Genomic DNA, 55,209 nt, shown 5'->3' on the forward strand with positions numbered 1-55,209 from the left:
GTGCAGCCGCACGAACCCCTGCTTGGACTCGCTAAAGTTGCTGACGCGGGTCCTGCGAAGCTCGACCATGGTTGCGCCCGGCGACAGCACCTCGCCGACGTCGTAGATTATCTTGCGGATGTAGGTGCCGGCCTCGCAGAGCACCCTCAAAAGCACGAGCCGGTCGTATTCCTCCAGGGCCTCAAACTCGTAGACGTTCCTCACGCGTGTCTGCCTCTTGACAGACGAGCGCTGTGGAGGCCTCTGGTAAATTTCGCCGGTAAACTCGGATATGGTCCTGCGCAGCTTTTCAGGCGAGACGTGGGCATGGAGCCGGGCAAGCGCATAGTACTCCTTGGGACCTATCAGCAGCACGGAAAGCGCCTTTGTGCCCTCGCCAAGGCCCATGGGAAGAAGCCCTGTCGCGCCGGGGTCCAGCGTTCCGCTGTGCCCCGCCTTTTCTATCTGGAGCATCTTTTTTACCCAGGCGACGACCTCGTGGCTGGTCGGGCCCGCGGGCTTGTCTATCAGCACAAGGCCGTAATACAGCAGGTCCTCGACCGGCCTCTGGTACGGGTAGTGGCCATGCTTGTCGTCGGTGGTGTCATCGTCCACCTTGACAAGGTTCTGCAGCTGGGGTAATGCTGACAACTATGCCGCCAGGCCTGAAACGTGATTTGTGACTATGACCTTTGAAATCTCGATGAGTTTTTCAAGCTTCAATACGTCGGTGTTTAGCATGTAGTCAAACACCTCAAGGTCCTCCCCGAACTCAAAGCCGTAGAGGTGCTTGTAGATTTTCCTGTTCTCCTCGTCGCGGAGCGACACAATGGCCCCGGCATCCGACACTCGTATGTGGTCCCTGTTTGCCATCCTCTTGGCCCGGTTCTCAGGCGAGCCTTTCAGCCAGAACTTGATTATGTTGCTCGAGACTGAATGCGCAAGGACCGTCTCGCCGGCCCTCCTCGTGCTTGACTCTGACTGCTTCTGGCCCATTGCGACGAGCCATGGCAGGGTGTAGCTTGTAATGACGACGCCTCCCTTGTGCACCAGGTCCTGCAGCTTTGTGTCGACGCTCTTGTCAAAGGAAGGGTCGGCCTCCCGCTCCTCCATGAACTTTTTTGCATCCTCGGTGTCCCACCAGTCATCCCTTGTGGCCGCGTCCCGGTAGCCCTTGTCCGCAGCCAGCATTTTCAAAATGTCGCCCCCGTTGTACATCTTTAGTTTGAACTGGTCCGCAAGGGCGCGGGCTATTGTCGTCTTGCCGACCGCGGGCCACCCCGAAATCACTATGCTAAACGTCGCTTGGCCGGGCATACGCGCACCCTAAATCGGCGACGGCATGCCGGTCTTGGTAATCTTTGCTACGACGCCGTTGAAAGCAAAAGACGTGACAAAGAACATGCCCCAGAGGTACATCTCGTTCACCTCGGTGCAGGGGCTTCCGGGTTTCCCATGCGCGTCCAGCTGGGCGTGCTTGGCCACATCGGCCTGGGTGCATGTCACAAACGGGAGCTGTACCGGAGACAGGGCAACGACTGCCCCGAATATGTTGGGAAACACGTAAAACCAGACAAGGAGCGAGGGGATAAAGTAGATCAGCATCGGCCGCATGCTCTGCTGCTGGGTCTCCAGCGTCAGCTTGTTGACGTAGGCCTGCTTCTTCTTTAATTCCTCGATTCGGGGCTTGTCCTGCTTTTTGATGGCGTCGGTGTACTGCTTGCGCCATTCCGTGGTCTCCTTCATGACCCGGTTCATTTTTTCAATGTCGGTTGTCTTTTTGCGGAGGAACGCAAAACCAAAATTCATGCCAATTGAAATCGAAATGGCGGCAAGCACAGCCGTAAGAAAGTCCGGAAACAAGGGATGGGAGGTGTAGGTCGTCTGGCCAAAGATCTGGCCAATAAGCGCGCCCAAGTCCGGGATCATTTTACTTCATCCCATCTCCGAGTATTCTGGCTATTTGCCTGGCGGCGTGCTCCACTCCGTTTTCGCTGTTCATCACTACTGCAAACGGCGCTCCTGTAAGGACAGAGCAGCTTGCTATCATTGACTTTGAAACCTCCAGGTCGCCCTGGATCTCTGCAGGGCTTGCCGAGTCGCGTTTTCTTGTCTGGTCGTTCTTTCGCCTGCCTGCAATTTCATCCGGCGTCGCTGCGACCATTATCAAATTGGTGGGCTTCATGACATTGAGCAACCGCATCGGCAAGCCGGGATAATAGCCTTCGCCGGTGCTGATAAAGAGGTGGGTATCCACTATAACGACCTCCTCGTCCATCTCTGAAATCCGCTGGGCGGCGTTTTCCTGCAGCCTCCGCTGGGTTTCCACGGGCAACCGCCGCATCTCGTCGCGGTCTTTGATGCCGAGCGTCTTTTTCGCCTCCTCAAACATCAGGGTGCCAAAGACGACGGTGCGGGACCTTTTTTTCTGGCTGAGGATCTCTGAAGCGCGGGCAATGACGGTGGTCTTGCCGACGCCCGGAATGCCGACGATGACGGCACGCTTGCTTGAGTGGATTTCGCCTGCGGGTCCTGAAATGGTGTTACTTCCTTCCAAGTAGAGCCGCCAATTTTGGCATGTAAGTGTCTACCTGCTCCTTGACCAGCGTCTGGTAATAGCTGACCATGATGTTGACCATAAGCAGCATGCCTGTGCCTGTGCCAAAGACGTTGAGGACGTCAGAGGTTGCGGCAAGGAGCCCTATAATGACACCGCTGATAATCGTTAGCGACGGTATATACCTGTTGAGCAGGTTCTCCACCGATCCTTCCGAACGCCTGAAACCTGGCACCTGCACGTCCGCGTCAAGAAGGTTCTTTGCGGCCTTGCTGGCAGAGAGGCCGCCAAGCTCCACCCAAAGCCTGGAGAAGAGAGTGACCACCGTCGTGAGGAATACCACGTAAATGGCAGCCCTTGCAGGATCTGCGGCGGTGGCTTCTAGAGACCTTGGCGCGGTTACGTAATAGAGGATGCCGCCTGTAGGCGTTGCCCTTCCTCCCTGCGGGTTTGGATCAAACGTCGCTATCCAGTTGAACGCGGGGTTCTGGTTGTTGGGATTGTAGTTCTGCCAGAGCAGCTGGCCCATAAAGACAGCATTTGCGATAAGCGCCGATGATAGTATAACGGGGATGACGGATGTGTATAGGAGCTTGATCGGGTACACGGCGGTAAAGCCCCTGTACTTTGTTGATACGATGGGAATGTCGACGTGTATCCCTTCGATATACACGAGCACGAGGATTATGGCGACGGTAACGCCGAGCGCGAACAGGCTTGGCAGCTGGCCGGTCCTAAAGATGGCGTCGCTTGCATGGCCATTCTGTGCGGCATCTATCGTGAAGGGAAGGATGCCCACAGGCCCGTCCTGAGCTGGAACGGGGCTGAAGATGCTCCACAGTATGGTCTGCGCAATGCCGGCCATGATAAACAGAGACAGGCCGGAACCTATGCCCCAGCCTTTCTGGACCATTTCGTCAAGCAGCATGACGATGATACTGGAAGAGACCAGCTGGGCTATGACAATCGGAATGATGCTGGGGGACGCGACGAGAGGGCCGTACACGGAAGCCCCGTACAGCGTTCCCTCTGCAACGATTACTATGATAGTGACTATCTTGGTCGCGGACGTAAAGAGCGACCTGTCGTCAGGGTTCTTGAAATCAAGCCGGATAAGATCAGAGCCCTTTAGCAGCTGCATGAGCAAGCCGGCCGTGACTATGGGGCCGATGCCGAGCTCCATCAGCGTTCCCTGCTGGGCTGCGAAAATTACGCGTGCAAAAGCAAGAAAGTCAAACTTGGGGTCGTTCGTGACTCCGTAGAGCGGTATCTGACCCATGACAAGGTAAGCGAGTAGCGCGATTCCTGTCCAAACAAACTTTTCTGTAAGGGATATCTTTTTCTTTGGCTTTGGGACCTGCGGGACGTAAGCAGAGACGGCCTTGATGGACCGCCTGAAAAATCCTTCACTGCTCGCCTGTGTGTTCATTTTCTGTAATGACCTCTCCGCCAGCGGACTCGATCTTTGCCTTGGCGCTTTCCGAAATTTTCTCTATCTTGACGGCAAATGCGCCGGTTACCTTGCCTCCGCCAAGCAACTTGTCATAACCAAGAGAAGTCAAGTCAAGGACCACCTTGCCGTTCTCTTCCTTGCCGTGCTTTGCAAATACGGCTTCCAGGTCCCTGACGTTTATCCAGCGCTCAACAAGATTTCGGTTGAATGAATTGAACGGGTCATGTCCGAAGTGATCAGGCTCTTCGATGACCGTCCTCATGAAAAAGTGCTTGTGCTTTCCGGCACCGCCGATGCCTCCGCGGCTGCCTGCCTGTCGGTGCTGGCCAATCTGGCCCCAGCCGCAGTACCGCGAGCCGCGCTGCCTTCGACTTTTTCTAAAACGAGTAGCCATTGATAATTATCATTACTCCCTATGGTATTGGTTGGTGAGAGTCACGTGTCGCTGCACCTTACTTAAGTCTTGCTGCATAAAAGTCACATCATCCTTTTTACAATTTCTATCAATTCTGCGTCTTCGCCAAGCACTCCGGCCTGCTGGTACTGCGTCTTGGTCTTGCGCTTAAAGCCGCCGCGCGGAGGATTCAGTGCAAACCATGGCTTGAGTCCCTCGACCTTGGACATCGTTGTCTTGCTGTCCGCAAGCGCAGATGCAAGATCATCCATGCTCTTGAATTCCTTTGGCAGATCCGTGCTTGTGAGCGGCCTGTAACCTTCCTTGCGGCCCCTCTTTTCGAGAAGCTCGCGGACCATCGCAGCGTCGGCCTTTGTCCATGCGACAATGTCCTTTACCTTGCGCAGCATGCCGAGCGACTCGGGGGTTTCGGGTACTATCGTGGCCCTGAAGCGCCTGTCAAGGTTGAGGCCGTCGAGCGTAGTCTTTGCCCAGTGCGGGATGTTTACAGTTCCTTTGATTCTAACAACTAGATACGCCATTTCTCAACCCACGCTGTAAGTGCTCCGCAGAGCGTTGAATATCGCCTTGGTAGTCGAGGACATCGTGCTTGTCGAGCCAAACGATTTCGTCCACGCGTCCTTCAATCCTGCAAGCTTTAACAGGCTCTTGATGTTTTCTCCTGCAACAAGCCCCAGACCTCGGGGACCCGGAATTAGCTCCAGAGTTACGCTTCCGCCCTTGCCGCGGACCTTGAATGGGACAGAATGAAGCTGGTTGCACTTGCACTCCCAGCTGCCGCAGCCAAGCTTTACAGGGATGACGTTGAGGTAAGCGGCAGTTGTTGCCTTGTCTATTGAAATCCTCATCTGGGAAGCTTTGCCTTTTCCTATGCCAAACCACCCGGCCTCGTTTCCGACGGCTACAAGGGCGTTAAAGCGAGTCATCTCGCCAGCGTCGGTCTGCTTCTGCACAATGCCGACGTGGACTACCTGGCTCTTGATGTCAGGCAAAAGGTGCCTTACGATCTCAGACTCTTGGATTCTCAGGCCATTCTCGTAAACCTGGTCCATCGAGTTTATCTTGCCTGCAAGGACCATGCTGCCAAGCGTCGTGCGGGGCTTCCACTCGGCCATCGGTGCTTCTCTTGACGTCTGGTACTGTCGGCTCACTTGGACTTCTTACCTCCCTCTTTCTTGGCTTCTGATTTTTTCTCGCCCTTTTCCGCCTTTTCCTTCGGTTTTCCGCCAGCTGCCTGCTCCTTCTTGCCTTCCTTGCCCTTCTTGGAGGCCTTGTCCTCCTTTGCTTCCTTGGGCTTCATGGTGGATGGCTTGCCGGAGATCTTGAAGCGGACTTCCTCAAAATGAGCGGGATAGTTTTCGGGATTGAGGCCATTTTTCAAGAGAGTTGAAAAACGAGAGTTGTATTCGTCCTGGTTTTGTTTCAGGGCAGAGGCATAATCAGCAATGTGCCTGCCGGTGATGCGGTCGTCTTCTGGCAGCGAGTCTTCAGAGACCGGGATCTTGATGCCGGCATCAACAACGCCCCGAAGGCACGCGGCGACGCGGCTCGTGAACTTGTCCTTGCCTATGTACAGGATGGCGTTCGAGGTGCCTTTGGCAAGCGCCTTTGTACCCAGGAGCAGGCCTGTCAGATAGCAGGCCGGCAGGCTGTTAAGGGATCCTTTCCAGCCGCTCTTTTCCAGCTCGCGGCTGTGGGCCGACGTAAGCACTAGATCTCCGTTTTGCGTGGGCTTTAGCAACTGAGCGGCAACGTTCTGATCGCTCACTTTGATTGTAACAAAAGAATGCCTTCCAAGAATTAGGGCAGCCCTCTTTCGATAGTTGGTCTTGTCCTGTCTAATCCTTTTGAGGGTGCGAACATAAGTCAAAGTATTTCATCTACCTTCCTTTAACGATTAGAATGCAACGTCGGCGATGCTCTTATAAACGTTAATCGGTGCGCTTGATTCGCTTAGTGTTCAGCGCCGGCTCCTCTTGGCTATCGAGGCCGCAAACGCCCCGGCACCGACTCCGTTGTCGATGTTGACCGTGGCAAGCCCGAGAGTACAGCTCTGGAGCATCGAGGCAAGCGCGGCGACGCCGTCCGCCCCAAAGCCGTATCCGACAGAAGTCGGCACTCCTATAACGGGGACCTCAGACATCGAGGCGACTACGGATGCAAGGGCGCCTTCCATGCCGGCTACTACTACTAGAGCACCTACGTCTTCAGAAAACATCCGCCTTAGCGCAGGGAAGACCCTGTGCATCCCGGCGATTCCGACGTCATAGCTTGTAAGCGAATCGCACGACATGGCCTTTGCCATGAGCCGCGCCTCCTCTGCAACGCCAATGTCCGAAGTGCCCGCGGCCAGAACCCCGATTTTAGCGCCGCTCAGGTCAGGCTTGAAGTCCCTAGAACTGGCGATCACAGTCGTGCAGTTTTTTCCCGATTCGACAACCAGGCCCTTCTTGCGCAGCGCCTTTGAGGTCTTGGCCAGCTCGTTTTTTCTGATTCTTGTAAGCACCACCTTTTCGTTCTTGTCAACGGCTCGCTCTGCTATTCGGATAATGTCGCCAAATTCCTTGTATTGGCAGAACACGACCTCGGGGAGGCCGCGGCGGTGCTCGCGGCCAATGTCAAGCTTTGCCATCTCCTCGATGCCCTCTATCGCATGCAGCGAGATCTTTTTACGGGCCTGATCTACGCTGAGCCTGCCGCTGGCAAACTCCTCGAGGATGTCTTTCAGGTCCGCCAACGGAACTCTAGTGTCGGTACAAGACGATAAAAGGTTTAAGCCGGGAGCGCCTTTATCGCTTCCCTCACGCTTGCCGCGCCCTTGTCGAAAACATCGCGTTCTGCCGAATCCAGCTTGAGCTCTATTATCCTTTCAACGCCGCTGGCGCCAATGACTGCGGGGACTCCTATGCATATATCGCTCAGACCGTACTCGCCTGCAAGCATTGCCGAGACCGGAATTACCAGCTTTTTGTCCTTCTGCACGGCCTCTACCATCGTCGCGACCGCGTTGCCCGGCGCATAAACCGTCGCGCCCTTGAGGGCGATTACTTCTGCTGCGACCTTGCGGGTCTTGTCAAAGATTTCTGCAGCCTTTTCTTTTGAAATAAAGTCCTGTAGCGGGATGCCTCCGATAGAGGAGAAGCGTGTAAGCGGCAGCATGTTCTCGCCGTGTTCGCTGATTACCATCGCCTGGATTGACGCGCGCGATACTCCCGTCGCTTCCTGGATAAAATTCTTAAAACGCGACAGGTCGAGCATCCCGCCCATTCCCATGATTTTTGACCTGGGGCTCCCTATCGTCTTTGCCGCAAGGTACGTCATTGGGTCGAGGGGATTTGTCACCACAATCACTGTCGCGTCTCTTGCATAGCTGGCGATTTTTGACGCGACATCTTTGACAATGCCGGCATTGGTCTTGAGAAGATCCATTCTTGTCATTCCCGGCTTGCGTCCGACCCCGGCTACGAGCACCACGAAATCAGAGCCCCGCATGTCCTCATAATTGTTGGAGCCTCTTGCAATCGCATCCAGCCCTCTTTCTGCCAGCTGATGGTTGATGTCCATTGCCTCTCCCTGGGGAAGCCCCTGTACGATATCTAGCAACAACAGGTCATCCAGTTCTCGAAGGCCGCAATTAAGGGCGGCTGAAGCTCCAACCTTTCCCGAGCCAATAATGGTAATGGTCATTTGGACACGAATCGAGAGCGTTCTTATATAAAGTTACAAACCGCCCTGCGGACCTGTCAATTACTTTTCACGCCCCGCAAATCAGAACAGATTAAATGGAACTTGCAAGGGTACTTTGGCTGCAGCGGTTGTATGACTGACAAGGACAAGCGAGAAAAGGGCGGCAGCTACTTTGCCTCCGGCAAAAAGAAGCAGCGCAAAGCCATGATGATAGCTATTCCCGCCATTGTTGCCATAATCGCTATTATTGCCATTGGTGCAACCGTCTACAAGCCAGAGCCTGTTCAGGCCATTGACGGAATACCCTGCAACCCGGGCGAATCCGTAACATTTCATATTCACGCACACCTTGATGTTTTTGTTAACGGCAAGTCTGCGACCGTGCCGGCCCTTATCGGAATCCCCCAGGGCAAGTGCTACTACTGGCTTCACACTCACACGACCGACGGCATAATCCACATGGAAGCTCCCACGGCGCAAAACTTTACGCTTGGCAAGTTCGTTGACATCTGGGACAGGACGCAGCCAGACTCGATTTCAAGTACGCTTCAAAATAGTCCGGTTACAGCTTATGTGAACAGCAATACCACCAAGTTCGTGGGCAGTTACAGGGACATTCCGCTATCCTCAAAAGAGCAAATCACGCTTGTAATAGGCCAGCCCCCTGCGGTAATCCCCAAGGACTATCCTGCAAACGGCCCTCCGCAGTAGAGGTCACTCAGGGCTCGCAATGACCGAGAGTCTTACCTGCGTTATCGATCCCCAAACTGCCGGCATATCCGGCGACATGCTGACGTCGGCACTGGTTGACGCCGGCGCGGACAAGGCAAAGGTAATTGAAAGCATCTTTGCCTGCCAGAACTTTGTTCCCAAGTCATCGATAAAAAAAGCCGAGTTTGAATTTGTCAATTCGCATGGGTTTCAGGCAACTAGGCTAAAGCTTTCCTGCTCGGACAGGGTGCATGAAAGAAATGCTGTCGAAATGTACAGGGCGCTTGGCAGGATCTGCGAATCGCTTCCGCTTGAGCAGCGCGCCAAGGTATTTGCGCTCGAGTCCTTCAAGACAATCGCCCTGGCGGAGGCAAAAATTCACGGCGAGAATTTCAGCACCGTTCACCTGCATGAGGCAAGCAGCATCGATACCTTTGCGGACATTATCGGGTGCGCGACTGCGCTCCAGGACCTTGGACTTTTTCACGCAAAAGTCTTTTCGACCAGGGTCGCGGTCGGTGGCGGCATGCTTACCTTTTCGCACGGCACCATTCCCAACCCCGCCGCGGCGATTCTCGAGATATTCCGGGCAAAGTCTTTTGGCATTTTCGGAGGCCAGGCGGACTCGGAGCTGACGACGCCTACCGGCGCGGCGCTTCTTGTCAACATTGCAGGCGGCGGAAGCACTAGCGCCTTCCCCGAAATGTCAATTGAAAAGATAGGCTATGGCGCGGGCACAAAAGAGTTTGAAGCGTTTCCAAACGTGCTCCGGGTCGTAATGGGCAAGGGCCCGGCCTTACAGAGCAGGGATTCCGTGACCCTCATAGAGACAAACATCGACGACGCATCGGGCGAAATTATCGGCAACCTGGTAGACAGGATATCCGGCGCAGGTGCAAAGGACATTGCAGTTCTCCAGGGAATCTCGAAAAAAAACAGGCCCACATACCTGGTTAGAATTATATCAGATCAGGCGCAGGTCTCAGACATGCTAGAGATTCTCTTCTCCGAGTCCGGCACGCTTGGCGCGAGGGTTAGCGAAGTGCAGAGGGTAATCCTCCCAAGGGCCAAGCTCGTTGTGCAGGTAAAGATAGAGGATCAGATATTTGCGGTAAACGTCAAGGTAGTCCGCGACGCGGGCGGCCTGTTCAGGTCGGCCAAGGCAGAATTTGAAGACATCAAGAGTATTGCGGCAAAACTCAGGATGCCGGCGAGGCGCGTCGCCGAACTTGTGCACATGCAGATTCTTCAAAAGACTGGCGGGGAATTTACAGGGAATTGAAGGGCATCGAGGATATTGTCGGCTGGTTTTGCAGCACCGGCTCGCAGTCGGCAGTCGTGGCCTTGTCCGGCGGCGTTGACAGCGCCCTTGTTGCGGCTGCTGCCAAGCGCGCGTTTGGAAGCCGCGCGGTAGCAATTACCGCGGACTACAAGACACTCTCAAAGGAAGAGCTGACTTCGGCAAGGCGCGTCGCCGAGGAGCTGGCCATTTCCCACAGGATAATCACTTACAGCGAGCTTGAAAATCCGGATTTCGTAAAGAATGACGAGATGAGGTGCTACCATTGCAGGACGGAGCTTGGTGATCACCTGCGGGCAGAATCAAAACGCATGTCGATTTCGCTTATAGTGGACGGCACAAACGCGGACGATCTTTTGGAACACCGGCCCGGAATTCAGGCCATGAGAGAGGCGGGCATAAAAAGTCCTCTTGCAGAGCTCGGCTTTGGCAAGGCTGCGGTCAGGCAGGTTGCAGAGCAGCTGGGCCTGTCCGTATACGACAAGCCGTCTAACGCCTGCCTGGCTTCGCGCCTGCCCACCGGAACCGCGGTGACCCCTGAAAGACTAAGGAGGATAGAGGAAGCAGAGGCGATGGTAAAGTCCTGCACGGGAGTCCGCCAGCTGCGCGTGCGCGACCACGGAGACATCGCCCGGGTAGAGGTCGCCCGAAACGAGTTTCAGAAGATTCTCGATCCGGCCATCCTAGCGTTGATTGACGGAAAGCTCAAGTCTCTTGGCTTTCGGCATGTCGCGCTGGACTGCGCGGGGTACAGGTCGGGGAGCTTGGTGGTCATTGACGGCACACCCGGTGGGTCCCATGCATAGCGCGCACCATGCAGGTCGCACGCCAGTCTACCTTGATAACGCGGCGTCGACGCCTGTTGCACAGGAAGTCGTTGACGCAATGGTCCCGTTCCTCCGGCTGCAATACGGAAATCCTTCCTCGCTTCATTATTTCGGAAGAGAGACCAATAGGGCTGTGCAGTCAGCTCGCCGGAAAGTGGCCGCACTTGTCGGCGCCAGCACAAAGGAGATAATTTTTACTTCCGGGGGGACCGAATCGGACAACCTTGCGATAAAGGGCACTGCGCTCGCTGCAAGAAGAGAGAATCCTGCAAAGAACCACATAGTGGTCAGCAGCATCGAGCATGACGCGGTCCTGGAGCCGTGCAGGGCGCTTCAGGAGGATGGCTTTTCGGTAACTTACCTGCAGGTTACAGACAAGGGGTTGGTCGAGCCCGACGAACTACGCGGCGCAATTGGAAGCAACACCGCGCTTGTCAGCATCATGCTTGCAAACAACGAGGTAGGCACCATAGAGCCGGTAAGGGAGCTGTCAGCAGTAGCGCGGTCGGCAGGCGTTCCCTTTCACACCGACGCGGTACAAGCGGCGGGCAAGATCCCGGTCGACGTCGGGACGCTAGGCATCGACCTGCTTTCAATTTCATCCCACAAGATAAACGGGCCAAAGGGCGTCGGCGCGCTTTATGTCAGGAAGGGCAGCAGGGTTACCGCGCTCATGCACGGAGGCGGGCAAGAGTCGGCAATGCGCTCGGGGACAGAAAACGTTGCAGGCATCGTCGGGTTCGGCGCGGCAAGCGAGCTTGCAAAGTCGCGCCTTGAATCCAGCAGGCGCCACGTGGAGGACCTTCGGGACTATCTGGTAAAAAGAGTGCTAGCAGAGATTCCGGATTCAAGGGTAAACGGTTCGCTTGAGAGCAGGCTGCCGGGCAACGCCCACTTTACTTTCCTTGGGGTAAACGGCGAGGACCTTATCATAAAGCTTGACGAGAACGGCGTGGCAGCTTCGACCGGCTCGGCGTGCTCTATCCACAGGCAAAAGGCGTCCCACGTTCTCAAGGCCATGGGCTTTTCGCACGAAGAAATAACGGGCTCGCTCAGGCTCACAATCGGCGCACAGAATACAAGGGAAGAGATGGACACGGCAGTCGAATCGCTGAAAAAGGTTGTCGTGGAACTGAGACTCCTTTCGCCGTTCAAGCGCACGCCGGCAACGCGCGGTACCTGAGGACCAAGCCTGCAGCAGACGCTGGCCGCCTAGGCAGTCTCGTACGCGTTCTCGACAGTGTCGATCCTGAACAGTTTTGCGCGGCGAGTCGGAGAGAGCTCCTCGATAATGTCCTCGGGGCTCCTGCACTCGTCGCATTGGCACCTTGTCATGCAGCAATCAATTACTTCTGAAAGTCTAAAAATGAGCTGATAGTAGAAGCTGTAAGGGAGCTAGCTGTATAGGAACTATGGCGCAGAATCTTATCGTAGTAAATTCCGGATAAAGCGGATCTTGAAATCTTTTTATTGTCATCGTCGGAGTTTCTATTGAAATGTCCTCAACAGCGGCCGTGAAGGTTCCAGACGTGGGCGAGACTGCGCCCGACTTTGAACTGCTCGACATTGACATGAAGCCAAAAAAGCTCTCTGAATTTAGAGGCAAGAAAACGGTTTTGGCATTTTTCCCGGCTGCCGAATCGCCAGTTTGCACCGTGGAGATGTGCTCGTTCAGGGACTCTATGGACGAGCTGCGCGACTATGGCGCAAACGTCGTCGGAGTTTCGGTTGACGGGCCTTTTGCAAACAAGTCGTTTTCACAGAACCGCCACCTGAACTTTCCGATTCTAAGCGACTACAACCGCGAAGTTATCAGAAAATACGGGATTGTCATGAAGGACCTCGGCGGAGCCAAGGACTACAACGCAGCCAAGAGATCCATCTTTGTCCTCGACGACAAGGGCAAGATTGTCTACCGGTGGGTTTCCGACAATCCGCTGGTAGAACCGGACTACAAGCAGATAAAGCAGGTCCTGGGCAAGAAATAGTGCGACCGCGCAGTTTTTATTCTGTCGGGGGTTCCGGCACTTTCATAGGCATTGAAGATAAGCAAGATACTTGTCCCGGTTGACCTCTCTGACAATGCGCTGCGAGCCGCTGACTATGCAACGGATCTTGCGCTAAAGTATGGTGCAAAGGTAGTGGTATTTCACGTCATCCCGATTGGCGAATTTGTCAGGGCGCTTGGAACCTTTGGCCCCTATTTTCCAGAGCCTGTCCAGAAGCAAATCGATAGCCTAAAGTCCCAGTCGTTTGCGTGGCTGGAAAAGATAAGGCAGTCTGCAGAGAGACAGGGAGTGGATGTCGAGGTGGAGGCGCAGGTAAGCACGAACTCGATAGTCAAGACCATCACCGACTATGCCGACAGGGAGGAATTTGACCTGGTAGTGATGGGGACAAGGGGCGAAACGGAAGTCGCCAAGATGCTCCTTGGCAGCGTCGCTTCCGGGGTGCTCAACAACCTCGACAAGACCATCGTCGTCGTAAAGTAGTCCTACTGCTTTGCACTCACGCCGCCGTCGACCATCATGACCGTGCCGGTTATCCATTTTGCGTCGTCAGAGCACATGTAGGCCACCGCGCCCGCAATGTCCGACGGCTCGCCTATCCTGCGCAGCGGAAAACCCGACTCGAGTTGGCGCTTTGCGTTTTCGTCCTGCAGGAACGGTTCGATAATGGAGCTTCGGATGGTAGAGGGACAGATGCAGTTTGACCGGATTCCGTGCGGGCCGTATTCAACCGCGATGCTCCTTGTGAACATGATTATCCCGGCCTTTGTGACCCCGTACACGGTCAGCGGAACGTTCTGGATTGCGCGCATTCCAAGGACCGAGGAAATATTGACAATGCTTCCTCCGCGATTTTTCATCATTAGTGGTATGACCGCCTTGGTGAACTGGAAGGTGCCTATGAGGTTCGTGTCAATGAGGCCCGACCACTGGTCCTCGGTCATTTCATGAAAGGCGACCGGGTCGTTGATAGTGCCCGCGTTGTTTACAAGGATGTCAATCTTGTCAAAAGAAGAGATGGTCTGCTCGACCGCGCTGAGAACTTCAGCCTCCTTGGTAATGTCCGCGCTTACGGTAAGCAAATTCTTTTTGTCGCCGCCGGTTTCAGAAGCGGCGGCAGAAAGCCTGCCATGATCCCTTCCAACTAGAACAACCCTTGCACCCTCAGAAGCCAGGCGCTTGACAATGGATTTTCCCACTGCCCCTCCGGCTCCAGTAACGACAGCGACCTTGCCTTTCATATTCATGACAGGTATTCTGCAAGGTGCGCTTTTTAAAGTGTTTTATCAAATCGCCTCCCGACCTCCGGAGGGAACACAAGGGCATAGCTGACCGGCTTGCTCCCTGAATCTGCCGGCAGACCGCGCCTTATACTTAAAGGATCTCACGATGGCTTAAGAATAAAAATCGCCCACCTTAGCCGTTGACTGCCATAATGCGACCCGAAGACGAACTGCCTTCATCCAGCCTGCAGGGAGTCGAAAGTCATAGCATCGGCAAGGACGCGTCTGAGGATACAAACTGGAGCTGCCTTGACGCTGACGGGATTGTTGTAGGCAAGCTGACAGCCGGGTCTGCCGTCCATGCGGTTCAAACGCTTATTGAAATTACGAGGGACGAGCCGAGCAGGTTCAGGCGCCGCGTCTTTACCCTTGTAAGCGGCGGAACAAGGATAGCTGTCGACGGGCTAACTGACCTCCAGGTCCCAAGCACCACATCTTCCGGCAAGAGCCAGGTTGGATTGACAGACAGAAGGAAGAACTAATCCCAGCTCTTTTGCTCTGGGGCACCTGCCGACTTCTGCTGCGCCTTTACAACTGCCCCTTCAAGCTCTGCTATGACTGCAGGGATGTTCCCCGGATCGCTCCGGAAAGTTCCGCCTGCTGCATACGCATGGCCTCCACCGTCCGGAAGGTTTTCGGCGACAGCCCTGCACGATATTGCTTCGTTGTTGCGCCTGATGCTCACCTTTCCTTTTGAGCTGTAAAACATCACGAGGTCGGCACCGGTGCGGGCGAACACTTCTTCAGAGAAGAGGCTGTTCTGGAGGAACGGCGACGACTGCACAAAGGCGACGTTGATACCTGCGACTCTTTTCTGCTGAAGCGTCGAGAACGCCTCGCCGCGGGCCCTGTCGCGGAGTCCCGAGTATTCGTTGTAGTCCGACTGCATTTCCAAATCCCACAGCAGCCCGCCAGCAGACTTGTGAGCCAGCCGGGTCAGCCTCTCGTAAAAGTCAGGAAAAGTCTGGTAGTATCGTATCAGTTCGGAGATGGGCGTGAGATACTGATCCTTTGTGAAAAAGTCCATGGTATGCGCCATGCCTGCAAGCTGCCGGGCAATCTCGTTTCCCGGCACGAACCGTTCATGCATGAGGTCGGCAGCACACTTGGCTCCCGAGCTGTCGAGCACGATTTCGGCATAGTCCCTTACCGCGGCCTGGGCCTTCTCGGACCAGGGATGGTGGTCGACCCAGACTATCTTCCATCCGTTCCTTGCGGCGTCTGAAAATATTTCACGGCAAAGCTCAATGATGTCGTCGTTGAGCCCCAGGTCCGCGATTATGATAAGGCCGCGGTCCTTGGAGTGCTGCGTGGCAGAGTGCACAAAGTTTCCCAGCTTTTGAAAGTTCTCGGCGCCATAGCCGAGAAATACCGTCATTGCCTGTGGGTATCTCAGCAGGCCGATTGCGGCCGAGTACAGACCGTCAAGGTCCGACTCGTGTGAAAAGATCAGCACTCGGGTAGTCATGGCCGGCTGCAGCTCAGCACGCCCTTGATTGAAGCAGTCGAGTCTAATATCTTGTCCGGCAGGACAAGACCTTCAAAATCACTGGCTACAAGAGGGCTGTTGTTGAGCACTACGATGCAGCCGAGGCCGCCGTTTCTGGCGGCCTGCACGCCCAGCGGGGCGTTTTCAATGACAGTCGAGTCCGACGCGCTTGCCTGAAGTCGTCTGGCAGCTTCAAGAAACGATGACGGGTCTGGCTTGCCCCTTTGCACGTCGTCCGCGGTGATTATCAGCTCAAACGCTCCTTTTCCAAATGCGCGCTCTAAAATCGGCACGACGTCGTCCTTGGCGGAGCCGGAGACTACTGCCTTTCTGCACTGCAGCGAATCTATCACCTCCCGGACACCCTCGAAGGGCTTGATGTCATGCTTGACGGCGCGAAACAGCCTGTTCTTCTCCTCGCTGACCTTCTTTGCAAGAATGCTGTCCGGGTCTCGCAGGCCATTCCGCTCAAAAATCTTTTGCACAAGTTCAGCGCCCCGCATGCCTTCCAGCAAATAGAGTTCACGCTCTGTAGTGCGCACTCCTGCCTCCGACTCAAAAGCCGTTCTCCAGGCCCGGACATGCAGTGGCATCGAGTCCACCAATACGCCGTCGAGATCGAAAATCGCCGCCCTGCTGGCCACGTCACACTGGCAGGGTTTTGCGCTATAAAATAATATTGATAGGTGACCCTGCGAAGTTTCTGGTCATCTTCTAGAATATTATTTCGTGCAGCTTTATTTACCGGTCGCCCTACAGCACGTGGCGACAATGTCTCACACCTTTAATCGGCATTCTGAAGGTTCTCTCGGTAACACGCGCATAATCCAGTCGCCGGAAAGGGTGAGGATGCAGTACCTCGGCATGATCCGGGGCGCAGTAAACGAGGTGCTTCTGATATTCCCGACTATTAATGCGATTCACAGGGAGCAGCAAATAGGCGTTATCGGCGAGGTTCTCTCTGCAGTCAAGCGCGGCGTCAAGATTCGCATACTGGCAGCAGAGGACGACTTTATCAGGGAAAAGCTGGACGAGATCCGCGCTGCAGGCGTCACAATCAGGAGGATAGAAACCCCCACCGAGACTAAGTTCAAGCTTCTCATCGTCGACAGGCGGCTGTCGCTTGTTGTGGAAACAAAAGACGACAGCAAAAAGAACTTTGCCCAGGCCATAGGCCTTGCGATTTTCTCCGACAGTACTACAACGGTTGCACCCTACGTTACGATTTTTGAAACACTCTGGAGGGAGACTGACCTGTACGAAAAGACCCGCGAGGCGGAGCGAATCAAGGACGAGTTTGTCAACATTGCCGCCCATGAACTTCGCAACCCCATCATGCCAATTTTGCACGGAGTCGACTCGCTTTACGAGGCCATAGAGCACGCGAAAACCAGCATTCCAAAGGACGAATACGAGGAAATAGCATCAAACATCAGGCTTGTATCAAGAAACGTCGTGCGGCTGGTAAAACTGTCCGAGGACATTTTGCAGGTCAGCAGGATAGAGTCCGGGACCTTTAACCTGACTATCCAGCCGACTAACATCGAGAGCATCATTGAATCAGTCATAATTGACGCGCAGAAAAAATTCAACGAAAAGACGAACTCGGTAAAGATTGTGTACGAGCGCAACAAAGAATTAGGCTACCAATTCGGCCTCCGGCCAACGCCGGTAGTAGTCCTCTGCGACAGCTCCAAGATAGAGCAGTGCATATTCAACCTGGTAGACAATGCCGTCAAGTTTACCAAGAGCGGGACCGTGCTAATCACCCTCAACCCCTCGCTGGACGAGATTGTAGTGCAGGTCAGAGACAACGGCCCAGGAATTGACCCCCAAATTGCTGAGAGGCTGTTTGGCAAGTTTGTTTCAAAATCCGAAGGCGGCACAGGCCTTGGCCTTTACGTTTCAAAAAAGATAATCGAGGCGCACGGCGGAAGGATTTGGGCGGGTTCTAATGGCGAAGCCCCCGGCGCAACGTTTGGTTTTGCCATTCCTCGCAACCTCTACGAGGACACGGACGTTCAGAGCCGCGAGCCGGTGCGGCAGCGCAAGCCTCAGCCACAGGTCGAAAACCAGGTGGCAGAGACGGAAGTGTGACAAGGTGGTTTGGACAAGGCGAGACCACGAGTTTTGCTAGTCGACGATGAGAAGGACATCGTGACGGTCCTGTCGGCAGGCCTTAGAAGAAAAGGCTTTGATGTGGACGGTTATTCTGACCCGCGGCAGGCACTTGATGCTTTCAAACCCGGACGCTATGACCTAGCTGTCCTTGACTTCAAGATGCCTGGGCTCGGGGGGTACGAACTTGCCTCAGAACTAACAAGGCTGGATCGAAACATAATAGTCGGCTTCATGAGCGCTTTTGACATCGTGCCTCAAGACGGAAAGGATCAGTTCAGGCCGCTTTTCATGCTGAGAAAGCCGCTGACTATACAAAGGATGGCAGAGGAGCTGAGTCTTTTTGTCCCGAGGCAGTAACACCGCTCCCGACTTTTCAATGGATGTTTCTACACACAAGGGCATCAAGTTTGTCAGGAGCATGCTATGAGTAATGGCAGAAGGCAAGCCAAACTTCAGCACGAGGGTTCTCGTCGTTGACGACGAGCCGGACATACTGTACGTGTGCGAGAAGGCGCTTGAAAAGCAATATCTGGTATCCGGCTTTAGCAGTCCAGAAGACGCGCTGGAGCACTTCAAGGCTCATTGTGCGGCAGTTGATCTGGTTCTTACGGACGTGAGGATGCCTACGATGTCCGGCTTTGAGCTTGCCCGCGAAATCAGGATGCTGAGAAAGGACATTCCCATCGTTTTCATGAGCGCGCATGAAATAGTGCACGGCGAGTACGAGAGCGCATTTCCGGCGGCCGAAGGAATAAGGGTTTTGTCAAAGCCGTTTAATCTTTCAACCCTGGCGCAGTTTATTTCGAAGCACGCAACGTCGAGGGAGTAGCAAATAATGTCGAACGTTCAGACGCTTGGAATCGACGAGGCAGTCAGGCATCTTTGCGACGCTGAATTCGGGTCGCACACGCTGGTGACTTATCCGAGCATGGATGCCTGGCGGAGGATTTACCTTGGCACCGTAAAGAAGTACCTGGAAGAGGACAACAGCCTTGTGCTTGTGATCCCGTTCTACGAGACCACAGATAGCGTGAGGCAGGCCCTTGCCCGAGAAATACCTGACCTGGATTATTACATAAAGGACGGGGCTTTTGCCGTAATCGACTCGCTAAAGGCGTACTTTAGCGAGATAGGCCTCATGACATTTGCCGACGGCCTGCTCAAGCACGCCCTCGCAACCGGGAGAAAAGGCCTTTCGGTGTTTGCAGACATGGGATCGTTTAACCACATGCAAAAGATGCACAGCCTGCTTGAACACGAAATTTCCCTGCCCTCAAAGTATGAGGCTAGCCTGCGCGGCTTTTGCATATACAACGAGCGCAACTTTGATGCATTTAGCCAGGGCCAAAAAAGGTCAGTCTATGCGCATCACGGCAATAACCTGCTCATTTCTGAGTAATATGTGGGACGAGTTCACTTTCCGGATAATCCTGAATGAGTCAGTTTGTCTTCATGACGCGGATGGTTAACGCTGAACCCTAGAACGTCAGAGCCTAGCGTCGCGCTATCGGAAGAGTAAATCCTGTCGTACTTTTCAATCAGATCGTTTATCGGCCTGCAGTACTCTGCGAGCTCTTTTGACAGCTCTAGCACCTCGATTCCTTTTGCGGTAGCCGAAAATGTCCGGTCATGCCCCTCGTACTGCAAGAGTCCCTCTTTAACCAGCATGTCGGTGTATCTCACAGTCCTATCGTAATTGAGCACGAGCTCCTGCATGATTCGCGTGCGCGTCAGTCGGCGGTTTCTGGTTGCCTCGAGAATCAGAGTACTTATCGCAAAGGAGCCTCTCTGCTTCAGGCGATAACACCATCCAATTTTGTCGTCAGTACGGTAGGTAAAATATTGTTTAAAAACCTGCTCATATGGAAGCGTCGAGTCCGATTCTTGGCATCGGGCCTGACTAGCCGCGCACGATAAACACTCTCGATAATTGCCGTCGGCTTCAGAATTATCGCAGCTTTTCCAGCTCGCTGTCGTCGCGATAGTTCTCGGGGTCGAGCCGGAAACCGCCGACTGCCTCGCGTGGAACCTCGCTGAGCTTCAGGTAGTATTCGAGCTTTTCCTTCTTGAGTTTCTTGTTAAGCCAGAGCACAAACCGCTGTTCTATCTGTGTGCCTTCCTGCTTCATAATTTCTGGGTGAACCTCGATAAGCTGCTCGACAAACTCTTGGTCGAAGTAAATCTGGAAAAACTCCCAGCCAAGCGCCGCACCTGACGACGAGCATTCGCACTTGCTCTTGGTGTGGACTCCCCACTCTAGCCTGCCGATAAACTCCATTATCTTTTGCCTCTCCTTCTCAAAATTAATGCAAGACCCGGCAACGATAATCATTGGCGGCTTTTCGGCATGCTTGCGGTTCATGCTTTACCTATAGTGATCATGAATTGCTATTTAAGGGGATTGCCTATGCGACGGTACAATGCCCAACTCCCGGCAGCCTTGATTTTCAGGGCTACGTTTCAGCGGGCTGCAAGTATTTGTCGATTACCGCAATTACCCGCCCGACCCCGAGATCAAGAAAATAATTCCCCAGCCTCGGCCCCCGCTCGGTGTTAAAGAGCATCCTGTAGAGGACTGCGAAAAACGCCCTGGGCTCAATCCCCGCACCTCTGGCGGCTTCAAAGATCCGCGACTGGACCTCCTTTGCCGCATCAGGGCTCTCTGACGACCCGGCAAACTTTTCAAGCTCGGACCTGAGATTCCGCAGCGCGGATTTCTCGCTCTCGGAGAGGCCGACCTCATAGACCTCTTCTTTTGCTCCAGAAGTGTCGTCGGCCCAGTTTGCCGCAAGGGCGATTCGCTTTTCCAGCGCAGGTGTTTTTTCCTTGGCCATCCCGTACTTGACAAGCCTTCCAAAGATCTTGTCGAACCTGTCAGACGTCTGCGCGGGGAAAATCTCCGCCTGCTGTACCAGAAAGTTGTACGCAATGTGGGGCCCGGGCTGGCGCGGGGGGGAGAGCTTGTTCACGTATTCGTAGATGCCCTTTATCTTGGCAAGCTTTGCAGGGTTGTCCTCCTTTTTCTTGCCAAAGTACAGGTCCTCGTAATCGTCGTACTCGTCCATCAGGACCTGCACGTCGTCAACGGAGACGCTGCGCGTCCCTCCGATGCGCTTGTACAGAAGCAGCAGGATGGACTCCGGCGTGCCGTAGCGCATCCACATCTGCGGGGTAAGCACGTTGCCCGCCGACTTGCTAATCTTCTTGCGGGCCTTGTCGAGGAACATCTCGTACCGCACGTGCATCGGGTGCGGATGACCGAGGATATCGCTGCAGACCCAGTCATTTACCTTCACCGAGTCCATGATGTCCTTTCCGTAAGCCTCAAAGCGAATGTCAAGGGCCTGCCAGCGCGCGGCAAACTCCACCTTCCATGCGAGCTTGCCCTCGCCCTTTGTAATATCGGCCTCGCCACGGTGCCCGCATCCGGCCACGTCCACCTTGCCAATCCTGCTTCCGCGGCAGTGGTAAGCGACCTTTTTCTCGGACGCGATGTACCTTTCGGCCGCGGCGGTGTAGAGCCTGCCGCAGTTTGAGCATATCGGAAAATACGGCAGGACGTCCTTGAACTTGTCCTGCCCCACGAACTCGGCTATCTTGTGCCCGAGCCTTTCACTGTTCTGGAGGATGGTGTCTATCTGGCGCACCAGGATGCCGCTCCGGTATGCATCCCTTCCACTCTGAAACGTATACTTGATGCCCGCGCTGTCAAGGCCGCCGAGCAGCAGGCTGCTCATGTGGGCGCCGTACGAAGGGTGGCAGTCGCCAAACGGATCAGGTATGCTTGAAACGGGCCGGGCGATATGGTCTTTCAGCCAGCCGGGAAGCCCGTGCGGGATTTTGCGGAGCCCGTCCATGTCGTCCGAGTACGCGACGAGTTCAGACCTGAACCCAAGGTTCTGGAGAGCCAGCGCGATGCCATAGGCCCTCACCGCATCGCCCATGCTGCCGATGTGGGGTATGCCTGAGGCCCCGAGGCCGCTCTCGACCCGGATAAGCGACATGCTCCTGCCCAGTTTCTTTTCTCTTGCGACAAGCGTGTCGGCGACCTTGTCAAGCCAGGTACCCTTGCCTATCAGTATCTGCTCCTCTTCTGCTCCCGACATACTAGGAAATCCTCTTTGACATGTACGGGCCGTCCCGCTCGTAACCGAGCCGGCGGTAGTACTCGCGGGTTCCAACCGCGCTAATGACTGAAATCTTGGCAGCCCCAAACTCGCTGCGCGCAACCTGCTCGGCCTCGGCCATCAGCCGTGCACCGTAGCCGCGGTGCTGCATTGACTCGCCGGACAGAGAGCCTAGGCTTATAGCCTGGCCGTAAACGTGCAGCTCTCTGATTACCGCCGAGCCCTCGAGCTCGGGCCTCGCGGCCTGCGGCGATACAAGCCTCAGGCGCAGAAAGCCGAGTATGACGCTCCTGTCCCGGTTCTCAAAGGACAGAAAAACCTCGCGGCCTGCCGCCGCATCATAGTCCTCCCGGTATAGCCGTACATCTGATGCTTCGGGAAACCTGCGCTGGAGCCCTGCTTCGCGGCAGCGTATGCACCTGCACGAAATGCCCTCCGACTTTAGCCTCTCGAGAACTATTTGGCGAAGGTTTCCTTGGCGCGGCCCGGCCACTATGTCAGACGACTCGATCTCGCGCTGGACGCGCATTATCCGAACCCAGGGCGGAATGATTTTTTTTGCCTCGGCAATGACCCTGATTACGTCCTCTTGTGAATATGCAGAATACCTTCCCTCACTGTGCATCCGGAACAGCCCCGTGCCCTCCAGCACGAGCGTCGGGTATATCTTGAGCATGTCCGGCCGCAAGCGCTCGTCCCTAAGCAGGCTCCCAAAGTCAGCGATGTCTTTCTCGGGGCTGCTGCCCGGAAGGCCGGGCATCATGTGCGCCACTATCTTAAATCCAGAGTCGCGTGCGGCAGAGAACGCCTCGTAAACGTCCTGCAGGGTGTGGCCGCGGTTGACAATGCGGTAGACCTGTTCCTGCAGGGACTGGACGCCCAATTCGATTCGAGTCGCCCCAAGTTCGAGCATCAAATCAACGTGGCTTTGCTTGCAGTAATCCGGCTTGGTTTCTACCGTCAGGCCCACGCACCGGTTTTCCGAAGTTTCGTTGAGCATCTTGGCCTGATCGAGGCTCGCTGACCCGACTCCGTTCAGCGCATCGTAGCATGACTTGGCAAACCCGCGCTGGTACTCTTCTGGAAAGAATGGAAATGTTCCGCCGACAAAAACCAGCTCGCACTTGGCGGTTTCGTGCCCGCGCAGCCTCAGCTGGCAAAGCTTGGCCGATACCTGTTCAAAAGCGTCGTAGTCATGTTCCTGTGCGGTTCTTGTCGCCGGCTCGGTGCCGGTGTAGCTGAGGGGCGTATTGTGCTCGATGCCTCCGGGGCAATAGATGCACCTGCCGTGCGGGCAGGAATACGGCTTTGGCATCACTGCAATCACCGTCACGCCAGACGCGCTCTTTACCGGCTTTACCAAAAGCTCGCGCCGGCCCTCGCGGCCCTGCCTGTCGGCAGGCATCAGGGCGAGTATGTCCTCGTGCCGCGGAAGGCTTGATAGGTGGAAAGCGGAAGATGTCTCGCGGATAAGCGCGCTAATCTGTCTGCGCGAAAGGCCGGCGCCTCGCAACAACTGACCAGCTACATGCGCGCAGGCCTGCTTGTATGCTTCCGAATCCCGGTCGCCATGCGCGCCGCCGTCCTGAGCTGCCAGCAATGTCTCAAAAAAATGCTTCAGAGCAGATATTAATGTATGTCAATCCGGCGCTCGGACTAGAGGACAGCATTTTTCGCATCAGGGCCAAGCTTTGCAACGACCTTGCCGTCGCCTTTGCCCACCCGGCCAATCTGCCTGCACTCCATGCTATGGCGCCTGAAAACCCTGACCACCTGCTCTGCCTGCTGGCGGGGGGCGATAACGCAAAAACCAATGCCCATGTTAAAGGTCCTGTACATCTCCACGGCTTCGATGCCTCCATCCTGCTGAATCTGCCGGAATATCCCGGTCGCCTGCGGAAGGCCGTCAAGGAGATAATCGACGCCGCTGTTCAGGCGGGAAATTTTTGCAAAAGACCCCCCGGTAATGTTTGCAAGGCCGTGGACGGCACCCCGGTGCTTTTTGACGAGCTCCATTACAGGCCTGACATAAATCCGCGTCGGCGTCAGCAGCTCCTCGCCAACGGTCTGAAGCAGGCCCTCAGGGGTATCCTCCAGCGCGAATTTTGAGAGCAGAACCTTTCTTGCAAGCGAATAGCCGTTTGAATGGAGGCCGGAACTTTCAACCCCCATGACAACGTCTCCGGGGCGGATGGACTTTCCCAGTATCGGCTCGCCCCTTACGACCCCGAGAACGGTGCCGGCAAGGTCGAAAGCGCTGTCAGCCCCGCCGGAAATAATGTCCGGCAGTATTGCAGTTTCTCCGCCAATTATAGCCATGCCGGAGGATTCTGCGCCCCGCAGTAGCCCTTTCATTATCTGCTCCAACAGGCCCTCGTTAGGTTCCCGTAGGGCGATGTAATCGACAAAGCCGACGGGTGCGGCCCCGGTGCAAATGATGTCGTTGACATTCATAGCCACGCAGTCAATCCCTATTGTGTCGTATCGGGCCATCATCTGCGCGACCAGCACCTTGGTGCCGACGCCGTCGGTATGAAGCGCAAGGAGCTCGGAGCCAATCCTCACAAGGCCGGCATAATGGCCAAAACCAAGCGCGACTCTGGCTCCCGCCGGCAGTCTGGCGCGAGACGCCAGAATCATTTTTCCAATTGAGCCCTGCACGCCGCGGATTTTCCGGGTGTCAACGCCGGCGTCGCGGTACGTCATCCCCTTGCCCAAATCTACAAGAGCACTCCCGGGCTGTCTGTATAATTACATTATCACGCGCCGGGCTCCCGCCCGGTCAAGATAAGGAAACCTTGAGTTCGTACACTTTTGCACACACTACTTTAATATAGAAACTTTGCCCACTAGTACCTGTCTATATTAATGGACGCACGTAACATTGGCCTGCGAAACATAGAGGTCGCAGACACCAAGATTTGCTCTATCGACGGAGAAAACGGCAAGCTTATCTACAGAGGTTATGACATTCTCGATCTCGTAAACCATTCCACGTTTGAAGAGACCGCCTACCTGCTCCTGTTCGGCGACCTGCCCACTCTTGAGCAGCTTAGCGACTTTAAGCGCCGGCTCAAGGAGGCCCGCGGCCTGCCAGAGCCGATGATCCGCAACCTGAAAAACAGGCCGAGGCGAGCGTCCCCGATGGATGTCCTCCAGTCATGCATCTCGGAGGTCGCGGACTATGACCTCAACATGGAAGACGCCTCAAAGGAAGCCCACATAAGAAGGGCCATCGTGCTGATTTCCAAGATCCCTTCCATCGTTGCCGCATGGAACAGGATCAGAAACAGCCAGCACGTAATCGAACCGATGGAAGCCGGCTCTCATGCGGCCAACTTTTTGTACATGCTCCGGGGCATCGAGCCTTCGGAAAAGGAGGCCAGGGTAATGGACCAGTGCCTCGTGCTCCACGCTGAGCACAGCTTTAACGCGTCGACCTTTGCAGCCCGGGAAATAGCATCAACCAGAGCACACATGTATGCGGCGGTCAGCGGCGCGGTCGGGGCACTCTCCGGCGAGCTCCACGGCGGCGCAAACGTGCAGGTTATGAAGATGCTCCTGGAGATCGGCGAGCCGTCAAAGGTGGACTCGTGGGTTGCAAGGACGCTGAGTTCAGGCGGCAGAATTATGGGCATGGGCCACGCGGTATACAGGACTACGGACCCGCGGGCTGACATCCTGTCAAGGCTCGCCCGCGTGATATCCAGCGAAAAGGGCAACAGGTGGTATGACATTACTGCGAGAGTCGAGGAGGCGACAAAGAACTGGATGAGGGACAACAAGAAGCAGGCGATTTATCCAAACGTGGATCTTTACAGCGCCTCGATATACTACAGCATGGGAATCCCGCTTGACCTAAATACGCCAATATTTGCCATCGCAAGGATTGCAGGGTGGGCCGCGCATGTAATAGAGGAAAAGTTTGCAGAAGCGGCACCCAAGCCGGCGCTATACAGGCCCAAGGCCGTATATGTTGGCAAGTACTGCGGACCGATGGGATGCGAGTACCTGCCGATGTCGGTCAGAGGACGCTCAAACAGCTGAAATCCTTAACTGCCGCTCTTGCCCTGCAGCCATTCCTTTGCCTTGCGCTCGGCCATGTGCTTTCGCAGCACTATGAGGGCCATCTCGTAAAAGGTGAGTCCGTTTTTCTGCGACTGGGTGTCTATCCAGCGGAGACCGTCAGCAAGCTCCGTATCGTTTTCTGACATGACGACTAGGTCGTCGATAATTGACATGAATTGTTCGTCGACTTCTTGGCCCATCATTTGCGCTCTCTTGCCCCCAGTTTTGGAATTGCGTTTTTAGCAGGTCGTCTAGCAAGTGTTGACATGCTTGGTGTATTATCTTGACCAGAGTGCTGTCTGCGGGGGCCGGGCTGCGCACTGCGCCCTGATCCCGAGCGGGGCCGCCCTTTTTGCCCCTCGCCCGTAGAATATCCCCCGGAATTTAAAATGCTTAAATAATCCTTCAATTTGATCCTACAACTAAATGAATTATCTTTTGAATGAGGGGTTTTGTGATTAAAAATGCGGATAAAGTTCGGGTTTACACAGGGGCTCAATGTCGCAAGGCTAGGCCTTGACGAGGCTCAGATAATGACTGCCTGCCAGATGGCAGACAGGCTAGACTTTGACTCGGTGTGGGCGATGGATCACTCCAACGTCCCCCAGTGGAAGAACGCCGTAGTCAACGACGCTTGGCTTTTGCTTGCCGCCATCGGAGCGGTCACGAGGAAAGTGGAACTGGGTACGTGTGTGACTGATGCCATCAGGAGACACCCTTCCGCCATTGCGCTGTCTGCCGTGACACTTGACAGGCTAACCCAGGGCAGGGGCATCCTGGGAATTGGGGCTGGCGAGGCGCAGAACGTGGTCGACTTTGGCATCGAGTTCAGCAAACCCGTGACAAAATTCAAGGAACAGCTGGAAGTAATTGAAAAACTGTTCGACTCTGACCCGGACAACAGGGTGAACTATACCGGCGAGTACTACAAGCTGATAAACGCGTGCCTTCAGGCAAAAAGCATCCGAAAGCCGAGGCCGCCCGTCTACATTGCCGCCGGCGCTCCAAAGACACTCGAGCTGTGCGCCACGTACGGCGACGGCTGGATACCAATAGGCTATACGCCGGAGCTTTTCAAGCACCACGCAGGCGTAATCAAGGATCACGCCAAAAAGCAGGGCAGGAACCTTGACGACTTTCAGTTTGCAAACGACGTTGACGTGTACTTTACAGACGACGGCGAAGAGGCATGGAACAAGATGAAAAATGCAGTCAAGGTCAGCCTCTACAAGCCGGAGCTTTTGAAGGTCCACAACATCCAGCAGGACTCGGAGTTTGACTTTAGGAGATACTTTACGGAATACGCAATGAACAAGCCGGAGCTCATGGAGCAGATGAAGAGGGCCGCTCTTCACATTCCAGACAGCGTGGCAAGGTCGGCCATCGGTGTCGGCAAGCCTGACGACGTGATACAGATGCTTGAGCGGTTCATAAAGGCAGGGACCAACCACTTTATCATCAGGTTCTGGGGCGAGGGCTACTTTAGAAGCATCGAGATGTTTGGCAACAAGGTAATCCCGTACTTTAGAGACCAGGCACGCAAGTAGCCTTCAAGCCCTGGCCTGTCACTGAAAAGAATCAAGGGTGGCATCGGATCCGGCCGGGTGGCCGTCCTCGTCCACCGCCCTTGCGTCAAAGCCCATCTTGCGTAGCGACCGGGCAAACTCCTTTGCAAACCCGTGAAAGGTATACACCCTGCTTGGCGCGCATTTCTTGACAGCGTCGACAAGCTCGTTGTAATCGCAGTGGTCGCTCATCGGAATTGCATAGTCAAGGCCCATCATGTAGCGGTACCGCTCGCCCGTGGCCCAGCCGCTGAATCCGACTGTCACTGCGTTATACCGTGCCTTCATGTCGCGTACAAAGGCACTCCTGCCGGACATCAGGGGCGCAACCATTATCCACGGCCGCTCCTTTGCAAGCAGCCCCTGCTGCTCGGCCTGCGAGCACGTGACAACGTCCTTGAACTTTACCCCGAGTTCAGAGTAGACGGAGTTCATGGTTGCTACGGAGTCATGCACGTAGAGCGGGTCCCAGTGATCAAAAAGCTTGGTGAGCAGCTGCGCCTTGCCAAGCGCATAGCCCATCAGTATGACCGGCCGCCCAAGGTCGTAGTTTTCGGAGATTATCTTGTTGGTCTTGTGCTCGACTTCTGTCAGTTTCGGAAAGACGTACTCGGGCCTGCCAAAGGTCGACTCGATAATGAGAGTCTCTGCGCGGGGCATCCTTGCAGGTTTCATGAACGCGCGCTGGCGGGTCGAGATGTCGCCCGTGTAGAACATCGAGTCGCCTACAAGAAGTCCCCTGGAGCCAAGTATGTGGCCCGTATCGACAAGCTCAAGGCCCTCCCAGCATTCCGCGGGCTCGGTAAAGCAGTACCCCCGCGCCCCGGCGATGAGGCAGGTTTCCTTTGACGCAATCACCTGCGATTTCTTTTCGGCATTCTTATTTCTGCTCCTCTTGTGGAGGTGGTCAACGTGGGCGTGGGATACAAAAGTGATATCGCAATCCGCCTGGCGGCTCGGGTCAAGGGCTATGGTTGTTTGGCCCTGTCGCACAACGATTCCGGAAGAACCACGCGACACGGTACAGTGCGGCAAGCTGTCACACCTAGCCGAGGTCAATATTTTAAGATTTAGCTACTTGCCGGGAGTGTTGACTATATTTAGGTGCGAAAACAAACAAGCGCGGCATTGCTTGGCCTTGGCATTCTGATTTCAGGGAGGGGGAGCAACATGGACGCCATACTCTCTTCGTTAAGCGGCAAGACAGGCAAGGTCAGTCCCAAGGTTGTGATTTCCGACAAGGCCGATGCCCCAGGACTTCGGATAGCCTCTGAAAAACACGGCGTCCCGGTTCAGGTAGTGCCCGCCGAAGGACTGAGGGGATGGGAGTATGACTCCAAGCTGGCGTCCGCTCTTGAAGCATACGGCGTCACGCCTGCTTCCGGCCTGGTGTGCCTTGCAGGCTTTATGAGGCTGCTCAGCTCCGAGTTTGTAAGGCGTTATTCGATGCGCATTTTGAACATACATCCTGCGCTGCTCCCGTCGTTCCCAGGGCTGCATGCCCAGAGGCAGGCTATTGAATACGGCGCCAAGGTGTCAGGCTGCACTGTCCACTTTGTAGACGAGGGGACCGACACAGGGCCGGTAATCCTCCAGCGCGCGGTGCCAGTCGGCGAGTCGGACACGGAAGAGACGCTGGCCGAGAGGATCCTGAGGGTAGAGCATGAACTTTATCCCGAGGCGGTCAGTCTGTTTGCAGAGGGGAGGCTAGCCGTGCAGGGCCGCAGGGTTCGGATTCTTGGCTAGTTGCCGGTACCAGCGAAAAATTGGCGTATTGCTTGCTGGCCTTTTTTAGCGCTCTTACGAGCTCCCTTTCGTCGGCGATGGTGGCTATGAGCGCCTCGACCCCGTAGACCGGGGTATCCCTCGGCGAGACCGCAGGAGCATGTTTGGAGTGCGGGGCGCGCCGCCGACTCTTCTTGCGCGCTGTCGTTGATCGGGCTTTCATCATCCACAGGTATAGTCGCCTGCTTTTCTTATAACTCTCACTTGAATGCCGCCACGATAATCGCGCCGCCGAGCATCTTTTTCTCAAACTCGACCGAAGAGAACTTGGACCTGAGCATGCCCTCGAGGTCCTTGTTCTTGGGCCAGCGCAGGTACGTGCCGTAGAGCGTCCGAAACTTGAGGCCGGCCCTGCCTGCGATAAAAAAGGCCAGCACGCCGAGCACGTATTTAAGGTAAAACGACGTGCCCGCCCTGACAAGCCGCGAGTCTGGCTTGCCCAGGTCGACGATCACCAGCCTGCCCCCGTTCTTGAGCACCCTGTGCATCTCAGAGATGGCGGTCTGGAGCTCCACGGCATCGCGCAGGCAATAGCCGCATAGCACCGCGTCGAATGTGCCTTCCCGGAAGGGCATGTACTCAAATATCCCTGAAGACAGGTCCGCTGCAAACGAATCCTTGTCTGCCCGGGCCAGCATCTCGGGGATAGGGTCGTACATGACAATCCTGGCGCTGCCGCCAGAGACGCTGAGTGCGACGCGGCTCATATTGCCGTAGCCGGACCCGGCGTCAAGCACAAGGTTTCCGGGCCGGACCCTGCCGGTTATCCCGCGGCAGCGAAACTCCTCGTCGTGCCCAAGCGAGATGACCCGGTTGACCCTGTCATAGACCGGGATAATCGAGCGGAGTACTTCAATGACCTCCTGCCAGTACTTGTTGCCTAGCCCGGACAACCGCAGCACAGCTCAGTCCAGCTGCATTAATACTGTTTCCTGCCCCGACAGGCAGCCTAGAATATTTTTATCCTTCAACAGTCATCGTCCCTTGTACTGTGGCCGGCAATTACCGCTGCCCCCGTTGCAGCGCTCCTCACTCTGTCTCCGCCGAGAGGATATTTGACGGCAGGGTTATTGTCCGCTGCTCAAAGTGCTCTGTCTGCGCGCTAGTCCCGTGGCAGGGCGGTTCTGATGGCTCGCAGCCCTTTGACGAGGCGTACCTGGAGTTTCTGGACAGAGTCGATGCGGGATCTGGCATCTCGTCCGGCGAAGACCTTGACATTGTCATGGAGCAGGAGCGCATTATCCGGACGCGCAGCGAAATCGAGAAAATGATCTCGGGAGCTGGCGCCACCGGCGACCCGCTTGTAAGGGCGGCGCTTGAGTCCCGGCAGGACTATGTGGTTGACTTTAGGGCCCTGGAGGAGCCGGCGCCGGAACTCGGAGGAAGGCTTGAAGAGCTCCCCATCGACCCCGCACTGATAGGCGCGCTCAAGAGCAGAGGGATTGATCGCCTCTTCAAGTTTCAGGAGATGGCCGTCAAGAGCATCCTCCAGGGAAAGGACGTAGTGATAACCGCTCCCACCGCTTCGGGAAAGACGGAGGCGTTTACAATCCCGATCCTCCAGAGCATATCCGAGCAGGTCCCGCGGTTTGGCTCCCTTCGCCCGACGGAGGGCGGCAGGATTTCAGCGATTTTTGTTTATCCAACCAAGGCCCTGTCAAGGGACCAGCTTCCAAAAATCCGCGGACTCGCCGACTCACTTGGGCTGAGGGTCGCGGTACTGGACGGCGATACCAAGGACGCCGAGAGGGCGCAGGTTATGGGTAGTCCGCCCGACGTCCTGATTACTAACTTTGACGTGATACATTACCACCTGCTGCACCGAACCAAACTCTCGCGCCTCTTGCGAACCGCGCGCTTTCTTGTGGTAGACGAGGCGCACGTGTATACCGGCGTTTTTGGCTCAAACGTCCACCACATAGTCGCCCGGCTTGAAAGGACAATGGACGCGCTTTCAGGCAGAAAAAGGCTGCAGGTTGCGGCCGCCTCTGCCACGCTACCAAACGCAGGCCAGTTCTGCGAGGTGCTGTTTGGCCGGCCGCTGCAGGTGATTGAAGGCTCTGGGCGTCAGCAGAACATCAAGATGGCAATGATCTTTCCCTCGCTGCGCTCCCACCGGAGCCTTGTCCTGGACCTTATCAGGCAGGCCGCCAGGAACCACCACAGGACGCTGTCGTTTAGCAACTCTCACCTTGGCGCAGAGCTGACCGCGTTCTACTCTTCCCGGCAGGGCGTCAGCATTCGCGTGCACAGGGCAGGGCTTGCGGCGCACCTCCGAAGGCACGTCGAGGATCAGTTCAAGGCGGGCAAGCTGACGGCAATCTCGGCTACTCCCACTCTGGAACTTGGAATCGACATTGGTGACATTGACGTCATCGTATCCGGCATCGTGCCAGTCAACAGGCTTACTCAGCGCATCGGAAGGGCAGGTCGCCGCGGCCAGCAGGGCTATGCGTTTCTCGCGCTTGGGACAGACCCTATCAGCCAGTACTACAAGAACCATCCTGACGACTATTTGTCTGACAGGGAGTATGCCTACGCGGACCCGTCAAACCCATTCGTGCTCGAGTACCAGGTACTTGCAATGTCCTGCGACCGGCCAATATCAATGGCCGAATCAAAACCTGTCTGGCAGACGCTCCAGTCGCTAGTCTCAAAGGGGCTCATAACGTTGGAGGCAGGCAAGTTCGTGCCAGACCGCGAAAAGGCCCGGGAAGTTCTCAGCAAGTACAGCATCAGGGGAATTGGAAGCCGCGTTGACATCATGCTCAACAAGTCCGTGATAGGCGACAGGGCGCTTCCGCAGGCACTTGAGGAGCTGCACAAGGACGCGGTGTACTTTTTCTCCGGCAGGCGGTACAGGGTAAAGCAGCTTCATTTTTCTTCAAGCGCGACCGCCGCTGATCAAAATACAAAGGACAGGCAGCCGTACGCTGAACTCGAGCCTCTGCCTTATGACTATCCGTACTACACCAAGGCAATCACCGACGAGTGGCCTTCGGTGAAAGAGGTGCTTGAGAAGAGACAGGCTTTTGGAGTCGAGGTCCTCTACTGCACGCTCCACATCAGAAAGAGGGTGCTTGGCTATGCCAACATCGAGATCGGCCAGGAGGCCGCGGCGCAGGCAAAAAGAAAGGTGATGCTCGAAGAGCCGCTAGAGTTTGAGTTTGAGTCGAAGGGTTTTGTCTTCAGGGCGCCGGCGCCGACCGAAACGATCTCAAAGTCTGACAGCCCCGAGGGCCCCGAATACGTGTCTACCAGCGCGTTTCACGCGACAGAGCACGTCGTAATTGAGGGAAGCGCCATGATAACCGGCGGCGCGTCGCAGGACCTTGGCGGGATCTCGCTCGGCTCGTCAGGCCTCATTTTTGTCTATGACGGAAGCATCGGCGGAAACGGTGCAAGCAGGATACTGTTTGAGAGGCTGGACATGGCGCTTGGCAGGGCGCTGCGAATCCTCTCGGACTGCCCGTGCGTTAGCGAGAGCGGCTGTCCCCGCTGCACGTACTCGTACAGGTGCGGCAACAACAACGAATACCTCCACAAGCGCGCCGCGATTGAGGTGCTGAGCAGAATCGTTGAAGGAGAAAAGACCGTGGTCGGAGAGGTTATCGACGGCGACAGAGCACTTGTTTGAACATCTAAAGGTTTATCAATAGTTGTAGACGGTTGTTTTTTACCAAGTTGGACGACGCTTATGTCGATGCGCCGCCTTCAGCGGTGGCGGTACCGGAGGTATCCGCCGCCTCGGGAGCAAAGGGTTCCGCCGCTGGCAAGGTCAGGTGGCAGACGCTTGAGCACAAGGGCGTCGCCTTTCCACCAGAATACGAGCCAAGGGGCATCACGATAAAAATCAAGGGAGAGGATCTTTTGCTTAGCCGCGACCAAGAGGAAATGGTCTACGCCTGGGCAAAAAAGAAGGACACGCACTATGTGCAAGACCCGGTCTTTCAGTCCAACTTTATGAGCGATTTTTCAAAATTATTGCCAGACAGGTTCAAGGCCGCAAACATGCAGGATATCGACTTTGCCATGGCGTACAGGCTCGTCGACGAGGAAAAGACAATGAAGGAGGCAGACAAGGAGCGATTCAAGAACCTGCCGCGAGAGGAAAAGAAAAAGATCTCGCTTGCAAAAAAGGGGGAGAGGGAAAAACTCAAGGCGACCTTTGGCAAGGCAATGGTTGACGGCGTGGAGGTCGATATTGCAAACTGGCTGGTCGAGCCGCCAGGACTTTTCATGGGAAGGGGCCAGCACCCGATGAGGGGGAGGTGGAAGCCCCGGGTAAAGCCCCAGGATGTCATACTTAACCTTGGCGAAAGCGCGCCGGTGCCCGAGGGCAGCTGGAAGGACGTGATTCACGATCATTCCTCGACATGGCTTGCGACATGGATTGAGACGCTCACGGACAAGCGCAAGTACGTTTGGCTGCACGACTCGGCATCGCTTCGCCAGGACAACGACAGGGCCAAATACGACAAGGCAAAGAAACTAGCCGAGCAGCTGCCAAGGGTTCAGCGTGAGGTCATACGCCGCATGAAGTCAAAGCCAGACGGAAGGGTCTCGACCGTGGCGTACCTAATATTCAAGCTGGCCATGAGGGTTGGCGACGAAAAGGATCCCGACGAGGCCGACACGGTCGGCGCGAGCACCCTGCGTGTGGAGCACATCAAGTTTCCAAAGTCGCCCGATGGCAGGCAGCTATTGGAGTTTAATTTTCTGGGCAAGGACAGCGTGCCGTGGCAGAAGAAGCTTGAGGTCAACTCTGACGACACCAGGGCGCTTCATGAAAACCTTGTCGCATTTACAAAGGGCAAGGACCCCTCCGTTCAGATTTTTGACAGCATAAACTCGCGGAAGGTAAACGCGTTTCTGGGAAGCATCATGCCCGGCCTGACTGCCAAGGTCTTCAGGACGTGCATTGCGACCTATGTCGTTCAGGACTCGCTCAAGAAGGAAAAAATCGACAAGAACTCTTCGGAGGCGCAAAAGATCTATGCCGCGCGAAAAGCCAACCTGCAGGCAGCGATTACCTGCAACCACAAAAAGGGCGTCGACCCAAAGAACCCCGCCGCGCGAAAAGCCCTTGAAAAGTTCGAGGAATCGGTTGCAAAAAAGAAGGAGGCAATAGCCGCCGCAAAGGCGGAAATCGAGGCGCGCAAGTGGAAGACTGAGAACCAGGAAAAGCGCATGAAGGAGCGGCTTGAGCGCATGGAAGTTCAGCTAAAGCTCCAGCAAGACACAAAGGACTACAACATCGGCACGTCCCTTCGGAACTACATCGACCCGAGGGTAATGAAGGCGTGGCTGAACTTTGTAGAGCTTGACTGGACCAAGGTGTATACCGCCACCCTCCAGCGCAAGTTCAAGTGGGTGGAAGGCTACAAGGACCGAAACTTTAGGACGTTTTATCCCGAGCTTAAAGAAAAAATCTAGCTGTCATAAGACTTATATCGTTTCTTTCTGTTTGTAGGTTCAGACTGTCCATCTCATGATCTTTGGTAATCTCGGGAGACGCACGGCAGAGTATGCAGGTGCGCCGAGGACCGCAATGTTGTTTGTTGTCGCAGCGAGCCTTTTGCTGACTTTTTTTTCGCCTGCACTCCTGCTGCAAACGCGCGGCCCTCCGCTGCTTCGAGCCGCCGATGCGCAGCTCTCGGACAACGGCACCAACTATGAGCCGGACTCGCTATTCATCGCGCTTCTAAGCGGCGGAGACGCGCTGGTCGAATACGACGTCAAGATCCCAAACCCGCAGACAGACTCGACTGTCGCGCTGTTTGGCACCCAGGACTTTAGGGATCTCATCGTCGCGGACTTTAACGACAAGTTGATTGCCTACGACCTTGGGCCCGGAAAGAACCAGATAATACTGCGCTCGCCCAGCTCGGCTGACGCGAGGATAAGTTATTCCACCCAGGACCTGCTCAACAAGACCGGCAAGGTATGGACTTTTTCGATAGACTCGCCTATCGCATATACATTAAAGCTGCCGGCAAACAGCGTGCTCACTGACACTTCAGGCTCAGAGCCTCCAGCGATAAAGACGATAGGAGGGCAGTACCTGCTTACGTTCAATCCGGGCGTTTCGACGGTTTCCTATATCATCGGGGTCGTGGGGACTGAAAGCCAGGCAAGCATCGTGATAAAGGCCGCCGACACGACGATAAGGGAGGTAAAGCAGCAATATTCTGGCATAGTTCTGACCGCCGCGGAGGACATGCTAAAGAATGCCACGTCATTTTTTGCTGCTGGCAGGTTCACTGATGCGGAGAGCCTCGCAGGCAAGGCAAACGATGCGGCGGTGACGGCAGGGCAGGGATATTCCGACGCCCAGTCCGCGATATCAGCAGCCGAGCAGCAGATTGCGAACGCCAGCAGCCAGAACAGGGACACCACGGCTGCAAACGCGCTTCTGCAAACCTCAAAAGACCAGTTTGCCCGGGGAGAGTATCCGCAGTCAAAGGACTCTGCCGAACAGGCGACGGGGGCCATCGGAGCGTCCAGCGCTGGCGGCAGCGGCAACAGCAACCTGCTCACACTTGGATTAGTTGTAGGGGCCGTGGCCGCAGCCGCAGGAGGCGGAGGATTTATCGTGCTCAGGATGCGCAGCCGGCCGCCCCTGCAGGTAGCACCAAGGCAGAGCGAGGTTGAACCAGACTCCCGCCGGCAGATTGATGTTCAGAGTCCGGAACGCGACGGACCCATCGCGGACGTTCTCCGGCCAGAATCTGATCCGATAGAACCTGCATTAAGGACACCTTCGGACAAACTGAGAGACACCGGCCCGGCAGAGCATGCAGGATTTTCCGACCCGCTTGTCAGAGCCCCGGGTACGGCTGCACCAGAATCGCAGACCAACCCGAGCGTCCTAGCGAGGATAGTGAGCAGGATTATCCAGGAAAAGCCTGCACTCCGGCAGGAGGACAGGGACGTCCTTTCATTTCTTGCGGAAAAGGAAGGCGCGGCGTTTGAGAGCGAGATCCGCGGCAAGTTCCAGCTTCCAAAGACAACCATCTGGAGGCTTGTCAAGAGGCTTGAAAGGGAGGACCTCGTAGAAATCCGCAAGGCCGGCGGCCAGAACCTCATAAAGCTCAGGTTTGAGGGAAGGCAGCAATAGACAGGAAAAGTTGCACCTGAAATCAGGGCCTATCCGGATTCAGCCAAAGGCATGGAAAAATTTTTATGCTAAATCTGGAAAGCGGGCATAACTCTTGTGCGTAACGATAATCGATTTGATAAGAATTTTGCTATTTCGAGCCAAATATGTGATAAAATCACTCGCCTCCATATTTTTATATTTCCATTGACAAGTAACCTTCTGTTATGGCCCGCCAAGAGGATCTTTCCGCATCCCTGCTCTCAAGCCCGATCGAGCACTACGTAAACACAAACATCGTGATACTCGGCAGTACCGACAACGCGGCTGACGCGCTCAAGATGATAAAGGAGAGGGCAATCAGAAGCGTCCTTGTTTCGCACCAGGGAGAAGTAATAGGCCTGGTCAGCAAGACCGACATCCTCTTCAAGGTGATGGCGCAGGGCAAGAATCCCGAAAAGATAAAGCTGCGCGAAATAATGTCCTCCCCTGTAATTGCCGTCGGGCCGGCCAACACGGTGCAGGAGGTTCTAGGAGTGATGGACAAGCACGTGATACGCCAGGTGATTGTGAGCTCGGAGTCAAAGGTGCTTGGGATGGTAAACCGCGACGAGATGTTTGAGACCATATACAGGTCCACCATGGTCGACGTTGACACGGCAATCGAGGGCACCCCGGTGTGCATAATCAACCCAAAGGCCATCGTCTACGTGAAGGACATTACGACGGCAAACCTGGTCTGCCCCTACTGCGAGTCTCCGTTTGACACGTCCGAGGGCCTCTCAAACCACATCGACCGGCTTCACACTGGCAGCGGCGTCCTAGAAGGCGACGCGCGCAAACTGTACGAGCAGTAGATCTTTGCGCAGTCTTAGGCAATTCGCCATGTCGCCGGGACGTGCATTAATAGAATATATTATACGTGAGAAAAAAAGCAGCAGCTGGCTCAGGCCGTGCCAGCCAGAGAGTGCCGGGGTAGCTCAGCTTGGTTAGAGCGTACGACTCATAATCTCAACATAAGAAATCGTAAGGTCGCGGGCTCAAATCCCGCCTCCGGCACTATCATACTCAAGCCGTCCGGCCCTTATATCTCCAGAGTCAAGACTTTTTCGTTCCATCCGGATTGAAGACTACGCATTACTTATTTTTTGGCCATTTCCGCCAGCCATGAAAATATTGTCTCCTCAGCTGCTTTGTCAAGATCTGTATCTGAAGAGCAATAGTGCGAGGAGGCATACTCGGCCGTGAGACTTTCTTTTGGCAATTCCTCAGACCTAAGTACATGATTGGCATTTTCAGGATAGTAGAACGAAACGCCTGCTTTTCCACGAGTGGCTGTTTCCAATGCCCTCCCGTCTATCTGCCAGTTAATCTGGATGTCCTTCTTTCCTATCATGATCAGAATAGGCGCCGATATTTTTGCAACATGCTCAGAAAGGCTGTAATTCCATAATTCTCTTGAAAAAGGCAAGTTAGCTTTATTCTCTAATCCGCGAAGCAGCAGCTTTGCGCTCTCAGGAATCGACGGTCCTACCTTCAGTGGCCTGCTAGCAAGAAAGTCTGCGATCGCGGCATCATAGTCTTTCATAATAGATTCCGCGTACGGCAGATTCCTTGCCTGAGCGAAAATTTGCATGCGGGCGACTTCGCCAATCGTTCTTCCCGGCGGTCCTGTAAGAACCAGCCCCTTGAACAGATTTGTCTTGGCTTGAAGCTGGTAGTTTACCGCATGAATGGCTCCTTCGCTATTGGTAAGGGCAAATACTTTGTCGTTGTCGATCCCATCTTCAGCAATAACGGTTTTGACTGCACCGAATAACTCATCCAAGTGGGTTTGCATACTGATTTTCCCCGCAAATTTTGAAAGGTTTTCGCTCACGCGAGGACCCGAAGCCATCTTGTCATAGCGAAGAGTCACAAAGCCATGATTTGCGAGTGCCTCCGCAAGTAACCTCCCACTGCCGTTTGTTCCGGGAAGCAGAGGTGAGCACCAATTTCTGTCAGTGGGCCCGCTACCTGCAACAAGTATCACAGCATGACGATTACCGCTGCTTTTTGGCCTTGTAATGGTTCCATTTATTGGAATGTCGAGAGCCTTCCACGAAACTTCCTCGTTTTCAATCTCAAACAAATGCGGCTACCACTAGGAAAACGAGGATGGCATTTAATTGATGTTCCCCGCGGTGAAAGCATCTTGTGTATAAACAAGAAATTCTGTTTCATGAGACTCTCGCAATGGAACGAGTCGGGCCAGAACTCGGGCATGATTTCTGATGCCAGTGTCCAGCCTCCGGCACCTTTAATGATCTGCAAAGGTGCTCCTGAATCAGGCTTATGGTATGCGGCCGGTCTAGAATCCGGAAATCAGTGCCCGCACCGATTTGGATCTGACGCACTCTTTAACGGTTTTGCCTGCGCGATCGGTGTCTGTGAGGCTTGCACCGTTATCAAGAAGCAACCGGATGATTTTGCCTTGTTCTCTGCGGGCCATTGCAGACCCGCTGCCCCCTCGCCCCGTATCCTGCACTGCAAGGTGTAGTGGCGTAGAGCCTGTCCCATTCCTTCTGACTACATCCGCCCCATTTCGGATAAGGGCCTGAACGGCGGCCGTGGAGCGCGTACGCACTGCGCGGTGAAGAGGAGAGACGCCACTTTTGTCCGCAGAATCAGGATCTGCGCCTGCCCCAACCAGGTACTCGATGATCGCGTACTGAGCGTCTGGGTCCCACAGAGGGCCGCCAGGCGCCCCATCGGCCGCATAGTGCAGCGGCTCTGCGCCGCGCCGGTTTTTCGCTCGAACGCTTGCGTGTCTGCGTACAAGTTCTACCGCAAAGTCTCGCTGGTAAGCTGCAGAAGCAACATGCAGCGCTGTGTCTCCGGCATAGAGATAGTGAGAAACCTGTCTCAGAAAGAAAGCACTTGCATTGGAGCGATTGGCACCTCCCGTGAGCGTCGCACGCGCAAGTTGTGGCGATTCGGCCAGCAACTGGGAAGCTCTTTGGTGGTCCCTCAAACCAATTGACTCAAAAAGCATCCCGAGCGCCTGTTGGTCGCTATCTGGGTGAAGACCAGTCGTTGAGTCGCGTCCCGTGCGCTCTCCTCGCAAAACTATGCAGTATGAAAAAAGATATAGCAATTAAAGAACTTTAAGTCTGCTAAAAGAATTCTCGTCTGGATTCTCCACGCCCCTTTAGTTATCAAAATCTCCGGGAGTTGTCCGAATTCTTTAGCACAAGTGCAGCCTAATTGTATTTAGATAAGGATCTTGATAAGTGCAATCGATGGCAAAGGGAGAAATGATTCTCTCACTTAAGGTGCTCGAAGCATATACAAGAGATGTTGGCCGCGGCGTTGCTCGCATAGATTATAATTCCATGGATTCACTTGGTGCGTCAACCGGCGACGTTCTTGAAATCAGAGGGAAACGCAGGACAGTCGCAAAAAGCCTTCCGATTTACCCCTCAGATGAAGGAAAAGGGGTCATAAGGTTTGACGGCCTTGTCAGAAACAATGCAGGGATTGCCATCGGCGATACTGTAATTGTGAAGAAGGTCAAAGCCCTTAAGGCAGACAAAGTAGTAGTTGCCCCGGCTGAGGCAATTCCACCTATTGACGAGCGTTACCTTGCCGATGCGCTTGAAAGCGTGCCACTAATCAAAGGTGACAACGTAATGGTGCCTTACTTTGGTGGCAGGCTCACTTTTCAGGTAATAGGAGTCACACCTGAGGCTGATGCAGGACTTGTCACTCAAAAGACCATATTCCAGATCGCAGAAAAAGGCGACACGTTAAGGGGAGTACAGCTGGTCACATACGAGGACATTGGCGGACTGAAGGAAGAGATCCAAAAGGTGCGCGAAATGATAGAGCTTCCTCTGAGGCATCCTGAAATTTTCGAAAAGCTCGGGACGAGGATCCCCAAGTCGATTCTTTTCAGAGGTCCTACTGGAACCGGAAAGACACATTTGGCCAGGGCGGGCGCAAGCGTTTCTAGCGTGCATTTCATCCCCATTGCTGCAACTGAAATAATCAGTAAATACCATGGCGAAGCGGAGGCCAAGCTCAGGGAAATTTTCAAGGAGGCGAAGGAAAAGGCCCCCTCAATAATATTCATTGACGAAATTGACTCGATAGCTCCTATTAGGAAAATCTCGAGTGAGGCCGAAAGAAAGCTCTCCTCTCAGTTGCTGTCCCTGATGGACGGACTCGAATCAAGGGGCACTGTCTTTGTAATCGCGGCGACCAATAGGCATGAGGCAGTCGACCCGGCGTTCAGAAGACCGGGGCGATTTGATGTCGAGATAGAGTTCAGGATTCCCGACCAAAATGCTCGGCTTGAAATCTTGAAGATCTATGCAGGGCGGATAAGGGAGCTTGGAGCTGACGTCGACCTTGAAAAAATCGCCTCGATGACAGAGGGTTTCACGGGGGCGGATCTGGAATACCTGTGTACAGACGCATCAATGAATTGCATAAAGAGAATGCTCCAGATTGATGCCCTGTACAGCACGCCGGATCCAATAAGCAATGAGGAGCTGAAAAAACTCGAAGTTAACATGAGCGACTTTGAAGCAGCAGCCGATTCGCTGTCAAAAACAAAGAAAGCAATTCCCAGAGAGTAGGGCGCTAGCCTCTGTCTTGAACATAGTCCATATCCTAGCGATTCCAACACTAGAAAGCAAAATGGTTAACAAACACTCGGCAAATTGACCTCTCCCTTTGGAACTATCAATCTGCGCTGGAGCTTTTCGTACTTTCTGAGAATAACGGCATCCCTCCGCGCCTCTCGTCTGTCACAAACCGTCTGTCCGGCCAAGCCTCGTGCGGGCGCGATTCGCATGAACCCATAAAAGCAATCCGGGTATATTTCATTTCGGCATGAAGTCCATTGGTGAAATAATGTCAAAGAAAATCGAGACCATTGACATTAACGCGACGGCCCACGACGCTGCAATGAAAATGAAGGACAAGAACGTCAGCTCGCTTCTCGTTGTCGACCAGCAAAGCGAGCAAGTCAACCAGGGCATACTCACCGAGCGCGACCTCGTAAGGAGGGTCTGTGCTACAGACGAGCCGGACCTGAATGTCCCGGTAAAGACCATAATGTCTTCGCCAATTGCATTCATCGACCCTTTCTCCCCGGTAGAAGTGGCTGCAGATAACATGCGCCACTACGGCATGCGCCACTTTTTGGTTGCCGACGAGTCTGGAAAAGCGCTTGGCATCATTACGCTATCCGACCTTGCGGGATACCTGGCAGAAAACGTCAACATTGATGACGTGAACGCAACAATCCTAAAGGCGCTCAAGGACGAAGGAGGATACCCCTCCTAGGCGCAATCCCGTTCCAGGTTTTATTCCCTGTCTTTTACCCTTAAAGTAGAAACTAGTACGAGTGTACCTGCGACTTGTGCTCGCGCAGGTATTTTTTCTTCTTGAAGCGCTCGTTACACTTGTCACACTTGAAAGGTCTTTCAAACTCCTCAAGGAAGCGCCGCTTGCGCTCTTCTGGTGACTCTTCTACCGTCTTTGGAGCGCCATCTGCGGAGGGATTTATCATGCTAACGATCAATGCAAACCACTTTTTCGTTTATTTACTTTAAGTAAAAGAGTTCTAATTTCACGCGTCACGGCCAAAACGACAGTGACACTCATATAGAGTTTCAAGATGCCTTTTTGATAGTGCCGTCGTAGCTCAGCCTGGGAGAGCACTCGACTGATTTTCAATATCAGGGTGAAGCTGAAGACCGAGCTGTCGTGAGCTCAAATCTCACCGGCGGCACCTATACTAATTCCGGTTCTTGGTCAGCCTGCCAACAAGACTCTTGGCATTCTCTATTATCCTGCCCGAGGCTGCAAGGTGCGAGGCGGGCTGAAATATCGTCTCGAGTTCTTGCCGTGACAGGCTCTCGGATATGCTTGCGTCCTTTGCCGCCGCTTCGAGAAAATGCGTTCCGTCTGCCGCTGCGGAAAATGCCACGCGCTGTATGTCCCTGTAGGCTTCAAAACGCGGGACGCCCTTTTTCACAAGGGCCTCAAGCACAAACTCGGCATAGATTTGTCCCTTGGTTATTTCGATGTTGGAAGTAATCCGGCTGCGGTTGACCGCAAGCTCTGATATCACCTTGATCATGAGGCCGAGCATCTCGTCGAGAAGAATCGCTCCCAGCGGGAGTGTAAAGCGCTCGTTTGCAGAGTTTGAGAGGTCCCGCTCGTGCCACAGGGGGACGTTCTCAAGCGATACGTCCACAAGCGACCTGAGGAGCCTTGAAAGCGATGAAACGCGCTCGCTCTTTGTAGGGTTTCGCTTGACAGGCACCGCGCTGCTCCCCATCTGGCCTTTTCTGAAAGGCTCGGCTACCTCAGCAATCTCTGTCCGCTGCAGGTTCCGTATCTCGACGGCAATCTTGTCAAGCGTCGATCCGACAAGGGCCAGCAGAAACTGCGCCTCGGCAAAGCGCTCGCGGGGGATCACCTGGGTGGCAGCGTCTACAGGGTACAGGCCGAGGGACTTGCTAGCAAGTCGTTGTACCTCAAGGGCCTTTTCTCCCATCAGCGAGCCGGTGCCTACGACGCCTAGCGTCTTGCACAGCAAAACCCGGGGCCGGGCCTCTCTTATCCTCTCATAGTGCCTTGCCATCTCTGAGGCCCACACTGCGAACCGCAGTCCAAACGCGACAATGCTTGCATGCTGGCCGTGGGTGCGCCCGACCGCTGGAAGGTCGGAAAACTCGGCTGCCCTTGAGGCGAGTTTTTCCGCGAGTGTTTTTACCTTTTCTTCAATGATTTCAAACGCGTCTCTCAGCTGCATGCACATCGAGGTGTCGACCACGTCGGCGCTTGTTAGCCCGTAGTGCACCCAGGGCTTTGACGCCGCGGCCAGCTGCTCGCTCAGTGCCTCGACGAGCGCGGCCGTATCGTGGTCGCTTATAGACTCGAGCTCTGCAATCCTCTCAAGTGTAACCTTGCCCGAAGAGGCGGCCTTGGAAATGTCCTCGGCCGCGGCGGCAGGAATCATTTTCAACTCGGCCTGGCTTTCCGCAACCGAGGCCTCGAACAAGAGCTGGTACCTGAGGCGGGCATGGTCCTCAAAGATGCTGCGCATCTCCTTGCTTCCGTACCGTCCCGAGTCAACTGGAAGGATTGGCATTGGATTGTGGCTAACATACTGCATCAGTCTGGATGAATTAAATCTTGTCTGGCCTCGCACCTCATGTACGCGGTTTTTGTCAAATTCTAGGAACGCATATAATAGCTCCGGCGGACTGTGATAAGGCATTGAGTGAGCTTGTCACCCGGAGCGGCAACCACCGGGTAAAGAAGGTCGGCGATTTTGTCTACAGAATAGAGCGCGACCAGTCGAAGGGCATGAACGTTCCCGTCACAATTTACGCTAACGATTCCCTCATTTCCAAGATGGTCATGGACCGCACCATAGACCAGGCGGCAAACGTCTCTACACTGCCGGGCGTGCAAAAGCACGTCGTAGTGCTGCCAGACGGTCATGAGGGTTATGGCTTTCCTGTGGGAGGCGTCGCGGCCACCGACCTTGAAACCGGCGTGATTAGCCCCGGTGGCGTCGGCTACGACATCAACTGCGGAGTGCGGCTTGTGCGCACGAGCCTAACAGAGTCGGACCTGAGGCCAAAACTCAAGGATCTTGTAAATGACCTCTTCAAGTCAATACCGTCCGGCGTGGGAAGCGAGGGCGCCGTAAGGCTGTCCAAGTCAGAACTCGACGACCTGCTTGTCGAAGGGGTTGGGTGGGCAGTCAACCATGGCTATGGGACGGCCGACGACATGGATGTTTGCGAAGAAAATGGCAGGATGGGTGGCGCTGACCCGGCTCGGGTTTCAGACACGGCCCGCAAGAGGGGCGCGCCGCAGCTGGGAAGCCTTGGCTCTGGCAACCACTTTCTTGAAATCCAAAAGGTGGACAAGATATTTGATGAAAAGGCTGCTGCCGCCATGGGAATAGAGGGACAGGGGCAGCTGACGGTGCTGATACACTGCGGCTCTCGCGGTTTTGGCCACCAGATTTGCACCGACTATCTTCGCGTTTCCGAATCCGCGCTCAAGAAATACGGCCTAACGCTGGCAGACAGGGAACTTGCCTGCGTGCCGAACAACTCGAAGGAGGGCGAGGACTACCGCAAGGCGATGTACTCGGCGCTCAACTTTGCATGGGCCAACCGACAGATGCTCACCCACTGGACTAGGAAGGTCTTTGAGCGCGTCTTTGGCATGTCCGAGGCCGACCTTGACATGGACCTTGTATACGACGTTGCCCACAACATCGCCAAGGTAGAGCGCCAGCGGGTGGAAGGCGAGGGCACGCGCGAGTTGGTTGTCCACCGAAAAGGCGCTACCAGGGCGTTCCCGGCAGGGATGGAGCAGATACCCAAAAAATACAGAGACGTGGGCCAGCCGGTTATCATACCCGGCTCGATGGGAACCGCCAGCTGGATTTTGCTAGGCAACGACCGCTCACTTGACCTGAGTTTTGGCTCGACGGCTCACGGCGCTGGCAGGACGATGTCAAGGTCCGCTGCAAAGCGCAGTTACACCGCCGAGTCAGTAAAGCAGGGTCTCGAGTCAAAGGGCATCTACATCCGTGCGCTTACCAGGGATGGAATGGTTGAAGAGACACCCGAGGCGTACAAGGACGTGGATGCAGTCGCAAACGTCTCTCACGAGCTTGGCATCGCGACCAAGGTAGTCAGGCTGGTGCCGGTTGGAGTGATAAAGGGATAATGTCTGCAGACGAGTCGGATCCGGACATCGAGCGGATAAAGGCCAGAAAACTCCGCGAAATGCGAAAACTAGCAGCCGCGCCAAAGCCGACCGAGGCGCCAAAGCCGACAAAGTCCCCGAGGGATATTGTGCTTTCCTTTCTTTACGACCGAGGCGAAGAGGTGCTAAACCGCGCGTATGCCCAGTTCCCCGCTCAGACTGAAGCGATTGTCACAAAGATTGCAGAGCTCATTCGGAGTGGCGAGCTCCAGAACAAGATATCAGGGGGCGAACTCCTTTCGCTTTTCAGGTCAATTGGGCTGCGCGTCCACATTGACACAAGCATCAAGGTCGAGGACCACGGCAAGTTTGTATCTTTTTCAGACAAGCTCAAGCAGGCGGGAAACGAACTGGAGGGCTGACGCGTTGTCAGTCATCGGCACCTTTATCATTGACTTTCAGACAACGGAGTTTGAGCGCGACGGCAAGATTGCTGGCGAGTTCCTGGCATCACTTCAGGGCGAGTGCCGGCTCCAAAACGCATACGCGATAGACGAGCCGCTAGAGCGCGCCGGCTGGGCCTTTGCCAAGATGTTTCTTGCAGGCGAGTTCGTGGAGTGCATCTATGAGAAGCAGAGGCAGCATGTGGATTCGACCAAGGGCAAAAAGTTTGAGGATAAGTTCATCGGATGGATCGCGCTCCGCCTAAAGGAAAGAGGCTGCGGGGCGACCGTCAAGATGGCCCCTGAGATGAAAAAGAGCTCGTTCTAGACTCTGCGTCCCCTTCTTCCGCCCGGCTTTCTCGTGGTGTCGTGGGGGATCGGGGTGACGTCGTCAATCCTGCCTATCCTAAAGCCGGCTCTCGCAAGTGCCCTGATGGCCGCCTGCGCGCCAGGCCCGGGGATTCTAGGGCCGACGCCGCCTACAGCCCTAACCCTGATGTGCAGTGCGTTAATGCCCTTTGTCTTGGCGACGTCTGCCGCGGCGACTGCGGACTTCATTGCGGCATAGGGAGAAGATTCGTACCTGTCGGCGGTGACGTGCCTGCCGCCGGAGCTGAACGAGATGGTCTCGCTACCGCTCAGGTCGGTAATATGGACAAGAGTATTATTGTAACTGCTAAAGATGTGGGCAACGCCCCATTTAGTCTCGGTAATCTCCGAAGTTTCTGACATGCGTGCACTAAAAACCCGCCTGACAGGGTTAAAAACGTTATCGCTTTTGACCCGTCGCGGTAGAGATGCAACGATAGGTGCATTGTTTCGCTAGGGTCGTCAGTCCCCCTCTCCCCAAAGTGATCCCAACTTAATTTACAAAGGACGGGGAGGTTTTTGCCCAAATGAGAGAAAAGCCGCAAGTTCCGGAGCCGGGGCAGCAGATTGCGTTTGTCTCTGCTTTAGACGTGCTTCGGGCTCCCGGGTTAGCCAAGGCTGCAAGGTGAAACTTGCAATAGAGACCAGCGGAGGTACCGCGTCGAAATATGACAAGCCGGCGAGATAACCCGGCTTTTACCAGTACCGGCGCGGTATGATATGCTGGTGCTTTCCAGCGGCAAGTCCTGCATCAGCATCTACCGGCTTTCTGGTCGACTCAGTCGTTCAGAGGTATTTCCCAATCAAGCTGGTCCTGCTCAACACCACGATAATGCCAGTAATTGCTGCAATCAGGATTGCAGGGACTGGGAATTCGGGCACTACTTCTGCGCCTAACACTGTGACGGTGTGGCTGCTGTGATGATAGTTCAGGGTAATGGTGCCCGCAGAGTCGTCTGCCCTAAAGTCTGTGACCGGCTGACCGTCAAACGTCACAACATAGGGCCCCTTGAGCAGGCTTCCGATGTGAACCACGGTCGTTCCCATAGTACCGTCGGTGCCGGATACCTTGAAGCTTAGCTTCTTGCCTGCCTCGTCGAAACTTACGGCAGAGATTGAAGAAGAAGTGTCAAAGTACATGGCGATGTCCTTGCTTGAGGTATGAAGAGTCTGCGTGTACTTTGCAAGGGGTGGCATCAGGTTTGAAGACTGCGGATCGATTGCGTTGTCAATCTTTAGCGTTGCAATGGCGGCGTGCATCTGGCTCATGTAATTGTCAAACGAGGTCTTGTCGCCGTACGCAACATAGTGCGTTGCGTCAAGCTCCACCATATAGTTGTGAGCCGGGCTCTTGAGGTAGTAAGTCTCCAGTTGGTTGAACTTGAAGGTACACTTGACCGCGGGCATGCCATTGACAGTTACCGCGCTGCTGTCGTAGCTCTGCGGGCTTTCAAGGCATGACGCCATCTGGTGCACGTTAAAGCCATCGATGTTTATGCTAAGACCTGCCGGCACGGGCTGGGTCCCGCTGAACGGGTTTGCCTGAAAAACCATCGAATTGATGCCGGGGCTCTCAAAGGCCTTCCACCCTGAAGTGATGGTTATCTGAAAGCCGTACTGGGAATTCGCATAATTGCCCGTAAAGCCGGATTTGTTGTCGCCGTCTGCGTAAACCGAGAATAGCGAAACATTGGAAATTGCAACGAGCATAGCACCAAGTGCCAAGGAGCCTGCAATCGCGGTTGCCCTTTTCCTGTACGCACCGTGATAAAGGTTAGACAAAGTCTGGATTGAAAATTTCATTGGCGCAATTATAAGGAAAAGTGGGTTTATCGTTTTACGACACCTTGCAGAGGCCGGGGTCTTGGAGCTTTCGTCAGAAATCCTGCATGTAGTATGACAGGGCGCCTGATGCAGAGGTGAACCGTTGCAATCATACCGAGAACCTAGTCTAACCTGATGTGTCAACCCTGGCCCCAGTCGTGTTGTTGGCTTTGATACATGCAGGATCCTAAAGATGATGATGGTCAGTAGAAAGAGAGCAATTCATGATAATTGGAAGAAAAGGCAGAGGAAACGCCTCGAATGGAGGCGCGGGTTTACTTGGATTAGCGTTATTCGTTGTATCATCAATGATGGTCGTGCCTTCATTTTCAGGCTCGGCCGCAAGCGCGCTTTTATCAGATACAGTTCCTCCAAAGGTTGCAATTATTTCCCCCGGCAATAGCACCAATTTTGCCCTTCCAAAGTCCTCCAGCGCAGTCGCGGTGCAAGTAACTGGCACCTCATCGGACAAAGGGACTGGGGTGACGCAGGTACAATTAAGCCTGAATGGCGGTGCTTACCAAGCTGTGTCACCAAAAGCACCAGGCGACTGGTCTACCTGGAGCAGTGGCACTTTTACGCTTGGACTTGGCTCGTATTCGTTTATCGCCAAGGCCACTGACGGCAGCGGGAACGTGGCTTATTCCACCCAGGTTATGCTCAAAGTAGTATCTCAACCCTCCAGGATTATCAATATCGTGATCGCCAAGTCGGATCCCGCCTCACAGGCGGTAATAATGAAGCATCTTACCACTGCAGACATTGTGAGCAGCTTTTCGCTGACTGCGCTCGGCAAGTTCCCGGGCCAGAAACACCTGCTTGAAGCAAACTCTATTCCGGTGATAGAGCAGGGCATTACGACTGCCAAGTCAAGCAGCATAAGACTTGACTACATCGGCTACGACAACGAGGCGGCAAACGGCGCAGGCTCAACTCCCCCGTCAGAGCTTGTCAATCCTGCGGCCTCTACAAACCAGGCAATGAGCATTATCAAGGCGGCAGGCTACAGCTCCGGCATTAGTCCCACAAGGCGAATACTACTGAGCGAGTATGCAGGCCTTGACTATTCGCAGATAAATTCGGTAGATATCCAGCTGCAAAAGGTGGTCGGCAACTCCCAGTTCCAGAGCGTGCCCGGTACGGTAATACCGTATGCAAAGGCCAAGAACTCGGGAGTTACGGCAATGATCCAAGTATGCCCGACGCTGTTTAGCGTGACAGACATAATCAACTCTGTAAACACCGTAAGCAGCCAGATAGACGGCGTCACCATCCTCTGGAACGGAAGCGATCCAAGTGTCCTGGATAATCTGCTGACGCAGCTGGGCAGGTAAATTCTGAGACCTACTCTCGGCCATAGCTATTCGACAGGCTGTAGTTGTCAAGTATCTGCCTGTAGATTTTGGCACGCAGCCCGTACTGAATTGCCTCGTATTCCCTGCCGTTTCTTTGTGCAATCCTCTCCATGCTCTCGCAACTGTCGATGCAGGCCTGCAGGTGCACCCTAAAGTCGCGCTCTACCTGCTTCAGGTGGTTGGAGACTTCCCTTTCCATGGTACGCGTCTTATTCTCGATTTGTTCCGATAATGTTCTGCTAAGCGATGGCTTGCTTTCGTCAACCTTTGAAAATCTTCCATCGTCGGGAGCTGCCACTTGTTGCCAGATGGCGGGTTGGTACTTAACCTGATCGAATTGTCAGACTAGAAGAATGTTCGCAGATGGCATTCGCACATACAACCTGATAAAACCGATGGATACAGACCTAATGCGTCCGACTTCGATTCCTAGAACTGCCGTCCGGTTTCGGTGAGGGGAGGATGGATTTGATCCTCCCTTCTTCATTCAATAGTCCTGCCCGACTGCTGGCCCTCGCGACCTTGGGACGGCGCATAGATTCCGTGGCGGTTGAGGTGTCCAATGATTTCTGCTATCGTCGTCGGCTTCACGAGAAAGCACGGAGATACTTTGGAAAGACCCAGTCCAGCTCCGGATGCCCATGTATCGGCTAGCAGGAACAGCTTCCCAACCTTTTTAGTACAGCTCTGGTATTGTGTTTCATGTCGGATCTCAACGACCAAGCTCAATTCAAGAAAAGCACCATTCCGCCCGGCCCGTCGACTGCGCTTACAAACCCTTTTCAGTACGTCCCCAAGTTAATGTTTTTTACAAAAGGAAAGGGCGTGCACAAGGACCAGCTCACAAGCTTTGAGCTGGCACTCCGCGAAGCCCAGATATCTGATCTTAATCTCGTGAGCGTATCAAGCATCAAGCCGCCGGGCTGCGGCATCGTCAACGTCTCGGAGGGACGGAAGCACCTGGTTCCGGGCCAGGTGGTCTTTGCAGTCATGGCGCGCTCTTCGACCAATGAGCCCAACCGGCTAATCGCCGCCTCTATAGGACTGGCTAGGCCGGCAGAAGAAGCGGCTCACTACGGATACCTGTCCGAGCATCATTCCACCGGTGAGACAGCGCAGAAGGCGGGCGATTATGCAGAGGACATGGCCATGGAGATGCTTGCGACGATCATGGACCTTCCTGATAATGCCAGCCTTGCATGGGATCAGAGGGAGGAGCAGTGGAAGCTCTCCGGCAAGATTTACCGCACGCATAACTTTACCCAGTCCGCTGAAGGAAACAAGGACGGTCTCTGGACAACCGTACTAAGCGCCGCTGTGCTGATATTGTGAGACCTGGCTTTTCCGGCAGGCACCAGTACTTGCAGTTGCCTGTGAATTGCATCCAAGCTAAGTAAATCTGTATGCGGCCCAGAGGTAGATCATGCAGCTGCACAGCGTGAAAGTAGAGTCGAGCATACCGGGAGTGCAAATCGTCCTGGCCCAGAGCCAATTTATCAAGACCGTCGAGGACGTGTACGAGTCGCTCATGAACAGCGTGCCGGGCATAAGGTTCGGGATAGCATTTTGCGAAGCAAGCGGGCCTTGTCTGGTGCGCCGCCAGGGCAACGAGCCGCAACTCGAAGACCTGGCATCAGAATACGCCTTCAGGATAGCCTGCGGCCACAGCATCGTCGTGCTGTTTCAGAATGCGTTCCCGGTAAACGTCCTGCCGCATCTGCGCGCAAATCCAGAGCTTCTGAACATCTATTGCGCGACGGCCAATCCTATCGAGGTAATAATTGCTGAGACAGACCTTGGAAGGTCGATCCTCGGAGTCGTGGACGGATCCAGGCCAAAGGGGATAGAAGGAGAAGCGCAAATGCGAGAGCGGAGGGACTTTTTGAGGAGCATCGGATACAAACTGTAAAAAAAGTGGGTGCGGAACGGCACCGGCTAGCTTTCTCTGCTCAAGTTCAGCGGCTTGCCCTCTAGCACGAACGAGCCTGTCACGCCGTAGATCGGTTGTCGTCCAAAGTGGTTTGCTACTGCGGGGTTTGTTGAGTTGAGCACTATTTTGACGGTGTTGAAATGGCTAAAGGAAACCGTTGCACTGACATTGGACCACTCGGGTTTGCCGTTGAGGTAAATGTCAAGCTTGCCGGAAACCCCAGCAGTCCCGTTTTTGTCAAACACTATGGTGCCGGAAGTATTCTGGGGCCTAAAGTTTGCAAGCTGGTGCACGTGCCTGTCAAGACCGTCTGTTCGCACCATTGTAAGATTGGCGGAAAAGGAAGTGATATTTCCATCAATCGATTTCATTGCCCATTTGCCTGCAAGAAGGTAGGCAGGAGGGCTGTTTGAGAGGTTCCCTGTAGCTGAGGTTGCAACCTTGGGCACGACAAGCGAGGTAATCTGCCCTGTTGCGGAAAAGTTGCTGCCTGTCTGGACAGACGCGATGCTTGTACTCCCGGAGGACCCGCGGACCGGTGCGGAGGCGAGGCTGCCTGCCGGCGATGATTGTTGTGTCGAGCCCGAGGCTCCAGTAGCGTTCTGGGTACTGGAAGTGGCGGTGCCATTGCCCTCACCTGCTGGGGGCGCAGAGTTTGGGCTAGTGTATGAGAAAGTTGCGTCAGCGGTCACTCCGGTTGGAACATGAGTCAGGACCACCCTGTAGGTTCCCGTCTCTGTGAATGCAGCCCTGTCCGAGTCTGAAATGCCAAACTCAAAGATGTTTAGGAGGTTAGTAGGCCCGGAGTATGTCTTGACAAGCGCGCCGCTGGGCGAGTACACCGAGGCGCTTACCTGCTCCCCCTCAATTCCTCCCTGGACGCGTCCAGTAATCATGCTCGATGTCACAGATAATGCGACAAAAGTCGGTGGCTGGGGCTCAAACGTGGAATACGGCGGAACGCTTTGATTCACTGTCTGCCCCTGGTAGGTCGCCACAACGGTGTAACTCCCGTCGATGTACTTGCGGTCTACCATGAATCCATCCTGCGCGACTGCCGAGGCAGAACTCACCGCAAAAGTCTTGTCGTAGACAACCGTACTGTCGGGGGCAAGACCCTGGACGTGGATTTGGTCAAAGGGAGCAGAGGCGTTTTGAAGCTGCACGATGAATTGAAGGTCGCCATGGCAGCACGTCGCATAGTTGGCATTGATTGTGATTAGCGGAGAAGCAGCGTAGGTCCTGTGTGCAAAGCTGGATGCTCCGACAAAAAGGAACGCTGCCACAATGCTCAAAGATACTGCAATTGCAGTTGTGCTCTTTCGGATTGACGAACTACTGCTCGCCCGGCGCGAAAATTTCCAAACCATATAGAATGCAAGCAACAGGACGTTCACTGGATATTTACCAGTTCGGCCTGCACGTTTTGCTAGAATTCTCTAGAAAGGATATGTATGGCTGCCCCGATAGCAGTTAAACAAACGAGACAAACGCATCGAGGTTATCTTACGAGGTAGCCTTGCGTGATTTGTCCGGAGCAATTCCATTCATCTTTCTCATTACGGTTGGAGCTACAAATAGTACAATAGGGGTTGCTATTGCGAACGCAAGAGCGAAGGAACGTGGCCATATCGGTAAGAAATGTGCTTGGAAGCAATCGCCTGACCCTGCGCACTGCAGATAGACGTTGAAGGCAACCACCGAAGATGAAATAATTGAAGAGGTGATCGAGGCCATGACCGCGCCCCTGAATGTCACTGCAAGGATTCTCCTATAGTTCCTCTTGCTCATTTCTTTCGAAGCAGATTCTTTTGCTATCATTTGTATATCTAGTATGTTACGGATAGTTTATAAGTTTCACGTATCCAAATGTATATCTTGTAACCATTCATGGTTGAAACTGACTCTACCTTCATTGAGCTCCTTTACAAAATGCCGGAGCTAAAGGCGTGTCCGGTCGAGACGACCTTCAAAATCATCGGGAAGAAATGGACAATTCTAGTTATCAGGGAATTAATCAGGGGTACCACGCAGTTTAATCGCTTTCTTGAAAACATAGAAGGCATCACCCCAAAGGTACTCACCCAGCGGCTGCGTGAACTTGAAAAGTTTGGCATTGTTAAAAGAAGAATCGTATCAGAATCTCCTGTTAGGGTCGAATACGGTTTAACGGATCGTGGTAAAGAATTTCGACCAGTCTTGCGAGCAGTCGCTTCATTTTCGATGAAAAATATGGCCAGAGAGGTTTTTAAAGATGGCAAACCCAGAACGCCGCAACAGATTTTGCTATTGCAACGATGAGCGTCGAAGTTAGCGTGCATCTTTAATTCTTCTGCCGGAAGCAAGTTTCATCGGCATTTATTTGAAGCACCAACGGCTTTGCGCAACTTGTACAGAAATATATTTAATTACTACTAAAAGAGTAAGTCGACCGGAGTTTTGGAGATCGGCCGCGCTCTTCTGCCGAGTCTTTTTCCGTCAAGTGAACCCAAGAATCTAGTGGGGGTATAGACAAAGAAGCGATACAGAAGGAGCTTCAAGAAGCAAGGAATGGAGGATAGGCATATTGAGTATGTGCTATGAGATTTACCCTTCTACATTTTGGGCCTGGGCCATAAATTCGGATTCGCTCAAAGAACAGCTTAAGAGTGATCTGCGGGCTTTGGGCTGTAGAGTCATGCCAAAAGCAACAGGCATTGCACAACTCTACTTGATACATTCTGATTTGCCAACTAGCCATGTATCCTAAATAACAGAAATGGCAATCAAACCCCATGCAAGATAGATGGACTTCAAGCGATTATGAGATTATTTGGCCTTGGCTATTGCGCGCAATATTTGAGATGAAAGGCGGCGTAATTGGCAGAACCGTCCTTATGACCAAAGTTGTTGACTATATCAAACTACAGAATTACTGGGGTCAAGAAGAAAAATTGGCGAAATATCTTCAAATTTCTGCAGGCGACAGTTATAGACGCAATATATACAAAATCACTCGGTGGATGATAGAGCGGGAACTTTTGAGACCTCATTCAGGTTTTGATCAGGTATCGATTACCCGACAAGGAATCAACATTCTTGGCAAGCAGTTTGGAGATATTGAATGAATTCTTGATAGTGAATACAACTAGCAGATCTTAGCTCTAATCCGACGTTGTCATTGCTTTGCGTTTTCGCCTGCTAAACTGCTCTAGTACAAGATTCCGTCGGTCATCTTGAAAGGATTTTGCCGTGAAACGCTTACTGCTGATTGACATTTAGCGAGTATCCTTGCACTTCCAGTCCCGTTGTGCCAGTCACGTTATACCGCTCTGTTTTGGATGGGCAGTTGTAAGTACCTGCCAGCCAAGCAAGTTCCGACTTGTCAATTTCACTTGCTGAATTATAGCCAACAGCTAACGGCAGACCCGCGCAATCTTCGGTGATAATGATACGGTAGACCCCCATTTGAGTTAGTTTCAGAACTCAGGTTGTAATCTATAGATGCAGTTGAAGCTGTTATGTTTAGAATCTTGCCAGTCATGTGGATATTGTTTGTTGGGTTAGAATCGGTTGCATTGCTTGTAAAGACTTGAGTGTGTATGGAGACTTGTACAGGTCCTGGCACCTCTTGCTTGTATTGAAGACATATCTTTGCCGACTGTCCTTCCTTCATGAGAAAGATCGGAGTGTTGATTCTAGATTCGCTGTTTGGCTGAGAAAATCATGGTGTGTGGTATGTGTCTTGGCGGTGCTGTTAACTTGGTGGGTGTTGGATGCCTGTGAGACCATCGCTGGCCCGCGCCAAGTTAACAGAACCGAAAAATGCCATGTTACCTGTGCATCACTTGAAATCTACGGTAAGCACATCTCGTCTGCCCATAACGGCAAAATCTAACCCTTCCTTTCATTATGAGCCAAAATACAAGGCCCCGTAGTGAACAGTCCAGGACTATGGCCTAATACTATTCCATAGGCGTTATGACAAAATCATCGTGTCCCGTTATCGTCTTGTGCTCGTTGACTTCAGATAAAAACAGCACGACCAAGTCGCACAGTGTGCAACGGTACAATCTGTCCATTCGTTCAATAGTCGTAGAA

Annotated in this window: 60 protein-coding genes, 2 tRNA genes and 1 pseudogene (1 of these 63 cut by a window edge); 30 read left to right on the forward strand and 33 right to left on the reverse strand. The window is 54.2% G+C overall.

Annotated features, from left to right (window positions below):
* The 11 genes from ABI361_11195 to ABI361_11245 form a co-directional block, all read right to left on the reverse strand.
* Nucleotides 1–630: the 5' portion of an RNA-guided pseudouridylation complex pseudouridine synthase subunit Cbf5 gene (locus ABI361_11195; protein ID MEO9321229.1), read on the reverse strand. 450 nt of this gene lie to the left of the window's left edge; 630 of the gene's 1,080 nt are visible here — the first part of the coding sequence; the start codon lies at nucleotides 628–630; its stop codon lies beyond the left edge, outside the window.
* A complete protein-coding gene (locus ABI361_11200) occupies nucleotides 631–1,296 on the reverse strand; it encodes a cytidylate kinase family protein (GenBank protein ID MEO9321230.1) in 666 nt (221 codons plus the stop codon).
* A gap of 9 nt (nucleotides 1,297–1,305) precedes the next feature.
* Nucleotides 1,306–1,908, reverse strand: coding sequence for an EMC3/TMCO1 family protein (locus ABI361_11205; protein MEO9321231.1), 603 nt, complete (start codon nucleotides 1,906–1,908; stop codon nucleotides 1,306–1,308).
* Nucleotide 1,909: 1 nt separating this feature from the next.
* Entirely contained in the window at nucleotides 1,910–2,536 is a 627-nt protein-coding gene (locus ABI361_11210; protein ID MEO9321232.1) for an adenylate kinase, read from the reverse strand.
* Nucleotides 2,523–3,965 (reverse strand): preprotein translocase subunit SecY, encoded by a 1,443-nt coding sequence (gene secY, locus ABI361_11215; protein MEO9321233.1) that lies wholly within the window; start codon nucleotides 3,963–3,965, stop codon nucleotides 2,523–2,525. Before secY ends, ABI361_11210 begins: the two co-directional genes overlap by 14 nt.
* Entirely contained in the window at nucleotides 3,943–4,383 is a 441-nt protein-coding gene (locus ABI361_11220; GenBank protein ID MEO9321234.1) for an uL15 family ribosomal protein, read from the reverse strand. The genes secY and ABI361_11220 overlap by 23 nt, the downstream gene beginning before the upstream one ends.
* 83 nt (nucleotides 4,384–4,466) lie before the next feature.
* Nucleotides 4,467–4,925, reverse strand: coding sequence for a 50S ribosomal protein L30 (locus ABI361_11225; protein ID MEO9321235.1), 459 nt, complete (start codon nucleotides 4,923–4,925; stop codon nucleotides 4,467–4,469).
* 3 nt (nucleotides 4,926–4,928) lie between these two features.
* Entirely contained in the window at nucleotides 4,929–5,519 is a 591-nt protein-coding gene (locus ABI361_11230) for a 30S ribosomal protein S5 (protein MEO9321236.1), read from the reverse strand.
* A 32-nt stretch (nucleotides 5,520–5,551) separates the two neighbouring features.
* Nucleotides 5,552–6,274, reverse strand: a complete 723-nt coding sequence (locus ABI361_11235; GenBank protein MEO9321237.1) for a 50S ribosomal protein L18 — start codon at nucleotides 6,272–6,274, stop codon at nucleotides 5,552–5,554.
* Between the two features lie 90 nt (nucleotides 6,275–6,364).
* Entirely contained in the window at nucleotides 6,365–7,141 is a 777-nt protein-coding gene (larB, locus tag ABI361_11240; protein ID MEO9321238.1) for a nickel pincer cofactor biosynthesis protein LarB, read from the reverse strand.
* Nucleotides 7,142–7,176: 35 nt separating this feature from the next.
* On the reverse strand, nucleotides 7,177–8,091 hold the full coding sequence (locus ABI361_11245; GenBank protein ID MEO9321239.1) for a malate dehydrogenase: 915 nt from the start codon (nucleotides 8,089–8,091) through the stop codon (nucleotides 7,177–7,179).
* Nucleotides 8,092–8,223: 132 nt separating this feature from the next.
* On the opposite strand from ABI361_11245, the gene ABI361_11250 reads away from it, so the two are divergent.
* The 4 genes from ABI361_11250 to ABI361_11265 are packed head-to-tail and all read left to right on the forward strand — an operon-like array spanning nucleotide 8,224 to nucleotide 12,112.
* Nucleotides 8,224–8,802 (forward strand): hypothetical protein, encoded by a 579-nt coding sequence (locus tag ABI361_11250; protein ID MEO9321240.1) that lies wholly within the window; start codon nucleotides 8,224–8,226, stop codon nucleotides 8,800–8,802.
* A 19-nt stretch (nucleotides 8,803–8,821) separates the two neighbouring features.
* Nucleotides 8,822–10,084 carry a nickel pincer cofactor biosynthesis protein LarC gene (larC, locus tag ABI361_11255; protein MEO9321241.1) on the forward strand — a complete coding sequence of 421 codons (1,263 nt, stop codon included), beginning with the start codon at nucleotides 8,822–8,824 and terminating at the stop codon, nucleotides 10,082–10,084.
* Nucleotides 10,081–10,908, forward strand: coding sequence for an ATP-dependent sacrificial sulfur transferase LarE (gene larE, locus ABI361_11260; protein MEO9321242.1), 828 nt, complete (start codon nucleotides 10,081–10,083; stop codon nucleotides 10,906–10,908). The genes larC and larE overlap by 4 nt, the downstream gene beginning before the upstream one ends.
* Entirely contained in the window at nucleotides 10,901–12,112 is a 1,212-nt protein-coding gene (locus ABI361_11265) for a cysteine desulfurase family protein (GenBank protein MEO9321243.1), read from the forward strand. The genes larE and ABI361_11265 overlap by 8 nt, the downstream gene beginning before the upstream one ends.
* 29 nt (nucleotides 12,113–12,141) lie before the next feature.
* Here ABI361_11265 and ABI361_11270 read toward each other — a convergent pair whose 3' ends face one another.
* Complete coding sequence (locus tag ABI361_11270; GenBank protein ID MEO9321244.1) at nucleotides 12,142–12,264, reverse strand: hypothetical protein; 123 nt, start codon at nucleotides 12,262–12,264, stop codon at nucleotides 12,142–12,144.
* A 161-nt stretch (nucleotides 12,265–12,425) separates the two neighbouring features.
* On the opposite strand from ABI361_11270, the gene ABI361_11275 reads away from it, so the two are divergent.
* Complete coding sequence (locus tag ABI361_11275; GenBank protein MEO9321245.1) at nucleotides 12,426–12,917, forward strand: peroxiredoxin; 492 nt, start codon at nucleotides 12,426–12,428, stop codon at nucleotides 12,915–12,917.
* Nucleotides 12,918–12,968: 51 nt separating this feature from the next.
* Nucleotides 12,969–13,421: a universal stress protein gene (locus ABI361_11280; protein ID MEO9321246.1), complete on the forward strand. Its 453-nt coding sequence runs from the start codon at nucleotides 12,969–12,971 to the stop codon at nucleotides 13,419–13,421.
* Nucleotides 13,422–13,423: 2 nt separating this feature from the next.
* On the opposite strand, the gene ABI361_11285 is transcribed toward ABI361_11280, so the two are convergent.
* On the reverse strand, nucleotides 13,424–14,179 hold the full coding sequence (locus ABI361_11285) for an SDR family NAD(P)-dependent oxidoreductase (GenBank protein MEO9321247.1): 756 nt from the start codon (nucleotides 14,177–14,179) through the stop codon (nucleotides 13,424–13,426).
* 194 nt (nucleotides 14,180–14,373) lie between these two features.
* Here ABI361_11285 and ABI361_11290 point away from each other — a divergent pair, with 194 nt between their 5' ends.
* Nucleotides 14,374–14,703, forward strand: coding sequence for a hypothetical protein (locus tag ABI361_11290; GenBank protein ID MEO9321248.1), 330 nt, complete (start codon nucleotides 14,374–14,376; stop codon nucleotides 14,701–14,703).
* Here ABI361_11290 and ABI361_11295 read toward each other — a convergent pair.
* Both ABI361_11295 and ABI361_11300 read right to left on the reverse strand, forming a co-directional pair.
* Complete coding sequence (locus ABI361_11295; GenBank protein MEO9321249.1) at nucleotides 14,700–15,689, reverse strand: DHH family phosphoesterase; 990 nt, start codon at nucleotides 15,687–15,689, stop codon at nucleotides 14,700–14,702. The two genes, ABI361_11290 and ABI361_11295, sit on opposite strands and share 4 nt — an antisense overlap.
* Nucleotides 15,686–16,354, reverse strand: a complete 669-nt coding sequence (locus ABI361_11300) for an HAD family phosphatase (GenBank protein MEO9321250.1) — start codon at nucleotides 16,352–16,354, stop codon at nucleotides 15,686–15,688. The genes ABI361_11295 and ABI361_11300 overlap by 4 nt, the downstream gene beginning before the upstream one ends.
* Before the next feature lie 127 nt (nucleotides 16,355–16,481).
* Here ABI361_11300 and ABI361_11305 point away from each other — a divergent pair, with 127 nt between their 5' ends.
* The 4 genes from ABI361_11305 (at nucleotide 16,482) to ABI361_11320 (ending at nucleotide 19,230) form a co-directional block, all read left to right on the forward strand.
* Nucleotides 16,482–17,807 carry an ATP-binding protein gene (locus tag ABI361_11305; protein MEO9321251.1) on the forward strand — a complete coding sequence of 442 codons (1,326 nt, stop codon included), beginning with the start codon at nucleotides 16,482–16,484 and terminating at the stop codon, nucleotides 17,805–17,807.
* 9 nt (nucleotides 17,808–17,816) lie between these two features.
* Nucleotides 17,817–18,188: a response regulator gene (locus tag ABI361_11310; GenBank protein MEO9321252.1), complete on the forward strand. Its 372-nt coding sequence runs from the start codon at nucleotides 17,817–17,819 to the stop codon at nucleotides 18,186–18,188.
* Between the two features lie 73 nt (nucleotides 18,189–18,261).
* The gene (locus ABI361_11315; protein ID MEO9321253.1) at nucleotides 18,262–18,660 is read left to right on the forward strand and encodes a response regulator; all 399 of its coding nucleotides are present in this window, start codon (nucleotides 18,262–18,264) and stop codon (nucleotides 18,658–18,660) included.
* A 6-nt stretch (nucleotides 18,661–18,666) separates the two neighbouring features.
* Complete coding sequence (locus ABI361_11320; protein ID MEO9321254.1) at nucleotides 18,667–19,230, forward strand: MEDS domain-containing protein; 564 nt, start codon at nucleotides 18,667–18,669, stop codon at nucleotides 19,228–19,230.
* Between the two features lie 14 nt (nucleotides 19,231–19,244).
* Here the strand turns inward: ABI361_11320 and ABI361_11325 are convergent, their stop codons facing one another.
* From ABI361_11325 to purM, 5 genes are all read right to left on the reverse strand, one after another.
* Nucleotides 19,245–19,814, reverse strand: a complete 570-nt coding sequence (locus ABI361_11325; protein MEO9321255.1) for a winged helix-turn-helix domain-containing protein — start codon at nucleotides 19,812–19,814, stop codon at nucleotides 19,245–19,247.
* Entirely contained in the window at nucleotides 19,780–20,193 is a 414-nt protein-coding gene (locus tag ABI361_11330) for a hypothetical protein (GenBank protein MEO9321256.1), read from the reverse strand. Before ABI361_11330 ends, ABI361_11325 begins: the two co-directional genes overlap by 35 nt.
* A gap of 91 nt (nucleotides 20,194–20,284) precedes the next feature.
* Nucleotides 20,285–21,937 carry a lysine--tRNA ligase gene (gene lysS / locus ABI361_11335; GenBank protein MEO9321257.1) on the reverse strand — a complete coding sequence of 551 codons (1,653 nt, stop codon included), beginning with the start codon at nucleotides 21,935–21,937 and terminating at the stop codon, nucleotides 20,285–20,287.
* A gap of 1 nt (nucleotide 21,938) precedes the next feature.
* Nucleotides 21,939–23,558 carry a tRNA uridine(34) 5-carboxymethylaminomethyl modification radical SAM/GNAT enzyme Elp3 gene (locus tag ABI361_11340; protein ID MEO9321258.1) on the reverse strand — a complete coding sequence of 540 codons (1,620 nt, stop codon included), beginning with the start codon at nucleotides 23,556–23,558 and terminating at the stop codon, nucleotides 21,939–21,941.
* A gap of 56 nt (nucleotides 23,559–23,614) precedes the next feature.
* Nucleotides 23,615–24,676 carry a phosphoribosylformylglycinamidine cyclo-ligase gene (gene purM, locus ABI361_11345; GenBank protein ID MEO9321259.1) on the reverse strand — a complete coding sequence of 354 codons (1,062 nt, stop codon included), beginning with the start codon at nucleotides 24,674–24,676 and terminating at the stop codon, nucleotides 23,615–23,617.
* Between the two features lie 150 nt (nucleotides 24,677–24,826).
* Here purM and ABI361_11350 point away from each other — a divergent pair, with 150 nt between their 5' ends.
* Complete coding sequence (locus ABI361_11350; GenBank protein ID MEO9321260.1) at nucleotides 24,827–26,005, forward strand: citrate/2-methylcitrate synthase; 1,179 nt, start codon at nucleotides 24,827–24,829, stop codon at nucleotides 26,003–26,005.
* Between the two features lie 5 nt (nucleotides 26,006–26,010).
* Here ABI361_11350 and ABI361_11355 read toward each other — a convergent pair whose 3' ends face one another.
* A complete protein-coding gene (locus tag ABI361_11355; GenBank protein MEO9321261.1) occupies nucleotides 26,011–26,229 on the reverse strand; it encodes a hypothetical protein in 219 nt (72 codons plus the stop codon).
* A gap of 261 nt (nucleotides 26,230–26,490) precedes the next feature.
* Between ABI361_11355 and ABI361_11360 the strand changes: the two genes are divergently transcribed.
* Nucleotides 26,491–27,573: an LLM class flavin-dependent oxidoreductase gene (locus tag ABI361_11360; protein MEO9321262.1), complete on the forward strand. Its 1,083-nt coding sequence runs from the start codon at nucleotides 26,491–26,493 to the stop codon at nucleotides 27,571–27,573.
* An 18-nt stretch (nucleotides 27,574–27,591) separates the two neighbouring features.
* Here the strand turns inward: ABI361_11360 and ABI361_11365 are convergent, their stop codons facing one another.
* Nucleotides 27,592–28,626: an exonuclease gene (locus ABI361_11365; protein MEO9321263.1), complete on the reverse strand. Its 1,035-nt coding sequence runs from the start codon at nucleotides 28,624–28,626 to the stop codon at nucleotides 27,592–27,594.
* Nucleotides 28,627–28,719: 93 nt separating this feature from the next.
* Between ABI361_11365 and purN the strand changes: the two genes are divergently transcribed.
* The gene (gene purN / locus ABI361_11370; protein MEO9321264.1) at nucleotides 28,720–29,337 is read left to right on the forward strand and encodes a phosphoribosylglycinamide formyltransferase; all 618 of its coding nucleotides are present in this window, start codon (nucleotides 28,720–28,722) and stop codon (nucleotides 29,335–29,337) included.
* Nucleotides 29,338–29,576: 239 nt separating this feature from the next.
* Here purN and ABI361_11375 read toward each other — a convergent pair whose 3' ends face one another.
* A complete protein-coding gene (locus ABI361_11375) occupies nucleotides 29,577–30,269 on the reverse strand; it encodes a class I SAM-dependent methyltransferase (protein ID MEO9321265.1) in 693 nt (230 codons plus the stop codon).
* 98 nt (nucleotides 30,270–30,367) lie between these two features.
* Between ABI361_11375 and ABI361_11380 the strand changes: the two genes are divergently transcribed.
* From ABI361_11380 to ABI361_11400, 5 genes are all read left to right on the forward strand, one after another.
* A complete protein-coding gene (locus ABI361_11380; GenBank protein ID MEO9321266.1) occupies nucleotides 30,368–33,013 on the forward strand; it encodes a DEAD/DEAH box helicase in 2,646 nt (881 codons plus the stop codon).
* Nucleotides 33,014–33,060: 47 nt separating this feature from the next.
* On the forward strand, nucleotides 33,061–34,812 hold the full coding sequence (locus ABI361_11385; protein ID MEO9321267.1) for a DNA topoisomerase I: 1,752 nt from the start codon (nucleotides 33,061–33,063) through the stop codon (nucleotides 34,810–34,812).
* Between the two features lie 55 nt (nucleotides 34,813–34,867).
* On the forward strand, nucleotides 34,868–36,496 hold the full coding sequence (locus ABI361_11390) for a hypothetical protein (protein MEO9321268.1): 1,629 nt from the start codon (nucleotides 34,868–34,870) through the stop codon (nucleotides 36,494–36,496).
* A 206-nt stretch (nucleotides 36,497–36,702) separates the two neighbouring features.
* Entirely contained in the window at nucleotides 36,703–37,332 is a 630-nt protein-coding gene (locus ABI361_11395; protein ID MEO9321269.1) for a CBS domain-containing protein, read from the forward strand.
* Nucleotides 37,333–37,444: 112 nt separating this feature from the next.
* A tRNA-Met gene (locus ABI361_11400) sits at nucleotides 37,445–37,534 on the forward strand.
* An 82-nt stretch (nucleotides 37,535–37,616) separates the two neighbouring features.
* On the opposite strand, the gene ABI361_11405 is transcribed toward ABI361_11400, so the two are convergent.
* Both ABI361_11405 and ABI361_11410 read right to left on the reverse strand, forming a co-directional pair.
* Nucleotides 37,617–38,606 carry an alpha/beta hydrolase gene (locus ABI361_11405; GenBank protein ID MEO9321270.1) on the reverse strand — a complete coding sequence of 330 codons (990 nt, stop codon included), beginning with the start codon at nucleotides 38,604–38,606 and terminating at the stop codon, nucleotides 37,617–37,619.
* A gap of 219 nt (nucleotides 38,607–38,825) precedes the next feature.
* Nucleotides 38,826–39,581 carry an ankyrin repeat domain-containing protein gene (locus ABI361_11410; GenBank protein ID MEO9321271.1) on the reverse strand — a complete coding sequence of 252 codons (756 nt, stop codon included), beginning with the start codon at nucleotides 39,579–39,581 and terminating at the stop codon, nucleotides 38,826–38,828.
* Between the two features lie 175 nt (nucleotides 39,582–39,756).
* Between ABI361_11410 and ABI361_11415 the strand changes: the two are divergent.
* Nucleotides 39,757–41,052, forward strand: a pseudogene (locus ABI361_11415) (AAA family ATPase).
* 301 nt (nucleotides 41,053–41,353) lie between these two features.
* The gene (locus ABI361_11420; protein ID MEO9321272.1) at nucleotides 41,354–41,809 is read left to right on the forward strand and encodes a CBS domain-containing protein; all 456 of its coding nucleotides are present in this window, start codon (nucleotides 41,354–41,356) and stop codon (nucleotides 41,807–41,809) included.
* A 52-nt stretch (nucleotides 41,810–41,861) separates the two neighbouring features.
* Here ABI361_11420 and ABI361_11425 read toward each other — a convergent pair whose 3' ends face one another.
* Nucleotides 41,862–42,035 (reverse strand): hypothetical protein, encoded by a 174-nt coding sequence (locus ABI361_11425; GenBank protein MEO9321273.1) that lies wholly within the window; start codon nucleotides 42,033–42,035, stop codon nucleotides 41,862–41,864.
* A gap of 124 nt (nucleotides 42,036–42,159) precedes the next feature.
* Between ABI361_11425 and ABI361_11430 the strand changes: the two genes are divergently transcribed.
* Nucleotides 42,160–42,257, forward strand: a tRNA-Phe gene (locus ABI361_11430).
* A 6-nt stretch (nucleotides 42,258–42,263) separates the two neighbouring features.
* On the opposite strand, the gene purB is transcribed toward ABI361_11430, so the two are convergent.
* Nucleotides 42,264–43,625 (reverse strand): adenylosuccinate lyase, encoded by a 1,362-nt coding sequence (purB, locus tag ABI361_11435; GenBank protein MEO9321274.1) that lies wholly within the window; start codon nucleotides 43,623–43,625, stop codon nucleotides 42,264–42,266.
* Nucleotides 43,626–43,843: 218 nt separating this feature from the next.
* Here purB and ABI361_11440 point away from each other — a divergent pair, with 218 nt between their 5' ends.
* From ABI361_11440 to ABI361_11450, 3 genes are read left to right on the forward strand one after another with little or no spacing between them, the layout of a single operon-like run.
* Entirely contained in the window at nucleotides 43,844–45,229 is a 1,386-nt protein-coding gene (locus tag ABI361_11440; protein MEO9321275.1) for an RtcB family protein, read from the forward strand.
* Entirely contained in the window at nucleotides 45,229–45,630 is a 402-nt protein-coding gene (locus tag ABI361_11445; protein ID MEO9321276.1) for a DNA-binding protein, read from the forward strand. Before ABI361_11440 ends, ABI361_11445 begins: the two co-directional genes overlap by 1 nt.
* 4 nt (nucleotides 45,631–45,634) lie before the next feature.
* Entirely contained in the window at nucleotides 45,635–45,979 is a 345-nt protein-coding gene (locus ABI361_11450) for a hypothetical protein (GenBank protein ID MEO9321277.1), read from the forward strand.
* Here the strand turns inward: ABI361_11450 and ABI361_11455 are convergent.
* A complete protein-coding gene (locus ABI361_11455) occupies nucleotides 45,976–46,383 on the reverse strand; it encodes a 30S ribosomal protein S11 (protein MEO9321278.1) in 408 nt (135 codons plus the stop codon). The genes ABI361_11450 and ABI361_11455 overlap by 4 nt on opposite strands.
* Nucleotides 46,384–46,806: 423 nt before the next feature.
* Nucleotides 46,807–47,802, reverse strand: a complete 996-nt coding sequence (locus tag ABI361_11460) for a hypothetical protein (GenBank protein MEO9321279.1) — start codon at nucleotides 47,800–47,802, stop codon at nucleotides 46,807–46,809.
* Nucleotides 47,803–48,068: 266 nt separating this feature from the next.
* Here ABI361_11460 and ABI361_11465 point away from each other — a divergent pair, with 266 nt between their 5' ends.
* Nucleotides 48,069–49,178, forward strand: a complete 1,110-nt coding sequence (locus tag ABI361_11465; GenBank protein ID MEO9321280.1) for a hypothetical protein — start codon at nucleotides 48,069–48,071, stop codon at nucleotides 49,176–49,178.
* Between the two features lie 10 nt (nucleotides 49,179–49,188).
* On the opposite strand, the gene ABI361_11470 is transcribed toward ABI361_11465, so the two are convergent.
* Entirely contained in the window at nucleotides 49,189–49,497 is a 309-nt protein-coding gene (locus ABI361_11470; protein MEO9321281.1) for a hypothetical protein, read from the reverse strand.
* A 503-nt stretch (nucleotides 49,498–50,000) separates the two neighbouring features.
* On the opposite strand from ABI361_11470, the gene ABI361_11475 reads away from it, so the two are divergent.
* Nucleotides 50,001–50,531 carry a pyruvoyl-dependent arginine decarboxylase gene (locus tag ABI361_11475; GenBank protein ID MEO9321282.1) on the forward strand — a complete coding sequence of 177 codons (531 nt, stop codon included), beginning with the start codon at nucleotides 50,001–50,003 and terminating at the stop codon, nucleotides 50,529–50,531.
* 91 nt (nucleotides 50,532–50,622) lie between these two features.
* Nucleotides 50,623–51,108, forward strand: coding sequence for an adenosine-specific kinase (locus ABI361_11480; protein ID MEO9321283.1), 486 nt, complete (start codon nucleotides 50,623–50,625; stop codon nucleotides 51,106–51,108).
* Nucleotides 51,109–51,134: 26 nt separating this feature from the next.
* Here ABI361_11480 and ABI361_11485 read toward each other — a convergent pair whose 3' ends face one another.
* Nucleotides 51,135–52,424, reverse strand: coding sequence for a hypothetical protein (locus ABI361_11485; GenBank protein MEO9321284.1), 1,290 nt, complete (start codon nucleotides 52,422–52,424; stop codon nucleotides 51,135–51,137).
* 211 nt (nucleotides 52,425–52,635) lie between these two features.
* Nucleotides 52,636–52,950 (reverse strand): DUF2798 domain-containing protein, encoded by a 315-nt coding sequence (locus tag ABI361_11490; protein ID MEO9321285.1) that lies wholly within the window; start codon nucleotides 52,948–52,950, stop codon nucleotides 52,636–52,638.
* A gap of 69 nt (nucleotides 52,951–53,019) precedes the next feature.
* On the opposite strand from ABI361_11490, the gene ABI361_11495 reads away from it, so the two are divergent.
* Nucleotides 53,020–53,430, forward strand: coding sequence for a helix-turn-helix domain-containing protein (locus ABI361_11495; GenBank protein ID MEO9321286.1), 411 nt, complete (start codon nucleotides 53,020–53,022; stop codon nucleotides 53,428–53,430).
* A 473-nt stretch (nucleotides 53,431–53,903) separates the two neighbouring features.
* On the forward strand, nucleotides 53,904–54,236 hold the full coding sequence (locus tag ABI361_11500) for a hypothetical protein (protein ID MEO9321287.1): 333 nt from the start codon (nucleotides 53,904–53,906) through the stop codon (nucleotides 54,234–54,236).
* A 133-nt stretch (nucleotides 54,237–54,369) separates the two neighbouring features.
* On the opposite strand, the gene ABI361_11505 is transcribed toward ABI361_11500, so the two are convergent.
* Nucleotides 54,370–54,576: a hypothetical protein gene (locus tag ABI361_11505; protein MEO9321288.1), complete on the reverse strand. Its 207-nt coding sequence runs from the start codon at nucleotides 54,574–54,576 to the stop codon at nucleotides 54,370–54,372.
* Nucleotides 54,577–55,209: the final 633 nt, after the last annotated feature.

Origin of the sequence: Nitrososphaera sp., from assembly GCA_039938515.1 — an archaeon.
GTDB lineage: Archaea > Thermoproteota > Nitrososphaeria > Nitrososphaerales > Nitrososphaeraceae > Nitrososphaera.

Bases quoted from the DNA above. Each gene is read 5' to 3' on its own strand.
- ABI361_11200 (MEO9321230.1), bottom strand. From the start codon at position 1,296: ATGCCCGGCCAAGCGACGTTTAGCATAGTGATTTCGGGGTGGCCCGCG.
- ABI361_11205 (MEO9321231.1), bottom strand. From the start codon at position 1,908: ATGATCCCGGACTTGGGCGCGCTTATTGGCCAGATCTTTGGCCAGACG.
- secY (MEO9321233.1), bottom strand. From the start codon at position 3,965: ATGAACACACAGGCGAGCAGTGAAGGATTTTTCAGGCGGTCCATCAAG.
- ABI361_11220 (MEO9321234.1), bottom strand. From the start codon at position 4,383: ATGGCTACTCGTTTTAGAAAAAGTCGAAGGCAGCGCGGCTCGCGGTAC.
- ABI361_11225 (MEO9321235.1), bottom strand. From the start codon at position 4,925: ATGGCGTATCTAGTTGTTAGAATCAAAGGAACTGTAAACATCCCGCAC.
- ABI361_11230 (MEO9321236.1), bottom strand. From the start codon at position 5,519: ATGGCCGAGTGGAAGCCCCGCACGACGCTTGGCAGCATGGTCCTTGCA.
- ABI361_11245 (MEO9321239.1), bottom strand. From the start codon at position 8,091: ATGACCATTACCATTATTGGCTCGGGAAAGGTTGGAGCTTCAGCCGCC.
- ABI361_11250 (MEO9321240.1), top strand. From the start codon at position 8,224: ATGACTGACAAGGACAAGCGAGAAAAGGGCGGCAGCTACTTTGCCTCC.
- larC (MEO9321241.1), top strand. From the start codon at position 8,822: ATGACCGAGAGTCTTACCTGCGTTATCGATCCCCAAACTGCCGGCATA.
- ABI361_11265 (MEO9321243.1), top strand. From the start codon at position 10,901: ATGCATAGCGCGCACCATGCAGGTCGCACGCCAGTCTACCTTGATAAC.
- ABI361_11270 (MEO9321244.1), bottom strand. From the start codon at position 12,264: ATGACAAGGTGCCAATGCGACGAGTGCAGGAGCCCCGAGGACATTATC.
- ABI361_11275 (MEO9321245.1), top strand. From the start codon at position 12,426: ATGTCCTCAACAGCGGCCGTGAAGGTTCCAGACGTGGGCGAGACTGCG.
- ABI361_11285 (MEO9321247.1), bottom strand. From the start codon at position 14,179: ATGAAAGGCAAGGTCGCTGTCGTTACTGGAGCCGGAGGGGCAGTGGGA.
- ABI361_11290 (MEO9321248.1), top strand. From the start codon at position 14,374: ATGCGACCCGAAGACGAACTGCCTTCATCCAGCCTGCAGGGAGTCGAA.
- ABI361_11295 (MEO9321249.1), bottom strand. From the start codon at position 15,689: ATGACTACCCGAGTGCTGATCTTTTCACACGAGTCGGACCTTGACGGT.
- ABI361_11305 (MEO9321251.1), top strand. From the start codon at position 16,482: ATGTCTCACACCTTTAATCGGCATTCTGAAGGTTCTCTCGGTAACACG.
- ABI361_11315 (MEO9321253.1), top strand. From the start codon at position 18,262: ATGGCAGAAGGCAAGCCAAACTTCAGCACGAGGGTTCTCGTCGTTGAC.
- ABI361_11320 (MEO9321254.1), top strand. From the start codon at position 18,667: ATGTCGAACGTTCAGACGCTTGGAATCGACGAGGCAGTCAGGCATCTT.
- ABI361_11330 (MEO9321256.1), bottom strand. From the start codon at position 20,193: ATGAACCGCAAGCATGCCGAAAAGCCGCCAATGATTATCGTTGCCGGG.
- lysS (MEO9321257.1), bottom strand. From the start codon at position 21,937: ATGTCGGGAGCAGAAGAGGAGCAGATACTGATAGGCAAGGGTACCTGG.
- ABI361_11350 (MEO9321260.1), top strand. From the start codon at position 24,827: ATGGACGCACGTAACATTGGCCTGCGAAACATAGAGGTCGCAGACACC.
- ABI361_11355 (MEO9321261.1), bottom strand. From the start codon at position 26,229: ATGATGGGCCAAGAAGTCGACGAACAATTCATGTCAATTATCGACGAC.
- ABI361_11360 (MEO9321262.1), top strand. From the start codon at position 26,491: ATGCGGATAAAGTTCGGGTTTACACAGGGGCTCAATGTCGCAAGGCTA.
- ABI361_11390 (MEO9321268.1), top strand. From the start codon at position 34,868: ATGATCTTTGGTAATCTCGGGAGACGCACGGCAGAGTATGCAGGTGCG.
- ABI361_11395 (MEO9321269.1), top strand. From the start codon at position 36,703: ATGGCCCGCCAAGAGGATCTTTCCGCATCCCTGCTCTCAAGCCCGATC.
- ABI361_11420 (MEO9321272.1), top strand. From the start codon at position 41,354: ATGAAGTCCATTGGTGAAATAATGTCAAAGAAAATCGAGACCATTGAC.
- ABI361_11425 (MEO9321273.1), bottom strand. From the start codon at position 42,035: ATGATAAATCCCTCCGCAGATGGCGCTCCAAAGACGGTAGAAGAGTCA.
- purB (MEO9321274.1), bottom strand. From the start codon at position 43,625: ATGCCAATCCTTCCAGTTGACTCGGGACGGTACGGAAGCAAGGAGATG.
- ABI361_11440 (MEO9321275.1), top strand. From the start codon at position 43,844: ATGAACGTTCCCGTCACAATTTACGCTAACGATTCCCTCATTTCCAAG.
- ABI361_11445 (MEO9321276.1), top strand. From the start codon at position 45,229: ATGTCTGCAGACGAGTCGGATCCGGACATCGAGCGGATAAAGGCCAGA.
- ABI361_11455 (MEO9321278.1), bottom strand. From the start codon at position 46,383: ATGTCAGAAACTTCGGAGATTACCGAGACTAAATGGGGCGTTGCCCAC.
- ABI361_11465 (MEO9321280.1), top strand. From the start codon at position 48,069: ATGATAATTGGAAGAAAAGGCAGAGGAAACGCCTCGAATGGAGGCGCG.
- ABI361_11475 (MEO9321282.1), top strand. From the start codon at position 50,001: ATGTTTTTTACAAAAGGAAAGGGCGTGCACAAGGACCAGCTCACAAGC.
- ABI361_11480 (MEO9321283.1), top strand. From the start codon at position 50,623: ATGCAGCTGCACAGCGTGAAAGTAGAGTCGAGCATACCGGGAGTGCAA.
- ABI361_11490 (MEO9321285.1), bottom strand. From the start codon at position 52,950: ATGATAGCAAAAGAATCTGCTTCGAAAGAAATGAGCAAGAGGAACTAT.
- ABI361_11495 (MEO9321286.1), top strand. From the start codon at position 53,020: ATGGTTGAAACTGACTCTACCTTCATTGAGCTCCTTTACAAAATGCCG.
- ABI361_11500 (MEO9321287.1), top strand. From the start codon at position 53,904: ATGCAAGATAGATGGACTTCAAGCGATTATGAGATTATTTGGCCTTGG.
- ABI361_11505 (MEO9321288.1), bottom strand. From the start codon at position 54,576: ATGGGGGTCTACCGTATCATTATCACCGAAGATTGCGCGGGTCTGCCG.